Consider the following 54,535-nt stretch of genomic DNA (forward strand, 5'->3'; position numbering starts at 1 on the left):
GAGGAGCGGGCCCCGCCCGGTCGCGGCGTCCCCGCCTGCGAGGCCGCCGCCGCCGCGATGCGGCCGGGGCTGGAACTCGGCCACGCCGCCCTGCACGAGCCGCTGGACGGGGCAGGCAGCGACGCGGCCGCGGTCCTGGCCACGCTGCAGGTCGCCGCCCGGATGATCGACGACAGCGACGCCGACGCCAGCCTGCAGGAGTGCGCCAGCGCGGCCCTGAAGCGCGGCAGCCGTCTCGGGCTCGCCGAAGCTGCGCTCGGCGCGGCCGTCACCCGCGTCGCCCGCATCCGCCAGGCCGGTACCGCCACCGGCGACGACCTGGCCGCCCTGGACGGGCTGCGCGGCCAGCTCGGCGACGTGCTCGGCTTCTGACCTTCCCGAACGCATCCCTGTTCGTTCCGGCGCGGCCCATCGCGGCTTCCGGATCGTTCCATCCAGTTCACCACTGTTCGGAATCGTTCCGATCCGCTGGCGCTCGACCTCTGGGCCGCGCCGGAACCCCGGCCACTCACCCGACGAAGAGAAGGAGCCATGGCTGCCACCGACCTGCACACCCCCACCGGCGCCGCCGACGACTACGCCAGCCACCTGGACGGCAGCAAACGCCTGGCGGCCGCGCTGCTCGGCCACGTCGCTGCCGCCTCGGCGAGCGTCCGCGCGGCCGACACATGCTTGGCTGCGCTGCTGGCCCGCTCAGCGGGCGCCGACGGCGACCTGGCCGCCATCGACTACGAGGACGCCACCGAGGACTTCGAGGCCATCAGCCGCGCGCTGCGGAACCTGCGCCGCATCGGTAAGGCCCTGCGCGCCGAGATCGAAGAAGCGCAGCGGCCGGCAGCCCCCGACCACGCCGACCAGTAAGCCGCCCCCGGCGGGAATCGACCCGGTCCTGCCCCGACCCTCAGGAAGAGAGACCCGACGCCCATGCATGACCCCAGCACCAGCGCGCTGCCTGGGATGCCCCAACCGGACCCGCTGCCCGCATCCGAATGGAGCGGGTGGAGGGTGGCCGCCGTCTCGGCCTCCGGCAGGCGCCGCCTGGCCGGCGTCCTGCTGCCGCCCGCGAAGGCAGGAGGAATGCCGCGGCTGCACTCCGACCACGGCGGCGTCGTCCCCCTCGACCCAGCGCGGTGGCTGATCGAGCCCGAGGTCGGGCTGGAGGAGCGGCGCAAGAGCCGCCGCCTCATCCACTGCCCCGCAGGGCGGCTCATCTACCGGTACGGCGATCTACCGGTCGCACAGCTGGCCACCATGACGATGCTGCGGCGCACCCGCCGCCGCCCCGCCGACGGGCAGCAGCCGATCGCGTCGTACATGATCTACCGCGGGTATGCGCCGCTGTACTCGGTCGCCGACTCTGTCGAGCTACCGCCGCTGCCGCCCTCGCGGCAGGCCGCCCGCGACCTCACCCGCACCTGCGCCCGCTGCGGCGCCAAGAGCGACCGGCCGTGGGAGAAGGGCCGCGACGGGCAGCGGTACTGCGGAGACTGCTTCGAGCCAGCCGCCGAGGCGTGGTGGAGGCAGCAGTGCGCCGTCGGCCGCGAAGCGGCGCAAGCTTGGGCGCGCGATGTGCTCGCCGACCCGGCCACGCTGCTGGTGTACGCCCCCGGGGAGTACCCGCGGGTCCGGCTGCGGGCCGAGACGCTCGACGGCCAGGTCGTGGTCGACGTCCACCTGTGGCGCGGCTTCAACGAGCAGCGGGCGGCCGACCGCCTCAAGTGGTGGCCGGAGCAGGAGCGGGACCGCTACACCGACCCTGCCGACGCCGTCGACCTGGTCCGCCGGCTGGACGGTCATCGCCTGGTCGCCGCTTACGCGCCGCTCGGGGTGCGGCACGTGATGAACGGCGTCGACGACTTCGACCCGCACGTGGCCGAGGGCGACCAGTTCAGAAACCGCTGGGACGCGTGGAAGGCCGAACACCCCGGCGGACTGTTCCGCCACAGCACCAGAGTCAAGCATCAGCAGCTGCCGTACGACCCGGACGAGCTGATCGGTTTCATGCGTGCCGGTCTCGTGGAGATGGCCGAGAGCGCGGCGGACCCGGGGGACGCGGCTGGGGGACACCGATGAGCACCATCAGCGCTCACGGCCTGTACTTCGACTGGAAGACGATCCAGCATCAGCCTGGCTGCTCGCGCGGCTGGGTGGCGCGCGAGCACACCACGGAAAGCCCGGATGGCGACCTGCGCACGGCAGTTCTGCAGCTGGTGTGCCCGCTGCCCGGCGGTTGCGGCAAAGTCGTCGAGGCCCGCCACGACGAGGAGCCCGGCACCCAGCCCATGAGCGGGGCGCAGCGCGACCGGTGGAGAACCGTCCAGACGACTGTCGATGAGATCGGGTACGGGTCGGCGCCGATCCGGGTCACGGGCGTGTGGCTGCATCCGGGCGCGCCGCTGGTGCTGGGCTACGACGAAGGCCCCGCCTACTACCTGGTGACCAGATCGCCGGAACGACCCGCTCACTGGGGCGACGTGCTCGGCATCATCGGCCAGGCCCGCAACCGCGGCCGTCAGGTCAAGAAGCACTGGCACGTCGCCACGAACTTCGAATTCAGGACGAGCGCCGCCAACTTCGGGTTCGGTTCGAGCGCCTTCAACAGCCCCAGCCCGCGCGACACGGAAGTGGACCTGCCCAGCCGCACCGCGGCTGTCCGCTGGGTGATCGAGCACACCGATGGAGGCGATCGTGACTGATCCGCGCTGGAGGAACGCCGTGGACGCCGACGACACCACTCAGGCGATCGTCGCCGGGCAGGGCAATGCCCACGCGCGGGAAGACCCGCCCCTCCCGCCGCCCTTCGTGCTCGTGGCCGACGAAGGCTCGCACGTTCTCGACCCGAGCGACATCCGCTTGCCGAGCGGCAAGACCCTCCCCGTCCGCAGGCAAAACCTCGCCAGCGGATGGCGGGCCGCTCCGGACTGCGGCCGCTGCGGCGACGCCTGCAGGGTGACCACGCGGGCCATCCCGGAGCGGGAGATCACCGGCGGGCTGCTCGACGAGATGGCCGAACTGTTCCTGCGCAACTACGTCGGCAAGAACTCCTGGATCGCCACCAGAGCCGGCCTCGCCGCTGTGCTGGAAATTGTCCTCGCCCCCCAGGTGGTCGATGCACACTGCACGTGCAAGCGCGGTCGCAGAGCGTCAGCGATCCGTGTCGCCGAGAAGTACGGCGTCACCCATCCGGACGCGTCCGACCCTGAACCCGACGACTGCGACGCCTACCGCTGAGCAGGGCCTCAGCCCCACGCCTGGGGCTCATCTGTCCCCCCGAAAGGACCCGACCATGCGCCGCCCAGCTTTCTCCAAGACCCCCACCCTGGCCGCCGCAGCTCTTGCCGTGGTCGCGCTGGGCGGCACGACCGTCTACCACCTGCTCCAGCCTGCACCCGTCCCGGCCGCACCCGTGCGGGAGCTGTACTCCTGCCACGTCCCCGCCCACCGCGTCGACAAGGCGCCGGTGTGCATCGGCACCGACCAGGGCGTGGGTGTGGAGTTCGTCGTCACCGGCCCCGAGGACCCGCGCCTGACCGACAACACCCACGACGTCTACTGGGCCCCGAGCTCCACCGCCACCTCCTGCGGGCAACTGGTCGAGCTGGTCCGCCCGTACCTGGACGTGGTTGTGACGGCCCTTGAGGCGCGGGCCGCGGACGAAGACGCGCCCGTACGCACCCAGCTGGAGCACGCCAGCGCCGCCATGGGCCAGACGGGCGTCGTCATCGCGCTGGGCGCATGCCGGGCGTCCGGACTGAACCAGGGGACGGTCGGCACAGCGATGGTCAACCTTCTCCGCGGCGCGTACGCCATTCCGGCCGAGAACGCCGCCAGCACCGCCCAGACGCTGCGCGGCGCCCCCGGCCTGCTGGCCGACTAACCCGACCTCACCTAAGGACCCGAACATGACTCAAGACTTCTCTCCGATGGCTCCCGGAGCCGGGCCCGCGCCGGGCACTCCGGCGGCTGGGACGGAGTACTGATGGCCGCCAGGATGCCGATCACTCCGGACGAGTGGGAGCGCCGCCGGAGCGCGCTCGAGGCCGAAGCCGCCAAGCTCGGGCTGGCCATCTCCGGGCCCACCAGGCAACACGGATGGGTGGACGTGCGCCTGGAGGCGGCGGCCGCCGACGTGGACCACCTGGTCCTGCTCCTGGAGCGGCGCGGCATCGTGCTGCGGACGCGCTCGGAGCAGGCGGCCGGCGAGTACGGCAAGCGGGTCAAGCAGTATCTGGTCATCGACATGGGCCACCCCAGCCACCAGGTGAACGACGCGGCACCCGGCCGTCGGCTGTGGTCGGCGGACACGCCGATGCAAAAGTGGGCGGGCCAGCTCCTGAAGTTCGAAGACGACGCGGAATGGTGCGGCTGGGTGGAAGCGCCCTGGCCCTGCACCCCCCGCGAGGGGTCCCTGCCCGCACCCCTGCTGGACAGCGCCGGATGGGAGATCGGCCAGGTGCTGGAGGCCCACGTGGTCTCCAACAAGCTGTACGTGGCCGGCGTGATCGCGGAGGACCAGCTTCACCAGCTCCTGACCACGCCGCACCTTGAGTGCTTGCTACCGCTCCAGGACCTGAAGGACGGCAGCCCGTCGTCCTACGGACGTACGCGGCCGGTCCGCCACCGGATGCGGTCGGACTGGCTGATCCCCGCCGTACGGCTCACCACCCAGACTCCCACCACGTGGGTGCGGCTGGACGAAGAAGCCGAACTGACCGATGCACGCGACCTCGCGAGGGAGTAACAATCATGGACGCTGTCACCCACCCGACGGTTATGGACCGTGACGGTGAAACCTGGAAGGCCGACGGGGACGTCTGGCGCGCATGGGAACCGCTCACCGAAGAGCTCGGCGAAGTCGGCCAGCCGACGCCGCCTCTGATCCCCTTCAGCGCCGTGCCCGACGCCGACACACCACGGCGTTGGCGGACCTGCGACATGGCCGGCTACGCCCTCGAACTCGTCGACAAGGGCGCCGACGACAGCCACGTGCGCGTCGCCACCCTCACCGATGATCAGCGCGCCCGCCGACCACAGCCGGAGCCGGGGCCTGAGCCGGTCGAGGTTCCCGCGACGCGGGCCTCCGCCCACTACCTGAACGCCCGCCAGCTCTTCGACCTCGGCCACCTGTCCGGCATCCTGGAACGGTGCGGCGTCGACGTGTCCGGCCGCCACGGCGGCAACCGCATCGCCGCCGCCCTGGCCCACGCGAAGGCCTCGCTTGAGGACCTGCACGATGTGCTCGCCCTCGACTGGAGCGACTGCATGCCCGGCCCGTCCGCCTCGCTCCGGCCGTACGAGGCTGTCGACCCCGAATAGGGCTGCGCTCCCGCGGCCTCCTGCGACACGCTGGCCGCCCAAGCCGCCCCCAGCTTCGGCTGGGGGCGGCTTCTGCTTTCCTGAGGTACATGGGGAAACTGACGGTGAGAGCGAACGCCCCGGTGCTGGGGTTCCGCGACCGTGAGGAGCGGGTCGTCACAGACTCGCCGTTCATGCGCCGCACAATCGACAAGGGCAAGCTGACGCTGCTCGTCGACCACGACGCTGCCGCTGCCGCCGAGGCCGGCGAGGGGGTCGATGCCGGCGGGGGCGACGAGGACAGCGGCAGCGCGGAGGAGGGCCTGTGATCCGGCTGGTCGACGACCCCGACGCCGAACTCGAAGCGCTGCGCCTGCCGCCCGAGCCGGAGGTCGCGCTGAAGGTGCGCGAGCCCGACTACGACGACGCTGCCTGACCAGCAGGAGCGGGGGAGACGTGGCGAGGTATCGGGTGCGGGTCCGCAACAATCAGGCGGCGCTGCAGCGGCTGCTGCGCTCGCCGCAGGGCGACGTGTACCGGCACGTCGACGGCATCATGCGCGAGACGGCGAGCCTGGGCCGCCGCAACATCCGTGTCGACTCCGGGTTCGCCCGCTCGCAGGTCTACCACCTGGTGTTCCCGTACGCGACGCGCATGGTGGGCAGGGCCGGCTCGTACGCGCACTACTCGGCCTACCTCGACATCGGCACCGGCATCTACGGCCCCTCCGGTAAGCCGATCACGCCGAAGCGGGCGAAGGTGCTGGCGTTCACGCCGAAAGGCTCCAACGTTGTCGTGTTCGCCGCGTCAGTGAAGGGCATCAAGGGTGACCGCTGGCTGCGCAGGGCGTTCGCGGTCGCCTGCCCGTACCCTGTCCGCGACACCATCTAGCAGCGAGTCATCCGGGGGTAACGATGAGCGACATCGCGGTGAAGGACGCCGAAGCGGCCGACCAGGAAGCCGAAGACTCGGCCGGCGCGATCGACGGGGTGGTCGTCGACCCCGACCTGGTGTTCACGACGAAGCCGAAGCCGCACCTGTCGCAGGAGTCGGCCGCCGACCGGATGGTCGCCTTCCAGCTGGACGACGCCACCTACTACCTGGTCAAGCCGCGCAAGTGGGAGGACCTGCTCGTCGAGCTGGAGGAGACGCAGGCGCGCCGCGCGACCGGCCCGGACGTGCTGTGGACGGGCTGGGACTTCCTCGAGCGCGTCATCGTCCCCGAGAGTCTGCGCAGGCTACTGGCCCGCGTGAAGGACGACAACGACGACTTGGAGCGGGCCGACCTGTTCCTGCTCATCCCGCAGATCATTCACAAGCTGGCGGCGCGGGAGAACGGCCGCAAGGCGGCCCCGGCGGGCCCGCGGCCGGCCAGGGCCAAGGCTGGGCGCGGCGCGGCACGCGGGTAGCCCAGCGTGGAGGAGTGGCGGCCGGCAGTCCTGGGACCGCCGGCCTCGTTCGTCATCGACGACGAGATCTACGAGCTGGCCGGCTCGTGGATGGTGCTGCTGGAGTGGCTGCCCGTCCAACGCTGGCACATGCACGTCCTGTACGGGCTGCTGCACCCGTTGGACGCCGAACGCCTGTCGGACCGGCTCGACGACCTGGGCGACCCGCTGTCGCGCGAGGAGGTCCGCGCGATGGCCGAACGCGTCGTCGAGCAGGCGACCGGGCGCAAATGGTGGGTCGCGCAGCGGCTGTACGCGACGCTGGCCGCCTCATGGGGCGAACTGGATGGGAGGCTGTCGCTGCGCGGCGTCGACCTGGCAGCGCTGCTGCAGACCCCTGCCCGGATGTGCAACCTGGTGTACGGGTGGCTGGTCGACGGCGCCGACGACAAGGCGCGCCGCCAGCTGGACATGCGGCTCACGAGGCCGCCGCGCGGCATGTCGAAGCGGGAGGCGGCGGCGGCCTGGTCGCCGGAGGAGGCCGGGCGGTCGTTCATGGCCGCCATGCGGTCGCAAGCCGATGCGGGAGGACGGGCGTCGGCCGCCGTAGCCTAAGAGTCGCCGACTGAGCTGAGGGCCGGGCACCAGCGACCGCTTGGGGTGCCCGGCTCATGGCGAACGGTCCTATCTCGCGCGCAGAGGTCGAGCTGATCCTCGACTTCGACGGCCTGTCGGAGGAGCTGCGGGAGGGCCTGGAGCAGCGGGTCAAGGCGGCCGCCGCGGTCGCCGCCAAAGAGCTGTCGAAGGTTGAGAAGGCCGCCTCGCAGGTCGGGTCGACGACGCAGCGTTCCGGCCGTGCCGCGCAGGTGGCGATCGACTCGGTGCAGTCCAGCGCCAAGACGGCGACGACTGAGCTGAACAAGACGGCCAAGGCCAGCCAGAAGGTCGGCGAAAGCGTCAGGGGCATCGGGGACGGCGGCCGCGGCGGGCTGCGGAACCTGCTGCGCGACCTGGCGGGTCTGCCGCCGATGACCGAGCGGGCGGTGCGCGGGCTGACGTTCACCCGGCAGGCCATCATCTCGGCGATCGCGGCGGCCGCCGGGCTTGGGCCCGCGTTCGCGGCCGCTGGCGCTGCAGCAGGAGCTTTCGGCCTGTTCGCGGTGCCCACCATCGCCAAGGTCATCAAGGCGCAGACCGAGATGGCCGACGAGTGGCAGTCCCTCACCAAAGATCAGAAGATCGCAGCCGTCTCGACCGACGCTCTGGTCCAGGAGTACAAGGAGTTGTCGGCTGCGCTCGCGCCGGACGTGCTGCGCGTCTACAACGCCGCGCTCACCGAGACGCGGGAGCTGCTGCCGGAGCTGGTGCCGCTGGCCAGCTCGGTGACCGACGCGCTGACGGACGCGGTGAACACGCTCGGCGACGGGTTCGACTCGACCCGGGCGCGTGAGTTCTTCGACTTCCTGGAGGCGTCCGCGCCGGTCGCGATCGACGGCATCGTGTCGATCGTGCAGGACGGCGGCGCCGCCGCGGCCAGCCTCATCCAGGCGCTGGCGCCGCTCGCGCCCGTGGTGGGCGGGCTGGCGTCCGGCGTGCTGCAGTTGCTGACCGCCGTGTCGGACCTGTCGCCCGAGCTGGTGCAGCTTGTGGTCACCGCGGTCGCGTTGAAGGGCCCGGTGTCGGCGGTCGGCGGCGCCTTCACCAGCACCGCGGGCAAGACGAAGTCGTTCCTGAAGGACACCAAGGGCGCGTCGCTGGCCACCAAGGCGCTCACCGCGGCGGCGAGCGCCGGCCCGAACGTCTACCTTGCCGGTGCGGCCGCGCTCGGCGTGCTGGCGGTCTCGCTGTCGATGGCGAAGACCCGCGGCGAGGAGCTCGTCGACTCCATCCAGGCGCAGAACCTGGCGATCCGCAACAACGTGGCCGGCTACCAGAACGCCAACAAGGTGCTGGCCGCGCAGGTCGCGCCGACCGAGGAACGCATCGCGCTGGCGCTGAAGGCGGTCAACCAGGACCTGAACGCCAACACCGTCGCGCTCGCGCAGGGCGCGCTGGCCCAGCGCGGCTTGAACGACGCCAACTCCGCGGCTCTCGCCGGGCTGGAACGCAACCGGGTGGCGCTGCAGAACATCGACGCGGGCGCGAAGGCGGTCGCCAGCACCTACGGGATCACCACCCAGCAGGCGATCGCGCTGGCCGACGCGGTCGGCGTCGACCTTTCTACGGGCATCTCCAACAGCGGCAACCTGAGCGCGGACGCTGCCGGCAAGTTCGCCGCCTACGCGGCGGCTGTGCAGGCGGCGCAGAACCCGACGCTGGCGATCCAGACGGCGTTCGCGAACACCGCCAACGAGGCGCTCAACCTGACCGACCGGGTGAAGGCGCTGCAGACGGCGTTCGACCTGACGATCAACCCGAGCCTCGCGCTGTTCACCGCGACCACGCGGGTCCGGGACGCCTTCGCCGCCGCGGCCAAGGTGATGAAGGACAGCGACGCCTCCTCGCAGGCCCGCCGGGTCGCGCTGCAGAACCTGGTCACAACGCTGCGCGATCAGGCCAACGCCGAGTTCACCGCGAACCAGTCGGTCAACGCGACGAAGGCCGCGTTCGACCGGCAGCTGCCGACGCTCCTGGCGCTGGCTGGGAACAGCCGCTCGGCGCGCGACCTGGTGCGCGAGCTCGGCGCGGCTTTGACGGGCGCGAAGACGGCGGCTGACAGGGCCGGCACCTCGCTGGGTGGTGCGGGCCAGAAGGCGGCGGCGTCGGCGTCGGGCATCAGCGAAGCGGCCCGGCAGGCCGGCGTGCTGGATCAGCGGGCGCAGGGCGCGGCGGGCAAGGTCGCGAACCTGGCCGTCCAAGCGCAGGGCGCGGGCGGGTCGGCGGCCGCGGCAGCACCGAAGGTGTCCAACCTGGCGAAAAGCATCAACGGGTTGAAGTCGAAGACGGTCACGGTCCGCGCCAACACCGCGCCCGCGCAGGCGGCCGTCCAGTCGTTCATCCGCAACAGCTCCGGCCAGATCGTCGACGTCGAGCTGCGGATCGGCCGCACCACCGCGCGGGCGGGCGCCACCGGCGGCATGGCCCAGGAGCTCGGCTACCGCACCTTCCCCGGCTTCGCCTCCGGCGGGAAGCTGCGCGGCCCCGGCACCGGCACCTCCGACTCGATCCTGGCCAGGCTCAGCACCGGCGAGTTCGTCGTCAACGCCAAGGCCACCCGCCGGTATGAAGACCTGCTGCGCGCCATCAACAGCAACAAGTTCGCCTCGGGCGGGAAGGTCGGCGACCGGCTGCCCCGGTACGCGAGCGGCGGCATCATCCGCGGCGGCAGCGCCGTCATCGACCTGGGCGAGCTGCTCGGCGCCGACCTGGCGCGCGGGCTGCGCCGCTCCCAGCGGGCGATCGACGCCGCGCTCGGCAAGATCTCCAAGAGCGTGAAGGACAAGCTGGCCGAGGTGCTGCGCACCGTCAGCGGCGACTTCGTCCGCAACCTGGTCGCCGCCAGCCCCGAGGAGATCAACCGGCAGCTGCGCGACCTGCAGCGGTCCATCACCGCGGCGCTGAAGAAGACGAACACGAAGGTCGACAACCTGCTCGTCGCCCGGCTGCAGACGCTGAACTCGGCGCTGTCAAAGCTCGCGACGGAGCGGGACCGGATCGCCGCCACCTTGGAGAAGGCCACCCAGACCGCGGCCGACGTCGCTGAACGGGCCCGCTCGTCGGCGGCGCTGTCCACCCTGTCGGAGGAGGAGCGCGCCACCCCGGAGGGCATCGCGGCCGCCCTCCGCAACCGGCTCAAAGCGATCGACGAGTTCCAGGCCGACGTGCAGCGGCTGCAGAAGCGAGGCCTGGACAAGAGCCTGATCGAACAGCTCGTCACCGGCGGGCCCGACCAGTCCGGCACCGTCGCCGACACCCTGTCGCGCGCCTCCGCGGCCACCCTGCGGGAGATCAACTCGCTGCAGCGGCGGATCAACACCAACTCGAAGTTCTTCGGCCAGCAGTCCGCCGACTTCCTCTACGACGCCGGCGTGAACGCCGGGCGCGGCTTCCTCACCGGCCTGAAGAGCCAAGAGAAGGAGATCAAGGCGCTGATGGCGGAGATCGCCAAGACGGTGTCGGCGACCGTGAAGAAAGAACTGAAGATCAAGTCGCCGTCGGGGGTGCTGCGCGCAGACGGCCGCAACACCGCCCGCGGCTACCTGCTGGGGCTGAAGGACATCGCCCCGCAGGTCGAGGCGGCGACCGCCCGCCTGGTCGCCCCGATCGAACCGGCGCGGACGCCGGCGTTCCGGCCCGCCCGCGAAGCGAGCGCAGCGGCCAGGCGGGTCACGCCGCGCACCCAGCCGCCGTCCGCCCAGAACGTGCGGGACTTCACGATCAACAACCACTTCCACCAGGTCATGACGAGCGCGAACGAGATCGTCGCCGAGCAGGAGCGCCGCATGGCCGCGGCGCTCCGATAGGAGGGGCAGCGTGGCCTCGAGGGACTGGCTGTGCTTTTCAGGCGTGGAGGTGGCCAACTCGGCGCGGGTGTACGCCTACAGCCAGGCCGGGCTCGCGCCGGCGCACGCCTCGGTGCGCGACTGCGGCTGCGACGGCCTGGCCGATATTCTCGGCGACCCCGCATACACGCTGCCCGGCACCGACGAGGCGCCCTGGTGGGACCCTGCCGAGCCGTCGTCGACGGACTTCGCGGGCTTCCTCATCACCGACATCGAGGGCCTGGACGCGGCGCCGGTCTCCCGGTCGGTGACCAACCGGCTCACCGGCGGCGCCGTCATCGGGCCGCCCCGCTACGGGCCGCGCACCATCACCGTGACCGGCGTCCTTGTCGGCCGTACCGCGTGCGCCGTCGACTACGGGCAACGGTGGCTGTCGTCGGTGCTGCAAGGCTCCCTGTCCTGCGGGGCGGGCGCGTGCGGCGGCGACGACCTCGAGTACATGACGTGCTGCCCGACGGTGCCGGCCGCGCCCGGCGAATGCTGTCCCGGCCCGTGCACCAGCCAGACGTGCGGGGCGGGCGTGTTCCGGACGCTGCGCGACGTCGCCCTGCTGGCCGAGCCGACCGTGCAGCAGCGCATCTCGGGCTGCGCCTGCTGCCCCGGCGAGATCCGGCAGATCCAGTTCCAGCTGGTCGCCGGTCGGCCGCACGCGCTGCGCCCGGCGGTGACGGTGGCCGAAGGCGTGGCGTGGCCGCCCGAGTCGCCCGACGACGAATGCATCCAGTGGTCGACCAGCCCCGACTGCCTGGACGAGGCCGGCGAATGCGCCGCCCTGCTGCCGCAGCCCTGCCCGCTCGACCCGAACTGCCCGCCACCCGTCCTGCCCGAGCCGCCGCTGCCTGACAACCCCTGCCTGTGCGAGCCGTGGACGCGCCGCCAGGTGTGCGTGGAGATCCCGGAGAACGCGGCGCCCATCTGGGCGGACGTGGTGCCGTTGCTGGAGATCAACTCCGGGTCGGGTGTCCTGCGCAACATCCGCATCAGGTTCTACCCGAACCCGTTCGGCGCCGCCTACGCGGATCTCGACCCGTGCGCCTGGTGCTCTGAGATCAACATCAGCTATCTGCCGGAAGGGGCGCGGCTGACGATGGATTCGACCCGGCGGACCATCTACGTGCAGTGCCCCGGCCGCGCCGACACCCCGGCCGAGCAGATCGTGTCCGGGCCGGAGGGCAGGCCGCTGTCGTGGCCGGTCCTGGAGTGCGGCATCCCGTACCTGGCGTGCATCTCGGCTGACTCCACGACGATCGCCGCCGACGCCTCCGTCACCGTCCGCACCATCGTGAGAGAGGTGTGACATGGGGCCTCTCGGCTGCGCCGAGGAGTACACGGTCGGCATCTACGACCGGACCGGCGGCCGCCAGTACGGCACGGCCGAGGCGTCGGCGCTGGACTGGTCCCGCGTCCTGGACGACACCTCCGAAGCCAACGTCACCGTCCCCTACCAGGGGCCCGAATGCTGCCAGCTGCTCGGCGACACCCGCAGCTGGTGCAACGAGCTGGCCGTCTTCCGCGACCAGACCCTCGTCTGGCAGGGCCCCATCGTGAAGATCCTGCACCGCGGCGACGAGACGCTGCTGCAGGCCCGCGACGTCACCCAGTGGCTGTTCCGGCGCAAGATCCGCGCCCTCCTGGACTTCACCGGCAGCAGCCGAGCCGACCTGACCGTCATCGCCCGCAAGCTGGTCGAGCACGGGTTCGCGCCCGACGACCCGAACGTGCTCGCCTACCTGCTGGTGTCAGCGTCCGGCATCGTCGGCGAACGCAAATACGCCACGAACTCCGGCTACGTCCTGGACCAGTTGCGGGAGCTGGCACGCACCGGGCTGGACTTCACGGTGCTCGGCCGGCGCATCCTGCTGATGGGGGAGGGGCCGCTCGGCAGGTTGCCCGGCCTGTCGGACGAGCACTTCGTCGGCCCGCTGTCGGTCATCGAGGACGGCCTGGCCGCGATCACACACGCGACCGTTATCGGCAAGGGCGTCATGGCCGAAGCCGGCGGCGTCGGCGAGTGCGGGCTGCTGGAGTTCATCGCCCAGGAGGAGGAGATCCAGGACGTCGCCTCCGCTCAGGCGGAGGCGAACGCGCTGGTGGCGGCGGCCGACCCGGCGCCGCTGTTCCTGGAGGTGCCCGACGATTCGCAGCTGGCGCCGGACGCGCCGGTCGGCATCAACGACTTGATCCCGGGCGTGGTCGTCCCGGTCACGTCGGAGGCGACGTGCCGTACCGTGGCGGCGGACCTGCGGCTGGTCCGGGTGAAGATGTCGTTCACCGAGCACGACGGCGAGAAGGTCGGTATCACGCTGGCGCCGCTTGGCATCGACACGGCTCCCGCCATCGTGGCCTAGAACAGGAGGGAAGCATGGCGAGGTTGAAGACGCGGCCGCAGACACCCGCGGAGATCCTCCGCGACCTGGACGACCGCATTCGAGTCCTGGAGCAGCGCAACAGCGTGGTGATCGGGGTTGCGCCGAATGCGTACGTCATCGAGGTCGACGACGTTGGGCGGCTGACCGCTCGGCACGCCACTACCGGCGCAGTAACCATCCTCGCATCGTGGTGACGCCACTCGTCTCGCTTCAGCCCGCTTGGGCGCAATGACGTGTGCAAGCGAACCAGCGTGCGGTGGGGCGGCGGAATGATGACCCGCGCGTCGCCAGGATGTCAGCTCAGCCCCGGCCGGGGCTTCGGCGTGAACGTGTTGCCGGGCCGTCCATCGCCCCCTACCTGGACGCGACCTTGGGGGCTGCTTGCGGTCGCTTCCCGGACCCCCTGCCCGCGAGATCGGTGTCCTTGGTTAGGCAACAAACGCTATAAGTACTTCAGGCCTATCTTGCAGAGGTGTAACGTAGGGAGTAATCAGCTCTTACTGGAGGCATGGGAGAAAGATCTTCCCAACCTTAAATGGCCCGGCTGGCCTCCCAAGTGGTTCGACCCTTAAAGCTCCAGACATGGGGGAAAGGGCGGCCATGAGCGGCCTCCGTAAGGATGTAACACCACTTTGCCAGCAACAAATCACGTGAGGCGATGTGGTTAAGGACCTGCCGCAGGGAAAGCCGACGGGGTCAGAGTAAGTCTCGACAGGGCATGCTCCATCTTCCCTGTCGTAGAAAAGAGGTAGACATGCATGGCAGAGAGCGCTTTATGCTGCCAAGCTCAGTTCTTCTCGCTGCTATCGTCCTTGTGCCGGTTGGGACCGCCCAGTCCTCGGTGAGTACGGAACCCGCAAGGCAAATAGCTCTCACGCAAGATGTAGGGAGCTTCAGCGCACAGGAAAGACCGTGTAGAAGGGACTGCAAGGCGGGCTTCCGGCAGGGATATCGGGACGGTTATCAGGATTGCCTGCGGGGCAACCGTAGGAATACTAATCAGAACCGAGGATTCGGCGAGTGGGCGCGTGGATACGGCATGGGATACCAGCGCGCATTCTACTCCTGCTAGACGGTGAAGCGACTCCGCGAAGAGCCTATGCGAAAAAGCGCTTGTTGTCGGAGTAGATCTTACGGATCTTCGATGGCAGTCTCTCGAGGGGGAGGTCAATAATGCTTCTCACACGATCTGTCGTCCTGTCGGCGGCTGTATCCTTGGCTGTTGTCGCCATGGGTGTAACGGGAGCACATGCCTCGGCTGTGCCGTTGCCTATCAAGCCAGGGTCAGCGGCAATCTCAGTGCACGCAGTCGTCGATCCGAGTCCAGACCAGGAATTCCTGAATCGTATCCATGCGGCTGGAATCGTCGCTCCCGATGGACAAGCCGTTGCTGTGGGCCGCAAACTTGCGCGCCTTAGCGCGTCAGGTGCCAGCTATACGACGCTGTCTGAGGTCGTCCGAGACTTCGGGGTGTACGACCACCATGTCGATGCATTCATTCAGGCTGCACTTGCAGTGTATTAATCGCAGGTCAGAATCTGGAATCTGAGGGCGGAGTTCAGCGTCTTCGTTCTCGTGCAAAGGGGTGGGAACATGTGTTCCACTGTGACCAAGTTTTGCGCGTCTCTGCTGACGGCAACCATTTCCCTGGCACTCCCACCATTCCCAGCGGAGGGAGTGGCGGCTCAACGAGGTGTAGCTAGCCAAGAAGGCCGCCAACAGCCTCCATCTCCGCCGTCGGGCTTGCGAGTTAGGGAGACCGCCGCCAACACGTTCCTCCTCTACTGGCAGGACAACTCTCGAAATGAGGCAGGTTTCGAGATCACAGATGGCATCTCCTACCGGAGAACCGGCCGGAACGATACGGCCGATGCATGGCATGTCGATCGCCCTCGCACCTACAAGTGCTTCAGGGTAAGAGCCTTCAATAATGCGGGAAAGTCGCCATGGACGCCACGCGGGACTTATGTGTGCGGCAGAACTCGTGCCTAGGTAGCCGCTCGATGTCCTTGCAGGGAGCAATCTCATGAAGGACGAACAGAAGTCAAGGTCTGTATTCGCGTTGTCCGCAATGATCGTCACAGCCGCAGTAGGGGTCAACGCGATGGCAAGGCCGGCTCCAGCCGAAACACATACAGCGACGATGGAGGCGACCCACGCCAACCCTCCTTCGCCGTCAAGAGAAGACGCCTCATTCCTAAGGCAGCTCCGTGCGGCTGGATTTACGGAGGCTCGGATTTCAGACGAGCAAGCTATCGATGCTGCCCATAAGGTCGTCTACTGGGTCTGTGACGACAATAGACCCAGCAGTCGCCTCTATGTTGAGGACTACCTGTACAAGTTCGGAATAGACGAACGCAGAGGGCCTCGCAGTGCTAATGCCTTTACGGAGGCAGCACTCCTGGCCTACAGGCAAACCAGTGATCCAACAAATTGCTGACAATACTCTAGAGACCACACACAGAGCGGTGATCTTGTTACGCTGTGTATGTGGAGGATCGCGGATTACGCGTCGACGGGTCGCGAGTGGTTCACCGGCCCGGCACTGCTATCGATCACCGAGGCGAGGAGTTACCCGCACCGGACTGCCACACCGGGATCGCTGGCTGGGACGTTCGACGGCTGCGGTTCACGAGTCGGCCGATCACCTGCAAACGGTGCCTCCGGAAAGGTACGGCTGGGCCTGACGGGCAGCTGCCGCTGCCGGATCTGGTCGACCTCAAGCTCACGCTCTACTAGAACCAGAAGGCGGCGCCCTCCGCAGTGCTCGCGGCGCTTGCTCTGGCCCCGCCCTCACAAAGAGGGCGGGGCGTCACGGTGGTGTGCACCCGGCGCGCAAGGGTGCGCCCTACTCTGTCTTCGGTCCCCCGTGAATGCCCACAGTAGAACACTGATTACAGTGCGTGCCCGCCGTTCGGGGAGCATCGCTACTTCTCCCGCGTCCAGACGAGCTCAGCGGCGGCCACGTTCTCTCGCCCGTACACCGCGGCGGCAGCAACGGCCAACCCGCCGGTGTGCCACACCACGTCGGCGGTCCGCGGCGTGTCTCCCACCATGACGGTGACCCGCCCGCCGAGCGGGATCTGTCCGGCCATCCACCGGGGGGCGACCGCGTTCAGCAGATGCGCGGCCACCGGGCCGGGCAGCCCGACGACGAGCAGCTCGGGCATGCCGATGCTGAGCAGCCCGACCGTGTGCGCGTACGGCGTGATGCCTTCGCCTTCCACGGCCTGCACGATCCAGCCGTGCCGCCGGACCCCGTCGACGACCGCGGCCAGGTGAGGGGAGAGCGTCGAGGTCACGCCAAGTCCTCCCGCTGCAGCGCCGTGCGGGTGCACCCCACGACGGCGGACTCGCCAGCGTCGTACCAGATCAGCGGTCCGGGGCAGCTCGTCGGCATGCGCCGATCGTAGAGGCTGCGCCGTGGCCACCAGGGCAGGCGCGGCGGCCCCGGTACGCTGGCCGTGATGCTGCTGGCGTGAGGGCCGGGCCGACCTGCGGACACAACCGGGGTGGTCACGATCGCCAGATGTGGATGCGCAAGCTCCTGCTCTTGCCTGGTCACAGCGGGGCCGGGCGCGACGGTATCGGGTAACGGGTCGTCGGCGAACCCGTACGTGGTGTCGGCGACCGGCTCTTTCGACTGCGAAGCGGTCCAGGACTGCGTCGGAGCCGGGTTCGTCCAGGGCCTGCAGTACGACGACGCCGCCAACCAGTTCCGGGCGCGCCTCGATCCGGCGCCGGGCAACAACCTGCAGCAGAGCGCCGCCGGCCTGTTCGTGCCGACCGGCGCCGCGACCGTGTCGGTGGCCGACAGCTCCTGCATCGACATGTCGGGCAACGGCGCGGGCGGCTCGCCGATCACGGCCGCGCCGATCCTCAACGCGGCGGCCGGCAACCTCATCTCGTGCACGCCGACGGGTCTGCGGGCCGCGCTCACGCTGGCCACGTGCGGCCTGTCCGGCGACGGCAGCGCCGCCGCGCCGCTCGCGGCGAAGGTGGCCGCCTGGCCGTACCCGTGCACGCCGGTCGACACGTTCGCCGGCAACGTCTACTGCGACTCGACCGGCACGCTCCGGTCGGAGCCGCGCGCCACGTTCAACGCGCAGCAGAACTCGGCGAACACCCAGGTGGCGGCCACCGCGGTGCCGGCCGCGATCGACACCCCGGTCGACACGCGGACGCTCGTCGTCACCAACCCCGACACCTGCCGCACCGCCTACGTGTTGTGCAGCCAGGAGCTCGACGTCGACCTGGTGCTGCCCTCGAACGCCGGCGCCGCCTATGGGTTCGGCACCGACGAGATGGTCTACCACTCCAACCGCGGCTCGACTACGGAGACCGACTTCCACGTCCAGGTGATGAAGGTCGGCCAGTTCATCGGCCCGCTGGCGCCCGGGGGGAACGCCAACCTGGCGCTGACGGTCGCGATGGGCCGCGGCTCGGGGGGCGCGACGTACAACCGCATCCAGCATTTCAACCGCGCATTCTTGTGGATCCTGTAGGGGGCCGTGATGGCGAAGAGGAAAGACACGTCGGTCGTCGAAGACGTCCCGGCCGTGGTGCCGGAGTGGTCTCCGCCGCACGAGGTCACCCGCTGGTGGGCGCTCCCGAACGGCGGAGTCGTCGAAGGCGTCGACGCAGGCGGCGAACTGCAGCCGCCCGAGGGCGCTGTCGAGATCAGCCGGGAGGAGTACGAGCAGCGCCTGGCCGTCCTGAAGAGTGAGCACGCCGCCTACGTCGACGGGCTGCGCGCCGAGGACGAGCGCCGCACCCGCGAGGACTTCGACGCGCTGCGCGCCGCAGGTATCCCGGAGGCGACCGCGCGCCGCATGTCCGGCTACACCGGGGAGCTGTAGTCATGCCCCAGGTGTGTGTCGGACCCGAGTTCTCCGTCGACCCGAACGGCCGTTTGCGGCTGGACCTGTGCGGCAGCCCGGCCGAGCAGGCGTGGCCGTACCCGTGCCCCACCTCGCACAACCCGCTCCGCGTCGACCCGACGTGCGGGTTGTGGGTGCCGCCGTACCCGAAGGCGGGCCGGGCGTCGGCGTCGGGCACGACCGGCGGAGCCCTGGTGACGGTCCCGGCCGGGTTCACCGAGGTCGCCCAGGCCGAGATCGAGGTGGAGAACCCCAGCGACTGCTACGCGGCGATCGTCGTGCAGTGGGTGCAGGTCGACGTCGACCTGTACCTGCCGGCCGGGACGGACTCGCGGGCCGGGTTCCGCATCAACGGCAACTCGGTGATGGCCAACGAGAACCCGGCCCCGGCGGGCGGCACCCAGGAGACCGGCATCCACTGGGAGCTCACCCAGACGCTCGTCAGCGGCACCATCCCGGCCGGCGGCAGCAACACGTTCACGGCGCCGATCGACGTCGGCTCCGGGCAGGGCGGAGCCCAATACGGGGAGATCAGATGGCAGATGCGAGTGCTGGTCCTGGCGGGCCTGTGATGAGCACGAAGTGGTTTCAGCTGGGGGACGGCACGCTGATCTCCCGCTCGCTGCAGGTCGACGGCTCCTACCCGATGAAGGTCACCATCCCTGCGGACGCGGTCGAGATCAGCGAGGAGCGGGCCGAGGAGATCCGCGCCGGCTACGCCGCCGACGTCCGGCGATGGGTGGCCGAGCAGAACGCGGCAGCCGACGTCATCCGCCGCCGCGACTTCGACGCGCTGGTGGCGCTCGGCGCGCCGGAGGAGACGGCGCGCCGCCTGTCCGGCTACCGCGGGCTGACGGAGGGGGCGCCGGATGGCTGAGCAGGACCCGTTCTCGGGTGTGGTGACCGCCGCCACCGTGTACACGGCCGTCGTCAACGTGGGCGAGCGCGTCGGCCAGGTCGACCACAAGGTGGATCTGGTCGCGCACCAGGTGGTCGCCGTCGACCAGAAAGTCGACGGGGTGGTGGCCAGCGTCGCCGACTTGCAGACCCGCGTCCGTGAGCTGGAGGCGGTCGACCAGAAGCATGAGGCCGCCATCGAGGTCGCCGTCGCCGACACCGTCGACCTGCAGGTCCGCGTCCGCGCTCTGGAAGCCAACCGGTGGCCCAAGGGGTTGCCGACGCTGCTGGCGTTCGTGTCGCTGCTCATCGCTTTCGTCGCGTTGTGGCAGGGCTGGTCGTGAGCGGGTGGAAGGCGTTCTGGCAGATCATCGAGCCGGTCCCGCCGGAGCGTCACGCGCCCAGGTCGGCGGCGGGAGGGCCGCCGCCGCAGCAGCCGTTCCAGCTGGCCGGACGGCCGCACCGGGACCGGCGCAAGCAGGCGGCGCGGCGTCGCGCCGCACGAGCGTCAAGGGGGAGACGCTGATGGCGAACCTCGTCACCAGGGACCAGTGGAACGCCCGCACCCACAAGGGGCACACCCCGCTGAGGGAACGCCCGCGGGGCGTCAAGTACCACTATGTGGGCGGCCGGGTGGAGCCGGACATCGTCAAGGATCACGGCCAGTGCGTGGCGCTGGTCAAAAGCATCCAGCGGCACCACATGGACACCAACCTGTGGGCGGACATCGGCTACAGCGTCCAATGCTGTCCCCATCGGGAGATCTTCATCGGGCGCGGGCCGGGCGTCGTGCCGGCCGCCAACGGGCCCGGCCTCAACGCCCAGCATTACGCCATCCTCGCGCTGGTCGGCGACTCCGGCCTGGTCGTCCCGACCGACGACATGCTGCACGGCCTGCTGGACGCCCGCGCCTGGCTGATGGGCTTGCGGGAGGAGGAGCAGCCGTGCGGCGGGGAGGTGCTCGGCCACCGCGACGGCTACGGCACCGAATGCCCCGGCGACTGGCTGTACGACTGGATCAGGCGCGGGCATCCGCGGCCAGGAGGCGCGGGCAGCCCGAGGCCGGTGTCGCAGCCGCCGCCGTGGCCGGGCCGCGTCCTGGAGTATCCGCCGCTGCAGACGGGCGACGACGTGCGGACCTGGCAGCGGCAGATGGCCAGGCGAGGCTGGCGGATCGACGTCGACGGCCGTTTCGGACCCACCTCGAGAGAGGTCGCCCGCGCCTTCCAGAAGGAGAAAGGCTTCCGGGTCACGGGACGTGTGGGGCGCGATGACTGGCGGGCGGCGTGGCTGGCTCCGATCACGTAGGCCGGCACCGCAGGCCCGTCGACGGGGCGGGGGAGGATCCTTGCCGGCGGGGCGGGATGTGGTCGCGGTCGTGGTGGCGGGACGCGCTCGAGCGGGCGGTCCGGGCGAGCGCTGCCGCCGTCCTGGCCGGTGTCGGAGCCGACCGGCTCGGCACGCTGCAGCTGATGTCGCTGCGGGCGGCGGCGGCGTTGGCCTGCGGTGGGGCGCTGGTGTCGTTGCTGCTGTCGTTGGTGGCGTCCGGCAAAGGCGACCACGAGACGGCGTCGTTCACGCGGTAGGGCAGAAAAGGGCGAAGGGCCCGCCGTCGAGGTGGCAGGCCCTTCTTTCGCTCCCTGTGGAGAAGGAAGCTCGCGCACAATCGCGCCCAGCAACTACAGGGTACCCCGTTGCCTCTTCTTTACCACCCTCTGTCCGGTAAGAATTGCACATGGTCCCCCTATCGGTATAGTGTGAGAATTGCAAGCATCAAGGAGGTGAGAATGTGACGCAAGCCCCGCAGGGTCGCCCTGAGCTGGTCGGACTCCCCGACATCGCCAAGATCACTGGCGTGAAGGTGGACACGCTCCGCTCCTGGCGGCACCGCGAGGAGTTCGACAAGCTGCCCGACGCGGACGCGGTCGTCTCCGGGACCCCGGTCTGGCTCAAAGCCCGCTGGACCAGCCCCGGTGAGCCGCTACCCGAGCTGCCGCCCGTCGTCGGAGTCAAGGAGGTCGGCACGATGTTCGACGTCGACCCCGAGACCGTGACGATCTGGTTCCGGCGTAAGAACGGCGCCCCCGAGGCGGAGTGGAAGGTCGGCCAGACGCGTATCTGGACGATCCCGCCCTGGGAGGAGTTCGCCAAACGCACCGGCAGACCCATCGCTCTGCCCAGCGTGAGATAGCACCACCGTTCGTCCCAGCCTGGGGCGAACTCTGACTTTGAGCTATACGGGGACAGTCGAGGAAAGTCCCCATGTAGCTCTCTGTGGAGAAGGGCTCAGCACCGATGGCACTACAGACACGTCCCCCGACCTGTGTCGTCCCGTTCCCGCTGCTCTTGATCGAAGGCCCCGCCGACTCGGGCAAGACCCGCATGTGGGTGGAGCTGACAGCCTCCCCGCTCGTCGGCCGCGCCCTCATGCTCGACCTCGGCGACGGCAACAGCGACGAGTACGGCGACGCCGCCGACGGCACCCCCACCTACGAGATCATCGAGCACGACGGCTCGTGGGCGTCGATCATCGCCCAGCTCGAAGCCGCCCACGAAGAGGCCGGAAAGGCGCTCGCGGCCGGCGGCAAGCCGTACGCCCTCGGCGTCGACAGCGGCTCCCGCCTGTGGGAGATGCTCAAGACGTGGGGCGGCGCCCGCGCCAAAGGCTCCATCAAGAACCAGCGGCTCCTCGCGTTCGACCCGAACGCCGACGTGCGCATCCCCAACAACATCTGGGACGACGTCCACGCCCGCCACAACCGGCTGATGGAGCTGCTCACCACGTTCCCGGGCATCGCCGTGGTGACCGCCCGCGGCCGCGAAACCTACATGGCCGAAGACCCCACCGACCCGGTGCCGAAGGTCAACGCGTACAAGGTGGAATGCCACCGCGACCTGCCGCACGAGGCGACCGTGTGGATCCGGCTCAGCCTGGACGCCCCGCCCACGATCATCGGCGCCAAATCCAAGTACCTCAACATCCGTTACGGCAAGGACGAGGCTCGCGTCGTCCCCGACCTGGACCTGGGTGTGTTGGTGTTCAAGACGCTGCGCGTCTCGAACACCAGCACGCCCCGGCCGGTGATCCGGCTCGGCCGCGAACGCCTGCCCGAGCAGATCCGCGACGAGGCGATGGCCACGACCGACCGCGACCGGCTGCAGCAGCTGCTGGCCGAGGCCGCCCACCCCGCCCACCAGGGCGTGACGCTCGACAACGAGTGGGGCGAGGAGGAGAGCCTGCCCGAGCTGATCGCCCGCCGCATCCGCGGCCTGTCCGGCCGCGCCGACGCGGCCGCCTCCAGCGCGACCGCCGCCCGCCCCCAGGCAGTCCCTGCCCCCGCCGCCGAGACGCCGCCCGCGCCGACCCCGCCCAGCACGGAAGACACGATCTCCCAGCAGCTGCAGACGGCGCTCGACCAGATGCTCGCCCAGTGCGGCGTGGTCACCCCCGACCGGCGGCTCACCGTCCTGCAGGTCCTCACCGGCAGGCGGCTGACCTCCACCAAGCAGCTCACCAACCAGGTCGGCGCGATGGTGATGGGGCTGCTCGCCCGCGCGATCGCCGACCCGAACCCGAGCGAGAAGCTCACCGAAGTCATGCAGGAGCGCATGGCCACCCTGATGGCCGCCCAGAACCCGACCGCCGCTCAGGAAAGGCCTGCCGCATGAGCCGCCGCACCGCCAAGACCAAAGCTCGCAAGGGTAAGGCCACCCCGCGGAACGCCGCCCGCGGGCACCAGCCCGACCTCCTCATCATCGACGACCAGCCGTACGACCCGGCCACCCCCGCGGTCGGCGAGCACGCCCCGGACGTCGACACGGAGCAGGCGGCGGCGACCGAGGAAGCGCAGACCACGACGATTCACGGCATTCCGTTCCAGGACGAGCCGATGGTGTTCACCGGCGACCTGGCGCTGCCCGGCTTCGAGAACCTGTCGTTCGCTGAACTCGCCGAGATGGCGGGGAAGGCGGGCCTCGCCCTTCCGCCGGGAGCGGGCGAGGTACTCGAAGGCGTCGTCATGCGGGACGAGATCGCGGAGGCCAGGAAGCTGCTGGCCGAAGCCGAAGAGCGGGGCGAGTCTCCGCTGGACGTCGCGCACGCCTACGGCTACCTCGACGGCGTGCACAAGGCGCTCGGCAGGCAGGTCCGACGCACCCGTGAGCTGGCCGAGCGCATGTTCGCCGCCGCGCAGCTCGTCCACGGGATGAAAGCGCTGGACGTGATGGGCGCCGACGACGGGCCGCCCGTCGCCACCATCCACATCCAGGACGTGAAACCGACCATCACGTGGATCAGAGACGCGGTCGAGGCTTACTGCCGCCAGCACGCCGAAACCGAGCTGTACACCGAAGTGCTGCCCGGCGCGCTCGCCCTCGACGACGTCGTCGCCTACATCGCGATGACCCACCCCGACTACGTGAAGACCCGCGTCCGGGACGCCTACCTGACCCGCCTGGAGTCGGAGATCGACGACGACGGGTGCAAGGCCGACCCCCGCACCGGCGAGGTGGTGAAGCTCGCCAAGGTCACACCGGGCGAGCGGAACGGCGCGTTCATCATCCGCTACACCAGCGCCAAGCAGGGCCGCCCCTCCGGCAAGGAGCGCATCGAGCGGATGTTCCGAGCCGGAGACATGGGCGACGTCCTCGCCCTGGGCGCCGGCCCCGAACCCGACCCGGACGCGCCCGCCGGGAAGGAGGCGTAACGGGTGGCGCTGCACCCGATGGTCGCCGAGCTCGACGCCCTGCGCGTCGAGCTCGGCCTGGCCGAACAGATCGTCGCCGAAGTCGTCGGCGTCGACGCCATGGACGTCGGCTGGTGGGCCGCCGGACTGCGCACCCCGACGCTGCGCCAGTTCGTCGGCTACGCCGCCCTGCTCGGCCGGCGGCTCGCGTTCGCCAACGAGCACGGGCAGATCGAGTTCGTCGACCAGGTGCCCATCCTCGTCGGCGACGACCCGCCCGAACGGCTCCGGGTCGTGCTGGAGCGCCGCCGCGAACGGCGGAACGTGTCCCGCCGGGCCGTCGCCCAGACCGTCGGCGTCTCCCCGGCGGTGTTCAACCGGTGGGCCAACGGCGACAGACCGCTCCCGCTCGACGGCCTCATCGGCTGGGCGGCCGCCGTCGGCTGGACCACCGGCCTCGCCGAAGCACCCGAAGAACCGTTCGACGACCCTGTCGCCGCTGCCCCGCGGCGGCCGCGCGCCGAGCGTAGGCGGCCGCCGCGCGTGCACCCGCTCCTGGCTCAGCTCGAACAGATCCGCCACGCCAGGCGCGTCTCCCAAATCGCTGTCGCCGAAGCCACTGGCGTGCACAAGAACACGGTGGGCCGCTGGGCGACCGGCGAGCGGACGCCGTCGGTGGAGAACCTCGTCGACCTGGCACGAGCGCTCGACTGCGACGTCTACATCGGCCCGCCGGCCGACCAGCCGCCACTCACGCCGCAGGCCGAAGCGCGGCAGCAGATCCTGCTGCAGATCGACCTGGCGCGCGGCAACCGCGACCAGCGCACCGGCCGCCGCAGCCACGACGACGGCACCGGCCCGCAATGGAGGCAGGCCGCCAGCGACGCACTCGGAGAGGAGATCGTCGCCGAGCAACGCGACGAGACAACCTGGGCGCTCCGGGCCCGGACCGTGCTCGCCGACGCCCTCCAGCGCGACGACCCGGCCGAGCTGCGCGCAGGCGTCCTGCAGGCGGCCGCGACGCTCGTGGCCTGGCTCGAAGACCTGGACGCCCGAACCGCCGGCGGACAAGACGAGCAGGAGGTCGGAGACGGGTGACGGTCCTGCTGGCTGTCTACGCCGGGCCGGTCTGTGTCGGCCGCTGCGACCACCGCTGCTACGACGCCGACGACGTCCGCTGCACCTGCGTGTGCCTCAGCGAGAACCACGGCCAGGGCCTGGCCGTCGCCGTCGACAACACCCGCGCCCACGCCGAACGGTGGATCGCCGCCCAGCGGGGGAGCCGGCCCGACGTGACGCGCTGGTCGGTCGACATCACGGTGCAGAACATCCCGCTGTTCGCCCGGCCGGCCAGCCGAGTGCAGCTCATATCTTGACCAGGTTCCCTGGCGGTATATGGCTGACGATCGTTACTGTTCCCTCACGGCTCACCGTCAATGACCCCCAGCAGCGTTACTGGCGGGGAGCCGCACACAGCCCAGAAAAGAGTTCGGCCCCGGGGTCCGCTGGCAGGCGGTCCGGGGCCATGAACGACCTAGTCGAGGAGGTCGCGGTGCTGAGCACCACTGTACCCGTATGGGTGCCTGCCACACAGGCGATCCGAAGGGACAGACCCTCACATAACACGGCTCGGATCCAGCATGTCGATAGTCGCGATGGCGCCCGTGGATCCAGCATGGTTGCCACCACCGGACGGGGAGCGGTGGCGGCATGAGCGAAGCCATCCTGATCCCCGCGGAATGGCTTGCTGATCCTCGGCTCACCTTCGAGCAGGTCGGGATGCTGGCATACCTGGCCAGCTTCCCGGATGGTCATGTCTTCGATATCGAGACCGTGGGTACGGAGATCTTCGCCGACGATCTCGCGGCGCGGCTTTCCGCTATCGGGGCTCTCCGCCTACGCGGATACGTGGTCTTCCGCGGGTTCCCCGAGTTCACGCTGTGCCCCCGCACAGATGAATGCCCGCGGGACGTCGAATGAAGGAGACCCCCGCGACGCGCAAGCGCGTAAGGCCGTACACGAAGCTGTACAGCTCCACCATCCGCGACGACAGGCTGTCGTTCCGCGCTTTGGGCGTGCTGACCTTGATCCTGGATCTGCCGGAGGACTGGGTCGTGCGCGCGGAGGCGCTCGCAGCCGGGGCCGGTCGCGAAGGCCGAGATGCTGTCGCCAAGGCGCTGCGCGAGCTGGCCGCCGCTGGTTACTACCGGGTGGAGCGGCGCCGGGAGAGAAGCGGTCGCTTCTCCATGGGTAACGCGATCAGCGACGAGCCTGTCGCCTCTTGGGCGGCGGAGTACGTGGAGTTCGGGGGCAAGCCAATCCCGCTTGTGCAGCAGCCTGACGGGTCGTACATGGTTCTGCACGCCGACGATTCTTTGACGCCTGACGGGTTCGGCCCCGAGCATGCTGGGGGTCAAGGAATGGAAAGCCCAGGTCAAACCGGAAACGGGTTTTCAGGGTCCGGTGAGGTGATCAAGAATCCGGGCGAAAGGGACGCCACCGGAAACGGGTTTTCAGGGTCCGGTAGCGGATCATGCGGGTCGGGCGAAACGGACACTACCGAACACGGGAAACCAGGCCCCGGTGAACCGGAGTCCGGTGGGCCAGGGCCCTTTAGTAGTACAGAGACGGAGAACAGAGAAGTAGAAACCCCGCCGGTTCTCGCCGTAGGCGAGCTAACCGTGGTCAACGCGCACGCGGGCGAGGCGCCTTCGGCGCAACCGAAGAATTCGTTCGCAGGCCGAAGCCTGATCGCGGCCGTGCCCCGCTACCGCGAGGCGCCCGGCTGGGCGAAGGCCCGCCTCGCCGACATGGCCACCGCCACGCTGGAAAGCTTCGGGCGCGACGCGATCATCGAGTTCGCCCGCACTGTCAAGCCCGGCATGTTCAAAGACCACCAGCACGTCCCCGAGTTCCGGCACGCCCTCCGCCTGCTGGGGCAGGCCGTCGCCCTCGGCCACGCCTGCCGCAACTGCGGGCGTCCCCCCGCGGACTGCCCCTGCCGTACAGCGGTCGCCGACCCCGTCCTCCTCGACGCCCCGTGGACCGAGGAGGACCAGGCGCAGTGGGCGCGAACGCTGGACGCGTTCGGACTGACCGAAGCCGACCTCGACGCCGTCCAGGAGGGATGAGCGATGGAGCCCAACTCCCGCGAGGTGCGCAAGTGCAACCTCTGCCACCGCCGGATCTTCTTCGCGCTGACGAAGAACGGGCAGTGGCAGGCGCTGGACGCGGAGGCCGAGCCGGCGCTGGGCAGCGTCGCGGCGTACCGGCGCGGCATCCGGCTGTGGTGGTGCCGGTCGCTGCTGGCGGCCGACGCGGACGAGTACCCGCCGCATCCGCTCGAGCGGCGGTTCACCCCGCATGCGCAGACCTGCCCCGGCTGGAAGCCGCAGCAGCAGGAGATCACCGGGATCGTCGTCGAGTCGTCGCCGCGCGCTCTGCCCCAGCGTCAGCAGGCGGCCATCGAGGGGCGGCCGAGCAACGTCGTCCCGCTCCAGCGTCGCCGCTCCGGCTCTGCCACGTGAAACCCCGGCCCTGGTATCGGCCGAGCACAGCGCTGTTTGCCAGACAGTTTCCGACATCAGGAACAGATCGACGTTTGGCCGGGTGACGGCATCAATCGTCAAGGTCAAGGAACGCGAGCCGCGCCCCGCACCTCGGGGCGCGGCTCGCTAGGTTCTGGGCCATGACCAGCACTTGGGCCGTGAGCCCCGACGCGATCACAGAGGTGATCCCACGAATCACGATCCCGCCGAGGCGTGACCTTGCCACGGCCCACCACGACACCGCGGAGTTTCCAGTGATCGTGGCGGCGCCCGTCGACTACCGCCAGCTCGCGCCCGTGGAGGCGAGGCCGCTGCCGTTCCGGCCGTGGCGGATGATCTGGTGCCTGATGGCGTTCGGGCATTTCTGGTTCCCCGGTGTGGCACAGTGCTTGGACTGCGGGTGGGGGCGTCGACGATGACGGCCCGCGAGGTCGAAGGCCGGAGCGGACAGCGCGCGGATGAGGGCGGGATGTTCCTGCCGCCCGGCGGCGGCGTGGACCTGCGGCACTGCGGTGTCCCGATGGCCCACCAAATCAGCGCGATGCAGTGGACGGTGAACCGGTTCGAGGGCTGGCGGCCGGGGCCGGGACGGTCGCGGCACGCGTTCGCGTGCCAGCGCTGTGAGGCGAAGGCGCTGGTCGACTTGGAGACGCCGGACGCGGTGTGGACGTTCCAGCAGCGCGAGCGGCAGCTGCCCGGCGACGAGGGCAGGTCACGCAAGATGGCGGCTCGGCGGGCCTCCATCGCCGAATGGGATCGGCGGGTGCGCGAGCAGGTGGCGGCCGCGCCGGACGCGCACGCGATGGCGATCGCCGACGCGGTGCTGGCCGCGCTCGAGGAGGCCGGGTGACCGCGACCGGGTTCCCGCCGACGGTGAGGGCGGCGATCCGGTCGCGGTCGATGGGCGTGTGCGAAGCGTGCGGGCGGCGGCCGGCGACGCAGCAGCACCACCGCGATCCGCGTGGGATGGGCGGCGACGCGCGGGCGAGCGGGAAAGGCCGAAGCCCCGGGATTCGTATTCGAATCCCGGGGCTTTTCGTTTTGTGCGGCCGCTATTCGCGCAGCTCGATTAGTAGCCGAGCGTCTTCAGGTCGGGCTGCTCATAACCGTTCTGCGGAATGTCACCCCTATATGGTGGCGTGATAATCGGGGGAACGAACGTCTCCTTGATCGTGCGGGCGTTCACCCAGCGGATCAGGTTGAAGATCGAGCCGGCCTTGTCGTTGGTGCCCGACGCCCGGGCCCCGCCGAACGGCTGCTGCCCCACGACTGCGCCCGTCGGCTTGTCGTTGACGTAGAAGTTGCCCGCGGCGAACCGCAGCCGCTCCGACGCCGAGGAGATCGCGTAGCGGTCCTGCGCGATGATCGAACCGGTCAGCGCGTACGGCGAGGCCGACTCCATCTGGTCGAGCACCGTGTCGTAGCGCGAGTCGTCGTAGACGTGCACGCCGAGGATCGGCCCGAAGTACTCCTTGACGAAGATCTCGTCAGTCGGGTCGTCCGACACCACGATGGTCGGCTTCACGAAGTAGCCGACGCTGTCGTCGTAGGAGCCGGTCAGCAGGTTGAGCGAGCCGTGCGAGGAGGCCCTGTCGATCGCCGCCTTGTGCTTGGCGAAGGCCCTGTCGTCGATGACCGCGCCCATGAAGGTCGACAGGTCGGCGGCCACGTCGCCGATGGTCAGCGACTCGGCCGTGGCGACCACGTCGTCCCTGATGAGCGACCAGATCGAGCGCGGGATGTAGGCGCGCGAGGCCGCCGAGCACTTCTGCCCCTGGTACTCGAAGGCGCCGCGGATCAGCGCGGTCGAGAGCACCGCGGGGTCGGCCGACGGGTGGGCCAGGATGAAGTCCTTGCCGCCCGTCTCGCCGACCAGGCGCGGGTAGCCGTGGTAGCGGGAGATGTTGGCGCCGACCGTGGCCCACAGGTGCTGGAAGGTAGCAGTGGAGCCGGTGAAGTGGATGCCGGCGAGCGCGGGGTGCGACAGCGCCACCTCAGACACACCCTGGCCGTTGCCGGTGACCAGGTTGATGACGCCAGGCGGCAGGCCCGCCGCCTCCAGCAGCCGCATCGTGAAGTGCGCGGCGAACTGCTGAGTGGGCGACGGCTTCCACACCACGACGTTGCCCATGAGGGCGGCCGAGGTGGGCAGGTTGCCGGCGATGGCGGTGAAGTTGAACGGCGTGATCGCCAGCACGAAGCCCTCGAGCGGGCGGTACTCCATGCGGTTCCACACCCCGGGCGAGGACACCGGCTGGTCGGAGTAGAGCTGGCGGGCGTAGGCGACGTTGAAGCGCAGGAAGTCGATCAGCTCGCAGGCCGCGTCGATCTCGGCCTGCTGCGCCGACTTGGACTGCCCGAGCATCGTGGCCGCGTTCAGCGTGGCTCGCCAGGGCCCGGCCAGCAGGTCGGCGGCCTTGAGGAAGATCGCCGCCCGCTCGTCGAAGGAGAGCGCGCGCCACATGGGCGCCGCCTCCAGCGCGGAGGAGATCGCGTCCTGCACGTCCTGAGCCGTAGCGTCGTTGGTACGGCCCAGGACGGAGGCCTTGTTGTGCGGCTGCACGACGTTGATCGCCGCGCCGCCGCCCATCTTCTCCACGCCGCCGATCGTCATGGTCAGGTCGATGGAGGACCCGGCCAGCTCCTTGATCCGGTTCTCCAGCGTGGCGCGCTCAGCGCTGCCGGGCGCGTAGCCGTACACCGGCTCGTTGGCCGGGGTCGGGACGTTGCTGATCGCATCCATGATCACTTACCCCCAAGGGCACGAAGGAAGAAGGCGACGTTGGCGGGGCGCTCGGCCAGGCGTCGCATGAAGTAGCCGTACCAGTCGTCGCCGTAGGGCACGTAGACGCGGACCGTGTGACCGGCGCCCGCGAGGGCTTCCTGCTTGTCGGTCCTGATGCCGTAGAGCATCTGGTACTCATAGTCGCCGATCGAGCGAGAGAAGCGGTCGGCGAGAAGTTCGGTGATCGCGATGAGGCGGTCGTCGTGCGTGGCCACCATGGGGTAACCCTTCCCCGCCATGAGGATCCTCAGGCATCGCACGTAGGCCCTGTCGACCTCGGCCTTGGACTGGTGGGCCACCGAGGCAGGCTCGCGGTAGGCGCCCTTGACCAGGCGCACCCTGCTGCCGGAGGTGGACAGGTCCCTGCAGTCGGCCTCGCTGCGGAACAGGTAGGACTGGATCGCGACGCCGGTGGAGGGGAAGTCCTCGCGCAGCGAGCGCAGAATCCCGAGCGTGGAGTCGACCGTGGTGTGGTCCTCCATGTCGAGGGTGACCGTGGAGCCGTTGAGCGCGGCGGCCTCGCAGATCTCGCGGGCGTGGTCGAGCGCCATCGAGTCGCTCAGCTCCTGCCCGACCGCCGACAGCTTCACCGACACCTCGGCGCGCGTGCCGAGGCTCAGCGAGCGCAGCTCCTCCAGCAGGGTGATGTAGGCCTTGGCGGTCGCGGCGGCGGCGCCCGCGTCACGCGTCTCCTCGCCCAGATGATCGATGGTGACGGTCAGGCCGCCGTCGACCAGCCGCTGGACGGCCGCGCCTGCCTCGGAGACGGTCTCGCCGGCGACGAACCGGTCGACGACCTTTCTGGTGAGCGGCAGCCCGGACACCGAGCGGCGCACAAGCCTGCTCCGTGATCCGGCGAGGAGAAGTTGACCCAGCATGCTTACAGGCTAAAACCCCTGCTCAGGCTGGACCCATTGACGTCCGTAACGCGCGATGTGGCAGGCTGTCATACACATGCACAAGACCGATGACCTACAGGACATCGTCGACGAGACTGCCCGCCTGCTCGGGGTCTCCGCGACGCTGGAGGACCGCTCCTTCCGGCTGCTCGCCTACGGCGCGCAGCACGGCGACATCGACACGGTCCGCCAGGAGTCCATCCTGCGCAGGCGCGCCAGCAGCGAGGTACGCGCCTACTTCGAGCGCTTCGGCATCGCCAGGGCGGAGGGCCCGGTCCACATCCCGGCCAGCGAGACGCTCATGGCCAGGGTATGCGTGCCGCTCAGGCACACGGGGGTGACCTACGGCTACCTGTGGCTGCTGGGCGAGCTCGCCGACGCCGCGCTCGAACGCATCCGCCCGTTGATCGCCAGGGCCGCCTCGCTGCTGGCCCAGGAGGCGCGCAGCCGCCACGACCTGGGCAGGGAGCTGGCCGTGCTGCTGTCGGCCGACCCCGAGGAGCGGGCGGGAGCGGCGCTCGACCTCACGGGGCCCGTGACGGCGATAGCCGTACGGGAGTCGGCCGAGCGGGTGGCCGCGCTCTGGACACTGCCGCGCGGGGTGCTGGCCCGCGCGGGCCAGCCCGTCGCGGTGCTGGCGCCCGCGCACCTGGCCGCCGAGATCGCCGGCCAGCTCCAGACCACGTACGGCACCGCGGCCGGCCTCGGCGGCCCCAGGCAGGAGCCCGCCGACGCCTGGCAGAGCTGGCGCGAGGCGCGGCACGCGCTGCGGATCGCCGAGCACTTCCCCCGCTTCCACCCGGTCGCCAGATGGGCCGAGCTCGGCGTGCACCGGCTGCTGGCCAGGCTCGGCACGGCCGACCTGCGCGAGCTGGCCGAGGAGGCCGCGCCGCTCGACGGCGAGCTGGCGCACACCGTGGAGACCTACCTCGACCTCGGGGGTCACGCCCAGAAGGCGGCGGCGGAGCTGGGCATCCACCGCCAGACCCTCTACTACCGCCTCGGCAAGGCCGAGCGCCTGACCGGCCTCGACCTGTCCGACGGCGACGACAGGCTCGCCGCCCACCTCGGGCTCAAGGCGGTCAGGTTGCTCCCGTGAAGCGGTAGACCTTCACCCAGTCGACGTACATCGACACGGTGTCGGGCGTGGAGGAGTTCCTGCACGGCGACCACTCGTTGCAGACGACGTCGTTCTGCAGGGCCAGGCCCATCCTGCGGCCGTCGGGCACGTGCGGGCCCCTGTAGTCCCACACCTTCTCCCCGTCGAGCCAGAACGTCAGCCGTCCGGGCAGCCAGTCGACGGCCACCGTGTGCCACTGGGTGAAGTCGGCCCGCAGATGCTTCTGCGCCCGCTGCCTGCCCGCGTGGACGAAGATGCCGCCGCCCTGGCGCTTGGGGTCGATGATCTCGGCGAAGTCGATCTCGGCGTACTCGCCGTCGCTCTGCCTGTCGGGCCACAGCAGCGCCACCGGCGTGTAGCCGGCGCCCCGCTCGGCCTTGAACCTGACCTCCCAGCGGCCGTACTCCTGCGACGTGCGGGTGGCGATGCCGCCGGACAGGTCCTTGCCGCCGTAGAAGCCGCCCTTCAGCCTGAGCACGCCCCCGGAGACCGAGGTGGCCTTGCCCGTGCGGGGGTTCGTCTCGGCGCCGGGGGAGTCGTAGACCATCCACCTGCTGGTGCTGAGCGAGTCGAAGCTCTCGGTGAAGACCGGTTGGAAGGGCCCTGACGGGGCGGGGGTCACGAGGAGCGACGCCGCCACGAGATAACCAGGAATCGACATGGGTCTCAGGAAAGCACAGATTTCGCTTTGGTAACGGCCCTTTGGACCCTCTCGCGGTGTTCTTCGCTCTTGTTCCCGTCGTACTTGAACTTCCCGCGCACCTCGTCGACCGCGAGCCGCAGGCCCCTGATGCCCGACAGCTGCCTGGGCATCCGCGAGGGGTCGCCCAGGGTGGGCTCGAGGTCGGCCAGCTGACGTCTCAGCACGTCCAGCTTGCCCTCGTCGTCGGTGACGATCTCCGCCGTGCAGATCAGCTGCACGGCGGAGTAGTAGGTCGTCGGCACCCCCAGCGTCGGGTCCGTGCCCGGCTCGGCTCGCCACTCGCCCCTGATGTAGGTCCACGGCCCCGTGACCGACAGCACGACTCTCGGGTTCTCTTCGATGGCCTTCCAGACCGGGTTGGGTCTGGCCAGGTGCAGAAGTACCGTGCTGTCGTCGGCGAGGAGGAACTGGGTGGGAACCACCACCGGCACGTCCCTGCCGCGGCCTGCCGCGATCAGGGTGCCGAACTGGTGGTCACGAACGAAGGCGAGGGAGTCCTCGTGCGAGCCTGCATCCCAGGGGTGGATAAGCATGCACTAGACCTTATAGAGATTCGTAAACCCTCAGCAACTCCTGGCTGACGCGCTCCCACGAGTAGCGAGACCTGGCCCTGTCGGCGCCCGCGTAGCCGATGGCGGTGCGCCTGGTCGGGTCGGCGAGCAGTTCGCGGACGAGCCTGGCGGTCTGGGCGGGACGGTCCGGCGGGACCAGCAGCCCGGTCACGCCGTCGACGACCGAGTCGAGGTGCGCGCCGACGGCCGAGGCGATGACCGGCACGCCGCAGGCCATGGCCTCCAGCGCGACCGTGCCGGCGGGGGCCTCGCGCGGCAGCGACATCACCAGGTCGGCGCTGCGCATGAGCTTGGCCACCGACGCCTTCGGCACCTGGCCGAGCACGGTGATCCGGTCGGCCACCCCCGCCTGCTCGGCGAGGTTCAGCAGGCGCCTGGCGTCGCGGTCGTCGGACAGCCCCTCGGCCGGCGGCCCTCCGGCCACGACCAGTTCGGCGTCGGGGACGGCCGCGAGGGCGCGGACCACCGTGGGCGCGCCCCTGTCGACGGACAGCGGGCCGACGTGTAGCAGCCGCTTGCGGGTGCCGCGCGCGGCCGCCGCGCCCTGGCGGCGGAAGCGCTCGACGTCCACCCCGTACGGCACGACCGCGATGTGGTTGCGCGGCACGCCCATCCTGATCAGCTCGGACTCCTCGTCGCCGCACCCCGCGACGACGGCGTCGGCCCTGCGGCCGAGCACCTGCTCCAGCTTGAGCGTCTTGGCGGACTGGACCGTGCCGAAGCTGTGGTGGAAGGTCTGGATGACCGGCACGCCCAGACCCTTGGCGCCGGCCACGGCCGCGAGGCCGCCGGTCCACGAGTGGGCGTGGATGACATCGGGCCTGTCCTGCTGCCAGCGGCTCATGAGATAGGCGCCGACGTCCGGCAGGAACGGGGCGACCTGGTCCGCAGGAAGGTCTTCGGCGGGGCCTGCGTCTATGGTCTCGACGGTGACGCCCTGGCTCAGCTTGGTCCTGGCCTTCAGGTCGGCGCCGTCGCGGCGGCTGTAGATGGTGACTCGGTGCTCGCGGCCCAGCTCACGGGCGACGGCGAGGATATGAGTGCGGCGCTTGTCGGAAGCGACGATAGCAATATGCATGGCACACCCCTGGGAGGGAAAACATCCTTCAGGTGTGCCTGCGTCTTAGGCACTCGAACTACCCCATAGGAATACCCCAGAGCCGCGAGAAAGTAAACCTCGCGCGCTCAGGCAACCTTCAGGGCGAGCACCACGATCTCGTCCCAGATCCGTCCCCCGGCAAAGCCGTGCCTGTCCTCCTCGATGGTCTTGACGACCGTCGCGGGCGTCTGCTCGACGCTGCGCGCCAGCACGTCGGCCAGCCGTTCCTCCCCGTAGGGCTCGCCGTGCTCGCCCCGCGAGGAGATGAGCCCCTCCGAGTAGAAGACCAGTGTCTGGCCGGGTGCCAGCTCGATCTCCTCCACCGCGGTCTCCGCCCCATCCGCGATGCCCAGCGGCACTCCGCCTCCGGAGGCGAAGCGCACGCTCCCGTCCTGCTGCACGAGCGCGGCCGGATGGTGTCCTGCCGAGCTCAAGCGGATGCGCCTGCCCCTCACGTACCCGGCGACGGCCATCACGAACATCCCCGAGCGCTGCGCGACCAGAGCCTCGTTGACCTTGCGCATCGCCTGGTCGGGATCGTCCTCCCAGACGCTCAGCACGCGCAGCCCTCCGCGCACCATGGCGCTCACCGAGGCCGCCTCCTCGCCCGAGCCGACGGCGCCGCCCAGGGAGAACCCCCATCCGCCCTTCACGGGGAAGACGTCGTAGAACTCCGCGCCCACCGAGGCGCCCTGGTGGTAGATCGCCGCGGCCTCGAAGCCAGGGATGTTGGGCAGGGCGCGCGGCACCACGCTGGCCGTCAGCGCCTCCGCCGCCTGCGAGCGGTCATGGAAGCGGTCCTGTGCCGACAGCGCCAGCCCGAGGTGCGCCCCGATCTCCTGGAGCAGCCCCAGATCGGCCAGCGTGTACGGCGGGCGGTCGTGTGAGCGCACCAGCGTCAGCGCCCCCCTGATCGACCCCTCGGCCCCGATGGGCACGCACACCAGCGAACCGGCGCCCATCGCGGTCAGCAGCGGCCCTTCGAGGGAGGAGCCGAGCAGCGACTCGTCCTCGACCATCTCGTGCACGACGCCCGAGCCCTGGTCGAGCACCTGCGCGACCACGGGGCCCGCGGCGGGATCGGCCCGCTCCACCAGCCTGACCAGCTCGCCGATCGGCTGGTCCTTGGGCCCCACCACCACCGACCTGCGCGGCAGCCCGTCGCGCACCACGTCGCCGATCACCCAGTCGGCCCACTCGCCGGCCAGCAGCCTGGCCGTCCTGGGCAGCGCCACGGGCCTGCGCAGGCTCTCCTCGTCGAGCAGCAGCGCGGCCATGCGCGACAGCAGCTCCTGCCGCTTGGCCGCCATCATCAGCAGCGACGCGTCGGACAGATCGGGACGGCTGGAGCCGGGCTCGGGCAGCTGCACCTGTATCGGCAGCACCACCGCGGCCACCATGTGCTGGGCCTCGCCCGGCATCGTCAGCCTGGTCAGCGACAACTGCGCCACGTGCGTGCGGCCCTGGTGGGTCAGCCTGGTCTCGAAGGCGGCGTTCTGCCCGGTCTGCAGCACCCGGGTCAGGTGCGAACGGAAGGCGGCCCGCCTCGGCACGTCCACCAGCAGCGGGAACGAACGCCCGACCAGGAAGCCGTCGGGGCTGCCCAGCAGCCTGGAGGTTTCGCTGTTGATCCGCCTGATGACGCCGCCGCCGTCGAGCACGATCACGGGGACGGGGAACATCCTGAACACCTGGCGCAGCAGCTTCAGCTCGCGCTGGGAGCCGCCGCCCTGCTTGCCGCCCTGGCGGCGCTGCCCCCTGCTCAGCTCCGCCTTGGCGGCGGCCAGCAGGTCGATGGCGGTGTCGAGCTCGGCCAGCGCGGCGTCGAGTGTCTGCGCCAGCTCACCGGGGTAGGCGGTTCTGGCGGCGCGCAGAGATGACACGCGCTCGATCAGGTCGTCGAGGGCGTGTTCGAGCGCGGTCAGGCCGATGGGTTCGGTCACCTGTTTAATCTAGGCTCATCGGGAAGGGATTCGCCATGGCTAGAATGATCACCTCTGTGTTGGCGCGAGATCTTGCGACGCTCGGGCGGGTGGGTGAGGACACTTCGAGTGAAAGCGTACTTCGGGGCCTCACAACCACCCTGGCCAGGGGCGTTCCAGGCTGCTCCGGCGGCTCGGCCGAGCTGTGGCGCGACGACAGAGTACTGGTGTCCGGCTCGCACAGCGAGCTGATCATGCTGGTCGAGGGTGAGCGCGAGATCGGCGAGGGCCCCTCCATCGAGGCGCGTAACACGCGGCAGCGCGTCGTGATCGGCGATGTGCTGCGCGACCGGCGCTGGGCCCGCTACTCCGGCCTGGCGACCAGGTGGGGTGTGCGCTCGGTGCTCCTGCTGCCGATAGAGGTCGCCCCTGTGCTGCTGGTGGTCGGCCTGTACGGCGTGCGCCCCGGAGCCTTCACCGCCCAGGCGGCCGCACCGCTGGCGGAGATGCTGAGCGAGCAGGTCGGGGTGGCCATGGCCAACATGTGGGACTTCGACGAGGTCCGCACCGACGCCGCCCAGATGCAGGAGGCGCTCGCCGGCAGGGCGATCATCGACCAGGCCAAGGGCATCATCATGAAGTCGAGCGGATGCAGCTCGGAGGCGGCCTTCGAGGAGCTGCGCCGCGTCTCCCAGCACCACCAGGTCAAGGTCGCCGACCTCGCCCGTCTGCTCGTCGAGGAGCACCAGCGCAAGCAGCGCTGAGGGCCTGCTTCAGCCCAGCGCGGCCATGGCCTCGTCGAGGGTCTCGTAGAGCGGCAGACGCTGAGCGAGCCCGGTGATCCACATGACCTTGGAGGGGGAGTAGCGCACCCCCACGAGCGCGAATCTGGCGCCCGCCGACGTGCTGGTCTGCCAGTGGTGCACGATCAGGCCCAGCGCCCTGGAGTCCATGAACGTCACGGCCGACAGGTCGAGAACCAGGTCGGGCCCGTGCGAGGCCACGACGTCCGAGAGGAAGTCGGCGAACTGCTCCCTCGTCGTCGCGTCGAGAATCCCGTCCACCTCGACCACCGCGAGCCCACCCGCGGTCGACGACGTCAGGTTCAGGGCGGCCACCGGCCACTCACCGTTCTCCGACACCGTCACGAACGCCTCCCATTGATCCAACCCCGGCAGAGCAACCTTACTGTCAGAAGACAGGGGTTGAATACTCCACCCTAATGTGGGAAAAATAGAAGCGAAGTCCAGCAGAGGGCTTCTGAGCGACCTCGATAGAGGCGCGCCTCTGCCTGGGCTTTTTCGCTGTGCAGGGGCGGCCGGCGACATATATAGGAGCACCCAGCGATGGCTGTTCAGCAACTCGCCCTCGAAGAGATGACCGCCGAAGAGCTTCTGGCCGAGATGGTCAGCGAACAGACTCCTGACTCCGTCAAGGAACGACTGCGCGAGCGCGTGGTCGAGATGCACAGGCCGCTGGCCACCGAGATCGCAAGGCGCTACCGCTACCGAGGCGAGCCGATGGAGGACCTGCTCCAGGCCGCCTACGTCGGGCTCATGAAGGCCATCAACGGCTTCGACGCCAGCCTCGGTCACGCCTTCAGGGGCTACGCCGTCGTCACGATGACCGGCGAGGTCAAGCGGCACTTCAGGGACCGCACCTGGGCGATCAGGGTGCCGAGGCTCTACCAGGAGCGTCGCTCCGAGCTCAACCGCCTGGTCTCCGACCTCAGCCAGGACCTCGGCCGCTCGCCGACCGTGGCCGAGCTGGCGGCGAAGATGAACATATCGGAGGAGGACGTGCTGCTCACGCTCGACGCGTCCGCCGCCTACAGCACGCTCTCGCTCGACGCGCCGCTCGGCGCCGACGACGACGCCGCCTCACTCGGGGACGTCATCCCCGAGGACGACGACACGCTCAACAACCTGGTCGACCAGCAGGCCGTCAAGCCCCTCATCGACGCCCTGCCCACGAGGGAGAAGAACATCCTGTTGCTGCGCTTCTTCGGCAACATGACGCAGGCCGAGATCGCCGCCGAATTCGGCATCTCGCAGATGCACGTCTCCCGTATCCTTCGCAAGGTCCTCGACCAGCTCAGGACCGAACTGATCTCGGAACGCTAGGCGGTTTCACAGGTGAACGAGGACGCAGGGCCTCCGGTCAAGGAACTGGCCTTCCGCCTCCCCGATCTTCCTGAGGTCCGTCACTTCGCGGCGATCCACGCGCGTGACGCGGGCCTGACCGAGGAGAGCGTCGGCGATCTGCTGATCGCCGTCAACGAGGTGGCCACCAACGCGGTGACCCACGGAACCTCGGGCAAGGCCCGCCTGCGCGTGTGGAACGAGCCGGGCGACCTCGTCGTGGAGATCCACGACGAGGGACGATGGAACGTGGTGGGGCGCCCTGGCAGCGCGGCGCCCACCCCGTACGCCACCCATGGCATGGGGCTGTGGGTGGCGCGCAAGCTGACCAACGGCATCACCTTCCGCACCGGCCACGAAGGCAGCACGGTGACGATGAGGTTCGCGCGCAGACTCCCTCGATGACGGCGCTTCTGCCCCTCTGAACCGCTTTCGGGAACCCCGCCTGGGACCCGCTCCGGCCTACCCTGCTACCCGCTCCCGGCCTACCCTGCTACCCGCTCCCGGCACGCCGCCTGAGGCTTCCCGGCTAAGGCGTCCCGGGGCCTGCTCCCGGCTACGCCGTCTGAACGCCGGGCTACCCGTCTTGGGACTTGCTTCCGGGTGCTCGGGACCTGCTCCTGCTCCCGGCCACGACCGGACCCCGGCAGAGTACCGAGCCGAGCGGGCGTACAGCGGGCCGGACGCGCTCCTCACGCGCGAAGGGGCGCCCCCGCCCGGGGGCGCCCCTTCCACGTTCCCGTGCTAGCGGCGCGTACGGCGCCAGCCGCCTCCTCTGTAGCTGCTGACGCTGGCAGTGCCGATTCCCGCCTGATGAAGGGCGAGCAGGCACAGGCCGAGCAGCGCGAAGGCCATACCGCTGATCCCCGCGATCCTCGTGTTGAGCAGATCGAGCAGGAAGCCCAGCCCGAAAATGATCGCGGCCACGATGGCGAGCATGTCAGATCACCTCTCTCCCGAACCGAGCGTGAGCAGCCGTTCGAGCATCTCGCGGTATTCGCGCAGGGCCAGGCGCAGCTGCTCGGTCTCGCCCTCACCCGCGTTCTTCCATCTGTCGCGCATCTCCGTCGTGCGGGCGGTCAGGGTGGAGACCAGCTCCTCCACCAGGAGGTCGGCTCGCTCGACCGACTCTCGAGGGTCGTCGACGAACGAGGCCTGCAGTTCGCGCCAGCGGGTGCGGACCTGCTCGGGGTCCTGGTCGAGCAGGTGTCCCGAGCGGACGGGCGCGGCCTGCCCTTCAGGCTGCTCCCCGGCCGGCTCGGCCGTCCCGGCGGGCTCGGTCGTGGACGGGGTGGCGGGCTCGATGGTGGCATCGGCTGCGGACCCTGTCGTGGATCCCGCCCCTGGCCCCGCCATGGGCTGAGTGCCGGCGTCGGTGGTCCCCGCGACCAGGACGTCACCCGTCCTGTCGTAGGGGTCCCTGTAGCGAGGGTCCGGCGTCTGGTCGTCCTGGCTCAGGTCGTCCCTGGCGACGTCGTCCCTGGCCAGGTCGTTCCGGGCTGGGTCGTCCCTCAGCCGGTCGTCCTGGATCCGGTCGTCCCTGGTCTGGCCCTCCCAGGTCTGGCCGTGCTCGGACCTGGTGTCGGCCGTCGCCTGGAAGTCACGATCGGTCGGGTCGCCCACGGCGTCGGGGTCGTCCCGTCTATCGTCGACGCGCTGTTGTGGCACCTGGAGCTCATCCTCTACGTGCCGGCGCTCATCCATATCGTCACCGTCCTCCGGGGTCGTGACGGGTGTGGTGGGGGGAATCGTTCTGCAGCAACTCTTCGAACAGCGCGCGGTAGTGCACCATCGCCTGGCGGAGCTCCTCGGTGGAGGCCTCCTTCCTGGCGGCGCGCCCGCTGATCTCGTGGGCCTGGCGGTAGCGGTCGAGCGTGGCGCTGTGGCCCACCGACAGGGTGGAGACCTTCTCCTCGAAGTCATTGGTCGGATAGCCGCGGTCGCTCATGACCGAGGTCACCAGCTGGTCGGCCTCCGTCACCGCGAAACCCGGCGCGTCGACGAAGCGCTCCTGCACTTCGAGCCAGCGCTTGGCGTAGTTGTCCCTGGCGTCGGAGTCGAGGGGGCGGATGTCGAGCTCGGCGAAGCGCTGCTCGCGGGCCAGCATCTCCTGTTCGGCCTCACGCCTGCTCTCGTGTTCGGAGACCATGCGCTCGTACTCTGGACCGAATCGGTCGCGGAGGCGAGCCCGGCGTTGCTGTTGCAGGACGACGTAGCCGATCGCGGCGATGGCTGCCACCACCACCACGACGACGGCCACCCAGATCAGAGTTTCCGTGGTCATCAGACGCCTCCGGGTCTGTCGTGATGGACCGTGATTGGCCATCCGACTGCCCCGCAGACAAGTGTCGAAACGCCGCGATCAGCCTGGTTCGACGGCCTTCAAGGCGCTTTCCAAGATCCGGGCGACATGTGAGCCCGACGGGGAGGCAGGGATCTCCGTGAATCCGTTCGCGGGGTCGTAGGCCACATCGAGGCCCTGTTCGGCAAGCCTGCGCGCCCACCGCACGGCGGTGTTGAGCCGCTCGGGAGCCACCCGTCCGCCCTGCGCGGCGACGGAGAGATTGCGCAGGTTCGTCGCGGGCCCCGACTGGGCGTGCGCGCGGCTGAGAGTCCACGGCAGCGCCGCGCCGTGGTCCATCTGCGGCTTGGCCAGGCCCGCGGCCCGCTTGGCCTGCAGGACTCCCGACTCGCTGACGCCGAAGTGCGCCGCCAGCGCCTGCACGCTCATCCCCGCCTCGACCAGCCGGGCCAGCTCGGCTCTGTCGATCGTCGGCCTTCGACCCACCACGCCCTCCACGCTCTCTGTGCCGTCCATTCTCACAGGTCGATGTGGTGGCGGTACATCCACGCGAGGGACTCGTCGCCCGCCGACCTCCTGAGGAAGACGGGGAGCATCAGATCCCTGAGGACCCTGGCGACGGGTCCCGCCGCCTTGCGGTCGCTGATCTTCCTCGACCAGGCCACCACCCGCTCGACGCGGGCGCGCCGCCGGCGCTCGTAGCTCTCGAAGGCAGCGGTGTGGCCGGGCTCCTCGCGCAGGCAGGCGGCCAGCACTATCGCGTCCTCGATCGCCATCGAGGCGCCCTGTCCCGAGCTGGGTGAGGTGGCGTGCGCGGCGTCGCCGGTGAGCAGCACCCTGCCACGGTGCCAGGTCGGCACAGGGGGCAGGTCGTGGATCGGCAGGCCGGGATCCACGCTGCCGCGGCGGACGAGGCCGGCGAAACGGTCGTCGTCGCCCGCGAGCGCCTCGGCGAGCGCGGCCCGCCAGTCGGCGGGCTCGTCGCCGAGCCGGCGCGGCAGGTTGGCGAACCACCAGGTCTGGCCCGAGGCGGCCACGGTGTAGCCGAAGAACGCCTTCCTGCCGAAGACCATGTTGTAGACGCCCGGCTCGCCGGTGACGCCGGCGTCCTCGACGATGCCGCCGAGGTTGTACAGGCCGCTGTAGCGGGGCGCGGGCGCGGCCTGGTCGAGGAGGGTACGGGTGCGCGAGTGCAGGCCGTCGGCGGCGACGATGATGTCGCCGGTGGCCTCGGCGCCGTTCTCGAAGCGGGCGGTGACGCCCTTCTCGCTCTCCTCGTAGGAGACCAGGCGCCTGCTGTACGTGATCGGTATCCCCCGGCCGAGGGCCTCGTCGCGCACGACGCGGTAGAGATCGGAGCGCTGGATGGTGTGGCTGACGGTGCCGTCGTCCAGGGCCAGGCCGTTGGCGACCTCGCCGAGCCGCCTGCCCGTGCCGCTCCACATGACCATGCGAGGCGTGGGGATCCCCGCCGCCATGACCGCCTTGTGGGCGTCGAGGGTACGCAGGGCGTCCAGGCCGTTGGAGGCGACGTTCAGGAACGAGCCGACGTCGTCGGCGGCCCGGTCGTAGGCCTCGAAGATCTCCGCGTCGATGCCCACCTGCCGGAGCGCCATCGCCGTTGCCGGACCGCCGATGCCGCAGCCGATGATCAGAGCCTTCATCGTGATATCCTTTCCACATTATTTAGTTCGGCCGAACGAAATATATGCGGGAGAGGGCGGCGCGTGTCAACGGATATTTCGGAGAACCGAAAGAAACTTCTCGAGTCGCTCTTCCTGGCAGGGCGGGAGAACAGCAACGCTGCGGTCATGTTCCACACCGCCGTGGGGGCGCGCATGGGGCTCGGCATGACGGAGGAGAAGGCGCTCGACCTGCTCCAGCGGCACGGGCCGCTGACCGCGGGGGAGCTGTGTGAGTACACGGGACTCGCTCCCGCCTCCGTCAGCGGGCTGATCGACCGGCTGGAGGCCAAGGGGCTGGTGCGCCGCACCCGCGACGCCCGCGACCGGCGGAAGGTCATCGTGGAGGTGGACCACGAGAAGCTCGCCGGATTCGGCGAGCTCTTCGACGAGCTGGTGGCGGGGCTGACCGAGCTCTACCTCGGTTACAGCGACGAGCAGCTGGAGCTGATCCTCGACTTCCTGACCCGCGCCACGGCCGTCCAGCGCGCCGCCACATCGAGCCTCGACGCCGCTTCCTGAGAGGTCGTTGACAAATTATTTTGTCGGTGGGAGGCTCGGGGCACCGACCTTGAGGAGCGCATCGTGAACTTCACCGCCGAACTCATCGGAACAGGCAAGACCACGACCGGCCTCCAGGTGCCGGAGGAGGTCGTCAAGGGTCTGGGTGGCGGCGGTCGTCCCAAGGTCACCGTCACGCTCAACGGGTTCGTCTTCCGCTCCTCGATCGCCAGGATGGGCGGGGACTACTGGCTGGGCGTCAGCGCGGAACGGCGTGAGGCGGCGGGCGTCGCCGCCGGCGACGTCCTCGACGTCCAGGTCGAGCTGGACGTCGAGGAGCGCACGGTCGACGTCCCCGCCGACCTCGCCGGGGAGCTGGAGGCCGACGCCGGGGCCAAGGCCTTCTGGGACACGCTCTCCTACAGCAGGCGCCGCTGGTTCGTGCTCTCGGTCGAGGGCGCGAAGCAGCCCGAGACCCGCCGCCGCAGGGTCGGCAGGGCGATGGAGCTGCTGAGGCAGCGCCGCAGCGGCTGAGCCCTCATCCGCCGCTCACAGCTCGACCCGCGAGGTGCGGGCAGCGGCGGCGGCCAGCGCCGTCAACGGTTCCAGATTGTCGTAGACGAGCCTGTCGATCACGCCGACGGCGTCGAAACCGGCGCGTTGACTGTCGGCCGCCCACTGTCCCAGCGTGGTCATGTCGGTACCGGGCACCGCGGCGGGCAGACCCACGCCGATCCTCATGCGGTCTGTCGTGCCGCGCTCCCCGAACCCCGATCTGCCAGACTCGGAGGCGCCGGCCCTCATGTCGTCCCTGTCAGTCATGCGGCCGAACGTACGCACCATGACCCCTGCGGCTCTTGTACGAATCAGCCGCGCCCGCAGCGGCGGGTGGCGGCACGATCCCGAGGAGAGGCCTCATGTCGTTCACCGACGAGGAGATCGCCTACCTGCGGTCCCAGCCGCTCGCGCGCCTGGCGACCTGTGCCGCCGACGGGCAGCCCGACGTGGTCCCGACCGCGTTCGAGTTCGACGGCGCCCACTTCTGGATCGGCGGAGGTCCGACCGTCGTCGCCACCCGCAAGTTCCGCAACGTCGAGGCGGGCGGCCACCAGGTCGCCCTGGTCATCGACGACCTGGTCTCCCTCGACCCCTTCGTCGCGCGGGGCATCAGGATCTACGGCCATGCCGAGCAGCCGTTCGAACGGGTCGGAATGGTCGGGCCCGGCATCTTCATCCGCATCACCCCGACCGTCTCGTGGAGCTGGAACCTGGCGGGCGAGCCCGTCGGCGACACCTGGTACGAGTCGCGCAAGACCGTCCACAAGAGCGTCTAGGGGGTCTCGGCGGCCCTGGAGCGCCTTGCCGATGTGCGTGGAGGCGTTGTCCGGCACGACGCGCGCACCGTGACCGGGTCACACTCCAGCAGGTCGGCGGCGTGCGGCACACTCAGGCCGGCACCATCACCCCCGGCCCGGCAGCCGGAGGCGCTCCAAGCGCCGCCGTCCGGTACGCGGCAGAGCACGCCCGGGCCGCTGCCGCAGCCCGGCCTGCTGCTCGGTGTCAACTCCACCGTCAGGAGCGCCGGCAGCGACAGCGGCCGCACCGTCGCCGACCGCCTGCGCCGCGTGGACAACAAGCGCATGCAGTTGGCGCGCGACGCGATCAGCACCTTCTGCGCCGACCCCGACGAGGTCGAGGCGCGCGCCCTGCTCGCCTTCTGCACGGCCATCGGCAGCCACTTCCTCGCCGCCGACCACCCCGGCCGCACCCGCGCTCCGGTCATCGCCCGCGCCGCCGACATCATCCTCGACGTCCCGCATGGCAACCCTGGTGCGGAATCCCTCACCAGTTCCCAGGCCGCAGGCCCTGGCCACGCCGGCAACGCCGAGGGCTCATGACGCGCCGGCCAGGCCGAGGCGGCGCGGCGCGCTTCTGATCCCTAGAAGGCGCCCATGAGGAGGTTCGCCGCCGACACCAGCGCTGAACCGGCCATCGCCACGATCAGGACCGCGCAGACGATCTTCACCCAAGGTCGCATGCCTTCATTCTGCTGCGCGACCCCGTCAGGAACCAAGTCGGCCCCGGACCGGCCGAAGCGCTCGCCCCCAGCGACCCGCCGAAGCATTCTTCGGCCCCCGGACAAGCCTCTTCCGGCCGCACCGGGCCGGTCGACCTCCTGATCCAATCTACTAGAGTAGATAGTGAGTAGGGGGCCGTCGCAGGGGGAGTGATGAGGGGATCGCGTGCCGCGACGCGGGTGTCGCGCTGCATCCTGGCGGGGCACGGCCGGATGTCCGGCTCCGCCGCTCCCGCCACCACTCCGGCAGGAACGCCGTCCTTCAACGCCGCGGACGTGATGTTCGCGCAGATGATGATCCCGCACCACGAACAGGCCGTGGAGATGGCCGAGCTGGCCGGGCCGCGCGCGGCCGACACCGAGATCAAGGAGCTCGCCGCCAAGATCAAGGCCGCTCAGGACCCGGAGATCCAGACCATGAAGGGCTGGCTCACCGCCTGGGGCGCGTCCGCGCCCACCGGCGGGATGCACCACGACATGCCCGGCATCATGTCCGAGCAGGACATGAAGCAGCTCAAGGCGGCCAAGGGCGCGGCCTTCGACCGGCGCTTCGCCGAGCTGATGATCGCCCACCACAGAGGCGCGATCGAGATGGCCCGCACCGAGCGGGCGCAGGGCGCCGATCCGGACGCGAAGGAGCTGGCCAGGGTGATCGAGAGCGCCCAACAGGCCGAGATCGCGCAGATGGAGAAAATCCTCGACCGGCTCTGAACTGGAGGGCCTCGCGCCCGGGTCGTCAGGGCCCGGGCGCGCTGCTCCACTATTCTGAATAGTTGGAGCAGTCGCTGTGGACGCTAGACGACGGAGCCGTAGACGGGCTTGCCCGCCCACTCGTAGGTGAGGTACGCCACGCCGGCGTCGGTGGCGGTCGCGCCGGTGAGCTTCAGCCCCGCAGGGGTGGCCCCCTCGGCGAACAGCCGCTTGCCCTGGCCGAGGACGACGGGGAAGACCAGCAGGCGGTACTCGTCGACCAGCTCGGCCTCCTGCAGCGAGCGAATGAGGTCGCCGCTGCCCTGCACGAGGATCTCGCCGTCGGCGCTCCGCTTGAGCTCGGCGACCGTCTGGGCGGCCTCGCCCACCAGGACCTGCGTGTTGCGCCACTCGGCGTTCATCGGCTTCCTGGTGGCGACGTACTTCGCCATGCTGTTGATCTTGGCGCCGCCCTCCTCGTCGGGCACGTGGGGCCAGTGGGAGGCGAGGATGTCATACGACCTGCGGCCCAGCAGCAGGCCGTCCGCGCGCTCGAACTGCTCGCCCATGATGCGGCCGAACCCCTCGTCCACGTGCGGGGGCAGCCATCCGCCGTGCGGGAAGCCGTTGGAGTCGTCCTCGCCAGGCCCGCCGGGGCCCTGCATGACGCCGTCCAACGACACGAAGGTCGAAACCACCAGCCTGCTCGCCATCTTGTTGTCCTTCTCGCGCTATGGGTGGAGCGGATCCGTGGGACCCGCCGTTGCTGTGCCTCCAGCCTGGCGGAGCCCGCTTAAGGATTCCTTACGGCCACCCCTTCGGCCTGGCGAAACCCGCTTAAGGGTTCTTCACGGCCGCCCGGACGGCCGCGTGCCTCCTGCCGCACCAGGCGGGACGGAGGCGAGCGCTCACCCCAGGACGCGGTCGATGAACGCCGTGACCTCGCCCAGCACCTCGTCCCTGTTGGTCTCGTTGAAGACCTCGTGCCGCGCCCCCTGATAGATCACCTCGGTGAGGTTCTCGCCCCTGATCGTCTCGATGCCCGTACGGCTGGCCGACAGCGGCACGAGCTGGTCGTCGGCGCCGTGGATCCACAGGGTCGGCAGCCGCCCGAGGTCACCGCCCTTGGCGATCGTCTCGAAGGCCCTGGAGAACGCCTCCAGCGTCGGCCGCTTGAAAGGGCCGTGCCAGACCAGCGGGTCCTGGGCGTACGCCGTCCCCACGGAGGGGTCACGCGACAGCGTGGCGGGGTCGATGGGGATGTCGGGGATCTCCTCCAGCGCGAGCAGCGCGGGGATCACCTCCCATTCGCCGATCACCGGCCCCGTCAGGACCAGGGCGGCCAGCCCGCTGCCGTAGCGCTGGGCGTGGCGGGTGGCGATCAGGCCGCCCATGGAGTGGCCGATGACCACGACGGGCACTCCCGGGTGCTCGGCCCTGGCGTGCTCCTCCACCGTGCGGACGTCGGTGACGACGTCCTCGAAGTCCTCGATCAGGACGCGCTCGCCGTCCGACCTGCCGTGACCGAGGTGGTCGGGGCCGTAGACCGCGGCGCCGTGCCGTACCAGGACGTCGGCCACGTGCTCGTAGCGGCCGATGTGCTCGCCGTATCCGTGGACCAGCACCACCAGACAGCGCGGCCGCTCGTGTGGCCAGACCCGGGTGGTGATCGTGCCCCGGGTGCCGGTGAAGGAGAGTTCCGTCATGCCCGGAGCGTACGATCTCCCACGGTGTTCGGCAATCCCGAACACGGCTATCGTTGCCGGAGTGGGAGAGACGATTCAATCTGTCGAGAGAGCCGCGGCGATCCTGAGACTGCTCGCCTCCGGCTCGCGGCAGCTGGGTGTGGCCGAGCTGGCCAGGGCCATGGGCCTGCCCAAGGGAACGCTGCACGGCATCCTGCGCACGCTGGTCCACGTGGGCTTCGTGGAGCAGGACGGCGTGACGGGCAAGTACCGGCTCGGCGCCACACTGCTGCACCTTGGCAGCAGCTACCTCGACGTCAACGAGCTGCGTGCCCGCTCGCTGAACTGGGCCGACGGCCTGGCCGGCCGCAGCAGGGAGAGCGTCTGGATCGGCACCTTCCACGAGGGCCAGGTCCTGGTGATCCATCACGTCTTCAGGCCCGACGACAGCATGCAGGTCCTGCAGGTCGGCGCCCACCTGCCGGCCCACGCCACGGCGCTGGGCAAGGTCCTGCTCGCCTTCGACCCCTACGGCGAGGCCCCCCTCCAGCTGGCCGCCTGCACCAAGAAGACGATCCTCACAAGGGAGGCGCTCCACCAGGAGCTCGACCTGGCCAGAGCCAGGGGGTGGGCCGCCGACATGGAGGAGTTCGAGGAGGGCGAGGTGTCCGTCGCCGCCCCGATCAAGGACGGCAGGGGCGTGGCCGTGGGCGCGATCGGCATCAGGGGGGCGGTCGAGCGCCTGGCGGCCGACGGGCGGCTGGACATGGGCTTCGTCTCCTACGTCCGCGACGCCGCCAGGGCCATCAGCAGGGACCTGGCGCGATGAGGCGCGCCACCCCTGTTGACACCAGTCGGCGACCGAATACCATTCCCTTCAGCGTTCGGCATTGTCGAACACTTTGAGAGACATGCGAGGAACCCCGTGCCTCGACAGCACTATGTCGCAGCCATCGACCAGGGCACCACGTCCAGCCGATGCATCGTGTTCGACCAGGGCGGCAACATCATCTCCGTCGCCCAGCGCGAGCATCGGCAGATCTTCCCCCGCCCCGGCTGGGTGGAGCACGACGCCGCCGAGATCTGGGAGGCGGTGCGGGCCGTACTGGACGACGCGGTGGGCGGGCTCGACATCGCCGCGCTCGGCATCACCAACCAGCGTGAGACCACCGTCGTCTGGGACCGGCTCACCGGCGAGCCGGTGAGCCCCGCGATCGTCTGGCAGGACACCAGGACCGATGGCCTGATCCGCTCGCTCGCAAACTCCGAGGAGCTGTTCCGCGAACGGGCGGGGCTGCCGCTGACCACCTACTTCTCAGGCCCCAAGTTGCGCTGGCTGCTGGAGGAGACGCCAGGGCTGCGCGGGCGGGCCGAGCGCGGCGAGGTCCTGTTCGGCACCGTCGACAGCTGGCTGATCTGGAAGCTCACCGGCAGGCACGTCACGGACGTGACCAACGCCAGCCGTACGCTCATGATGAACATCCACACGCTGGCCTGGGACGACGACCTCCTGGCCGTGCTGGACGTGCCGCGGGCGATGCTGCCGGAGATCCGTCCCTCGGTGGAGGTCTACGGCCACCACAGGGGCATCCCCGTGGCCTCCGCCCTCGGCGACCAGCAGGCCGCGCTGTTCGGCCAGACCTGCTTCGCGCCGGGTGAGACCAAGAGCACGTACGGCTCGGGCAGCTTCCTGCTGATGAACACCGGCCACGAGCCGGTCACCTCCAAGCACGGGCTGCTCACCACGGTCGGCTACCAGATCGGCGACGCGCCCGCCACGTACGCGCTGGAGGGCGCGATCGCGGTGACAGGGTCGCTGGTGCAGTGGCTGCGCGACAACCTCGGCCTGATCTCCAGCGCCGCCGAGATCGAGACCCTGGCCAAGACCGTGGACGACAACGGCGGCTGCTACTTCGTGCCCGCCTTCTCCGGCCTGTTCGCCCCGCACTGGCGCTCGGACGCCCGCGGCGTGATCGCCGGGCTGACGGCGTTCGTGACCAAGGGGCACATCGCGCGGGCGGTGCTGGAGGCGACCGCCTTCCAGACCAGGGAGGTGGTCGACGCGATGGACGCCGACGCTGGCCTCGCGCTGACCTCTCTGCGGGTCGACGGCGGCATGACGGCCGACAACCTGCTCATGCAGACCCTGGCCGACGTGCTGGCGGTGCCGGTGATCCGCCCGGTGGTCGCCGAGACCACGGCGCTGGGCGCCGCCTACGCGGCAGGTCTGGCCACGGGTTACTGGCCCGACCTCGACAGCCTGCGCGCCAACTGGCACAGGGCCGCCGAGTGGCGCCCCGTGGCGGGCGGCCCCTCGAGGGAGCGCGACTACCACTACTGGAAGAAGGCCGTGGCCCGCACGCTCGACTGGGTCGAGCAGTGACCGGCCCCCCGCCTGCCCCGCGTTCCCCGAAGGAGACACGTCCATGACCATCGCCACGCGCGGCACCAGAGCCGAGACCCGCGCGGAACTGTCCAGGACCACCTATGACCTGCTCGTCATCGGCGGCGGCATCCTGGGCACCTCAGTGACCTGGATGGCCGCCCAGGCGGGGCTGCGGGTGGCGATGGTGGACGCGGGCGACTTCGCCGGCGCCACCTCCAGCGCCTCCTCCAAGCTGGTCCACGGCGGACTGCGCTACCTGCAGACCGGCAACCTCAAACTCGTCGCCGAGAACCATCGCGAGCGCAGGGCGCTGGCCGCAGACGTGGCTCCGCACCTGGTCACGCCGCTCAGCTTCGTGGTCCCGATCTACAGGGGCGGCCCGCACGGGGCGGCCAAGCTGGGCGCGGGCGTGTTCCTGTACTCGGCGCTGTCGGCCTTCGGCGACGGCCCCGGCAGGGTCGTCACCCCGCAGCAGGCCCTGGCCAGGGTTCCCGCGCTGCGCGCGGAGGGGCTGCGCGCCGCCGCCGTCTACGGCGACCACCAGATGAACGACAGCCGCGTCGCGGTGATGACCGTGCGGGCGGCCGTCGAGGCGGGCGCGGTCGTGCTCAACCACGCCGAGGTGGTCGGCCTGCGTACGGCCCGCGGCACCGTCTCGGGCGCCGAACTGCGCGACCGCCTCGACGGCGGCGAGTTCGGCGTCGACGCCCACCTGGTGCTGAACGCGACGGGGCCGTGGGTGGACCACCTGCGCAGGATGGAGGACCCGGCGGCCGCGCCGAGCATCCGGCTGTCCAAGGGCGCCCACCTGGTCATGCGCCGCCAGGAGCCGTGGAAGGCGGCGCTGACCACGCCGATCGACAAGTACCGGGTCTCGTTCGCCATCCCGTGGGAGGACCACCTGCTGCTGGGCACCACCGACGAGGAGTACGAGGGCGACCCCGCCGGCGTGCGGGCCACCGACGCCGACATCGCGCAGATCCTCTCCGAGGCGGGGCACGCCGTACAGGACTCACAGCTGCGGCGGGAGGACATCACCTACGCCTTCGCCGGGCTGCGGGTGCTGCCTGGCGGGCCTGGCCGGGTGGCCGCCGCCAAGCGGGAGACCGTCGTCACCCGCGGCAGGCGCGGCATGCTGTCGGTGGCGGGCGGCAAATGGACCACCTACCGCCACATCGGCAGGCTCGTCCTCGACATCCTGGCCCATCTGCCCGGCCGCCCCCTCGGCGACGACCTCGCCGCCATCCTGCCCGCCATGCCGCTGCCCGGCCTGGCCAGCCCCGACGCGGTGGCCATGCGCCTGTTCACCGAGCGGGAGCCGGGCGCGAGGATGGACCCGCTGGTGGCCCGCCACCTGGCCGCCCACTACGGCTCGATCGCCTTCGACGTGGCCAGGCTCATCCGCGAGGACCCGAGCCTGGGCGAGCGCATCCACCCGGACGGCCCCGACATCTGGGCCCAGGCGGTCTACGCCCGCGAGCACGAGTGGGCCGCCACCGTCGACGACGTCGTACGGCGCCGCACCACGCTCACCATCCGTGGCCTGGACACCGCCGACGTCCGCGCCCGCGTCGCGGGGCTGCTGACGAGGTAGGCGCAAGCCGGCCTCCCGGGAAGTGAGGCGTTGTCATTTACGTCACTCTCGGCTAGAACCAGATTTTAGAACTTGCTTCTAGCTTTGTCCGATGGCGCAGCGGAGGAGAGTGCGATGGCCGAGGTCGTTGCGGAGAAGCGTCGGCGCATGGGAGCGCCGCCCGCCCGTGGGATCAGCGCGAACGATCCGGCCCCCTACGGGTGGGCGCCCCTGGTGGTCCTGTTCCTGGTCGGCCTGGTCGACAGGGTCGAGCACAGCCTGCTGTCCGGCGTCCTGCCGCTGCTCCAGCGGGAGTGGGGGATCAGCGACACCGCCGCGGGGTCCATCCCGACCGCCGCCGCCATCGCGGCGGCCGCCGTCGCGCTGCCCGCCGGCTACCTGGCCGACCGCTACAGCCGTACCCGCATCATCGCCATCGTCGTCTTCTGCTGGGGGCTGGCGACGCTCGGCTCCGGGCTGGCCGTCGGGTTCGCGATGTTCTTCGCCATGCGGGTCTTCCTCGCGGCCGCCGAGAACATCGACAACCCCGCCTCGGGCAGCCTGCTGGCCGACTACTACCCCCCGCTCACCCGCGCCAAGGCCTACGGCCTGGTACGCATCACCACCTATCTCGGTGGCCTCGGCACCGCGCTCGGCGGCGTGCTGGGCCAGGCGATGGGCTGGCGCGCCACCTTCATGATCATGGCGATCCCTGGGGTGCTGACGGCGCTGCTGGTCTGGTGGCTCAGGGAGCCCTCGCGCGGCTTCCTGGACCGGGTGATCGCCCGCGACTCCGCCCAGCCGCAGCCCGTGCCCGACGCGGTCGGTCCGCGCCCCGAGGAGGTGGAGGGCGTCGCCGCCAGGCTGACCGGCCGCCTGCGCTTCGGCAGGCAGTTCCGCGACGTCCTGAAGATCCCCACCCTCACCATGGTCTGCGTCGGGCTGATGGTGCTCACCCTCGGCCTTGCGGGCATCGCGTTCTGGATGCCGAGCCTGATGGTCAGGGGCTACGGCGTCAGCCCCGGCGCCGCGGCGTCGCTGGCCGGCCTGATCAGCGTGGCGGGCGTCGTGGGCGGCACGCTCATCGGGGCCTGGCTCGGCAGGCGCATGCACGCCACCCGCAAGGGCGGCAGGCTGCTGGTCGGCGGCACCGGCATCACGCTGGGCTCGCTGACGCAGGCCGCGGCCATCTCCATGGACTCCCTGACCATGCTCGTACTCCTGCTGCTGGCCTCCTCGCTGCTGTCGGCGATGGCCATCCCCAACATGACCGCCTCGCTGGCCGACGTGGTCGGCGCCGACTCCCGAGGGCTCGCCTTCGCCGTGCTCCAGCTCTTCATCGCGGCGGGCGCGGCGTTCGGGCCGCTGGTGGTGGGCATCTCCTCCGACAGCAGCGGCTCGCTGGTGACCGCGATGTACATCCTGGTCGTGCCGATGGTGCTGGGCGGGCTGCTCTGCCTCGCGGCGCGCGGCTTCTTCGAACGCGACGCCCAGAGGGTCCTCGACGCCGCTCGTGAGGAGGCGGGCCGATGACCGGGATCGTGCGGGAACAGCTCGGTCTTGCCGCCGAAAACCTCTAAGAATCGCCAGGCGCTTCCACCGTCTCGATGACCACCTCCGACGTGAGCGTGCGATGCACGGGGCACTTGTCGGCGATCTCGAGGAGCCTGCGGCGCTGAGCCTCGTCCAGCGGGCCTTCCAGCAGGATCTCCCGCTCGATCTTGTCCAGCGTTCCGGCCTCGGTCTCGCAGTCGGCGCAGTCCTTGGCGTGGATGCGCCTGTGGCGCAGCCGTACCGTCACCCCCTGCAGCGGCAGCCGCTTGCGGTCGGCGTACATGCGGATGGTCATGGACGTGCACCCGCCCAGCGCGGCGAGCAGCAGGTCGTACGGCGTGGGCCCGGCGTCGGCGCCGCCCACCGAGAGCGGCTCGTCCGCGGTGAGCCGGTGGCGGCCCGCGGTGATCTCCTGGGTGTAGCGGCCGACCTCCCTGACCTCCACGACCCCGTCAGGCTGCTCGGACGGCGGCGCGGCGGGCGCGTCCACGTAGCGGCTCGCCCAGGCGGCGATCACGGTGGCCGCGTAGGCCGAGTCGGCGTCGGCGCTCAGGAGATGGTCGGCGCCGTCGAGCGAGACGAACGACTTGGGATGGCGGGCGGCCTCGAAGATCGTCCGGGCGTGGTCGACGCCCACGATCGCGTCCGTGGGCGCATGCATGACGAGCAGCGCCCTGCGCAGGTTCGCGATGCGCTCGCGCTGCGGCTGGGAGGCGATGTCGTCAAGGAAGGCGCGGCTGACGCGGAACCTCCTGCCCGCCAGGCTCACCTCCGCCGCCCCTGTGGCCTCGGCCAGGGGAGCGTCGGGGAACAGCCCCGCCACATGGGAGGGATCGGCGGGCGCGCCGATGGTCACCACCGCCCGCGACTCCTGGATCCTCTCCGCCGCGGCCAGGACCGCCGCCCCGCCCAGCGAGTGCCCGATGAGCAGGGCAGGCGGCGCGAGGGTGGCCCGCAGGTGGTCGGCGGCCCTGACGAGGTCCTCGATGGTGGAGGTGAAGTCCGTGTTGCCGAAGTCGCCGCCGGACTGGCCGAGCCCGGTGAAGTCGAAGCGGAGCACGGCGATGCCGAGCCTGGCCAGTCCGCGGGCGATGTGGGAGGCGGCGTGGACGTCCTTCCCGCAGGTGAAGCAGTGCGCGAACAGCGCGACCGCTCCGGGCGGGCCTTCGGGCAGCTCCAGCCTGCCCGCCAGAGGGATACCGGCTGATCCGGTAAAGGTCACGCGTTCGCTGCGGATCTGTCCGCCCTGTCCCATCACAGGGGAGAGCCTAGGCAATGGT

The 54,535-nt window shown here is 70.2% G+C and carries 65 protein-coding genes; 48 read left to right on the top strand and 17 right to left on the bottom strand.

All coding sequences use genetic code 11. The annotated features are described in order from the left end of the window. The 18 genes from ABFX50_RS36010 to ABFX50_RS36090 form a co-directional block, all read left to right on the top strand. The coding region (locus tag ABFX50_RS36010) for a hypothetical protein (protein ID WP_346152842.1) at positions 1–372 on the top strand (372 nt) is incomplete at its 5' end. Positions 373–531: 159 nt separating this feature from the next. Then, positions 532–861 (top strand): hypothetical protein, encoded by a 330-nt coding sequence (locus ABFX50_RS36015; RefSeq protein WP_346152843.1) that lies wholly within the window; start codon positions 532–534, stop codon positions 859–861. A gap of 63 nt (positions 862–924) precedes the next feature. After that, positions 925–2,073 (top strand): hypothetical protein, encoded by a 1,149-nt coding sequence (locus tag ABFX50_RS36020; protein WP_346152845.1) that lies wholly within the window; start codon positions 925–927, stop codon positions 2,071–2,073. Beyond that, positions 2,070–2,696 (top strand): hypothetical protein, encoded by a 627-nt coding sequence (locus ABFX50_RS36025; RefSeq protein WP_346152846.1) that lies wholly within the window; start codon positions 2,070–2,072, stop codon positions 2,694–2,696. The genes ABFX50_RS36020 and ABFX50_RS36025 overlap by 4 nt, the downstream gene beginning before the upstream one ends. After that, positions 2,689–3,231, top strand: a complete 543-nt coding sequence (locus tag ABFX50_RS36030) for a hypothetical protein (protein WP_346152848.1) — start codon at positions 2,689–2,691, stop codon at positions 3,229–3,231. Before ABFX50_RS36025 ends, ABFX50_RS36030 begins: the two co-directional genes overlap by 8 nt. Before the next feature lie 55 nt (positions 3,232–3,286). Then, entirely contained in the window at positions 3,287–3,877 is a 591-nt protein-coding gene (locus ABFX50_RS36035; RefSeq protein ID WP_346152849.1) for a hypothetical protein, read from the top strand. Positions 3,878–3,979: 102 nt separating this feature from the next. Continuing rightward, positions 3,980–4,741, top strand: a complete 762-nt coding sequence (locus ABFX50_RS36040) for a hypothetical protein (RefSeq protein WP_346152851.1) — start codon at positions 3,980–3,982, stop codon at positions 4,739–4,741. 5 nt (positions 4,742–4,746) lie between these two features. Then, the gene (locus ABFX50_RS36045; RefSeq protein ID WP_346152853.1) at positions 4,747–5,316 is read left to right on the top strand and encodes a hypothetical protein; all 570 of its coding nucleotides are present in this window, start codon (positions 4,747–4,749) and stop codon (positions 5,314–5,316) included. A gap of 104 nt (positions 5,317–5,420) precedes the next feature. Next, a complete protein-coding gene (locus tag ABFX50_RS36050; protein WP_346152855.1) occupies positions 5,421–5,624 on the top strand; it encodes a hypothetical protein in 204 nt (67 codons plus the stop codon). Positions 5,625–5,751: 127 nt separating this feature from the next. After that, positions 5,752–6,186, top strand: coding sequence for a hypothetical protein (locus ABFX50_RS36055; protein WP_346152857.1), 435 nt, complete (start codon positions 5,752–5,754; stop codon positions 6,184–6,186). 23 nt (positions 6,187–6,209) lie between these two features. After that, positions 6,210–6,704 carry a hypothetical protein gene (locus tag ABFX50_RS36060; protein ID WP_346152859.1) on the top strand — a complete coding sequence of 165 codons (495 nt, stop codon included), beginning with the start codon at positions 6,210–6,212 and terminating at the stop codon, positions 6,702–6,704. A 6-nt stretch (positions 6,705–6,710) separates the two neighbouring features. After that, the gene (locus ABFX50_RS36065; RefSeq protein WP_346152861.1) at positions 6,711–7,298 is read left to right on the top strand and encodes a hypothetical protein; all 588 of its coding nucleotides are present in this window, start codon (positions 6,711–6,713) and stop codon (positions 7,296–7,298) included. 56 nt (positions 7,299–7,354) lie between these two features. Further along, complete coding sequence (locus ABFX50_RS36070; RefSeq protein WP_346152863.1) at positions 7,355–11,146, top strand: hypothetical protein; 3,792 nt, start codon at positions 7,355–7,357, stop codon at positions 11,144–11,146. A gap of 10 nt (positions 11,147–11,156) precedes the next feature. Next, a complete protein-coding gene (locus ABFX50_RS36075) occupies positions 11,157–12,482 on the top strand; it encodes a hypothetical protein (RefSeq protein WP_346152865.1) in 1,326 nt (441 codons plus the stop codon). Position 12,483: 1 nt separating this feature from the next. Further along, positions 12,484–13,533 carry a hypothetical protein gene (locus ABFX50_RS36080; RefSeq protein WP_346152867.1) on the top strand — a complete coding sequence of 350 codons (1,050 nt, stop codon included), beginning with the start codon at positions 12,484–12,486 and terminating at the stop codon, positions 13,531–13,533. Between the two features lie 14 nt (positions 13,534–13,547). Further along, a complete protein-coding gene (locus ABFX50_RS36085) occupies positions 13,548–13,748 on the top strand; it encodes a hypothetical protein (protein ID WP_346152869.1) in 201 nt (66 codons plus the stop codon). Positions 13,749–14,784: 1,036 nt separating this feature from the next. Further along, positions 14,785–15,078 (top strand): DUF732 domain-containing protein, encoded by a 294-nt coding sequence (locus ABFX50_RS51500; RefSeq protein WP_379506736.1) that lies wholly within the window; start codon positions 14,785–14,787, stop codon positions 15,076–15,078. Between the two features lie 502 nt (positions 15,079–15,580). Beyond that, positions 15,581–15,994, top strand: coding sequence for a hypothetical protein (locus tag ABFX50_RS36090; protein ID WP_346152871.1), 414 nt, complete (start codon positions 15,581–15,583; stop codon positions 15,992–15,994). Between the two features lie 487 nt (positions 15,995–16,481). On the opposite strand, the gene ABFX50_RS36095 is transcribed toward ABFX50_RS36090, so the two are convergent. Then, a complete protein-coding gene (locus ABFX50_RS36095) occupies positions 16,482–16,856 on the bottom strand; it encodes a DUF4262 domain-containing protein (protein ID WP_346152873.1) in 375 nt (124 codons plus the stop codon). A gap of 315 nt (positions 16,857–17,171) precedes the next feature. Between ABFX50_RS36095 and ABFX50_RS36100 the strand changes: the two genes are divergently transcribed. From ABFX50_RS36100 to ABFX50_RS36180, 17 genes are all read left to right on the top strand, one after another. Then, complete coding sequence (locus ABFX50_RS36100) at positions 17,172–18,059, top strand: hypothetical protein (protein WP_346152875.1); 888 nt, start codon at positions 17,172–17,174, stop codon at positions 18,057–18,059. Positions 18,060–18,068: 9 nt separating this feature from the next. Next, entirely contained in the window at positions 18,069–18,413 is a 345-nt protein-coding gene (locus ABFX50_RS36105; protein ID WP_346152877.1) for a hypothetical protein, read from the top strand. Positions 18,414–18,415: 2 nt separating this feature from the next. Further along, positions 18,416–19,006 (top strand): hypothetical protein, encoded by a 591-nt coding sequence (locus ABFX50_RS36110; protein WP_346152878.1) that lies wholly within the window; start codon positions 18,416–18,418, stop codon positions 19,004–19,006. Beyond that, positions 19,006–19,311, top strand: a complete 306-nt coding sequence (locus ABFX50_RS36115) for a hypothetical protein (protein WP_346152880.1) — start codon at positions 19,006–19,008, stop codon at positions 19,309–19,311. Before ABFX50_RS36110 ends, ABFX50_RS36115 begins: the two co-directional genes overlap by 1 nt. Further along, positions 19,304–19,675, top strand: a complete 372-nt coding sequence (locus tag ABFX50_RS36120) for a hypothetical protein (RefSeq protein WP_346152882.1) — start codon at positions 19,304–19,306, stop codon at positions 19,673–19,675. Before ABFX50_RS36115 ends, ABFX50_RS36120 begins: the two co-directional genes overlap by 8 nt. A 181-nt stretch (positions 19,676–19,856) precedes the next feature. After that, a complete protein-coding gene (locus ABFX50_RS36125) occupies positions 19,857–20,639 on the top strand; it encodes a peptidoglycan recognition protein family protein (RefSeq protein ID WP_346152884.1) in 783 nt (260 codons plus the stop codon). Positions 20,640–20,695: 56 nt separating this feature from the next. Beyond that, on the top strand, positions 20,696–20,917 hold the full coding sequence (locus ABFX50_RS36130; RefSeq protein WP_346152886.1) for a holin: 222 nt from the start codon (positions 20,696–20,698) through the stop codon (positions 20,915–20,917). A 203-nt stretch (positions 20,918–21,120) separates the two neighbouring features. Then, positions 21,121–21,522 carry a hypothetical protein gene (locus ABFX50_RS36135; RefSeq protein ID WP_346152888.1) on the top strand — a complete coding sequence of 134 codons (402 nt, stop codon included), beginning with the start codon at positions 21,121–21,123 and terminating at the stop codon, positions 21,520–21,522. A gap of 104 nt (positions 21,523–21,626) precedes the next feature. Next, the gene (locus ABFX50_RS36140) at positions 21,627–23,000 is read left to right on the top strand and encodes a hypothetical protein (RefSeq protein ID WP_346152890.1); all 1,374 of its coding nucleotides are present in this window, start codon (positions 21,627–21,629) and stop codon (positions 22,998–23,000) included. Continuing rightward, the gene (locus ABFX50_RS36145; protein ID WP_346152892.1) at positions 22,997–24,037 is read left to right on the top strand and encodes a hypothetical protein; all 1,041 of its coding nucleotides are present in this window, start codon (positions 22,997–22,999) and stop codon (positions 24,035–24,037) included. The genes ABFX50_RS36140 and ABFX50_RS36145 overlap by 4 nt, the downstream gene beginning before the upstream one ends. Before the next feature lie 3 nt (positions 24,038–24,040). Then, positions 24,041–25,114 carry a helix-turn-helix domain-containing protein gene (locus ABFX50_RS36150; protein ID WP_346152893.1) on the top strand — a complete coding sequence of 358 codons (1,074 nt, stop codon included), beginning with the start codon at positions 24,041–24,043 and terminating at the stop codon, positions 25,112–25,114. After that, the gene (locus tag ABFX50_RS36155) at positions 25,111–25,392 is read left to right on the top strand and encodes a hypothetical protein (RefSeq protein WP_346152895.1); all 282 of its coding nucleotides are present in this window, start codon (positions 25,111–25,113) and stop codon (positions 25,390–25,392) included. The genes ABFX50_RS36150 and ABFX50_RS36155 overlap by 4 nt, the downstream gene beginning before the upstream one ends. A 334-nt stretch (positions 25,393–25,726) precedes the next feature. Further along, entirely contained in the window at positions 25,727–25,996 is a 270-nt protein-coding gene (locus ABFX50_RS36160) for a hypothetical protein (protein ID WP_346152897.1), read from the top strand. Beyond that, positions 25,993–27,147, top strand: coding sequence for a hypothetical protein (locus ABFX50_RS36165; RefSeq protein WP_346152898.1), 1,155 nt, complete (start codon positions 25,993–25,995; stop codon positions 27,145–27,147). The genes ABFX50_RS36160 and ABFX50_RS36165 overlap by 4 nt, the downstream gene beginning before the upstream one ends. Before the next feature lie 3 nt (positions 27,148–27,150). Beyond that, complete coding sequence (locus ABFX50_RS36170) at positions 27,151–27,543, top strand: hypothetical protein (RefSeq protein WP_346152900.1); 393 nt, start codon at positions 27,151–27,153, stop codon at positions 27,541–27,543. A 161-nt stretch (positions 27,544–27,704) separates the two neighbouring features. Continuing rightward, positions 27,705–27,983 carry a hypothetical protein gene (locus ABFX50_RS36175; protein ID WP_346152902.1) on the top strand — a complete coding sequence of 93 codons (279 nt, stop codon included), beginning with the start codon at positions 27,705–27,707 and terminating at the stop codon, positions 27,981–27,983. Further along, complete coding sequence (locus tag ABFX50_RS36180; protein ID WP_346152904.1) at positions 27,980–28,414, top strand: hypothetical protein; 435 nt, start codon at positions 27,980–27,982, stop codon at positions 28,412–28,414. The genes ABFX50_RS36175 and ABFX50_RS36180 overlap by 4 nt, the downstream gene beginning before the upstream one ends. A 219-nt stretch (positions 28,415–28,633) precedes the next feature. Here ABFX50_RS36180 and pruA read toward each other — a convergent pair whose 3' ends face one another. Both pruA and ABFX50_RS36190 read right to left on the bottom strand, forming a co-directional pair. Next, positions 28,634–30,307 carry an L-glutamate gamma-semialdehyde dehydrogenase gene (gene pruA, locus ABFX50_RS36185; RefSeq protein ID WP_346152905.1) on the bottom strand — a complete coding sequence of 558 codons (1,674 nt, stop codon included), beginning with the start codon at positions 30,305–30,307 and terminating at the stop codon, positions 28,634–28,636. A 2-nt stretch (positions 30,308–30,309) separates the two neighbouring features. Beyond that, a complete protein-coding gene (locus ABFX50_RS36190) occupies positions 30,310–31,227 on the bottom strand; it encodes a proline dehydrogenase family protein (RefSeq protein WP_346152907.1) in 918 nt (305 codons plus the stop codon). Between the two features lie 76 nt (positions 31,228–31,303). On the opposite strand from ABFX50_RS36190, the gene ABFX50_RS36195 reads away from it, so the two are divergent. Then, entirely contained in the window at positions 31,304–32,347 is a 1,044-nt protein-coding gene (locus tag ABFX50_RS36195; RefSeq protein WP_346152908.1) for a PucR family transcriptional regulator, read from the top strand. Here ABFX50_RS36195 and ABFX50_RS36200 read toward each other — a convergent pair. The 4 genes from ABFX50_RS36200 to ABFX50_RS36215 form a co-directional block, all read right to left on the bottom strand. Beyond that, positions 32,331–33,029, bottom strand: coding sequence for a glycoside hydrolase family 16 protein (locus ABFX50_RS36200; RefSeq protein ID WP_346152909.1), 699 nt, complete (start codon positions 33,027–33,029; stop codon positions 32,331–32,333). The genes ABFX50_RS36195 and ABFX50_RS36200 overlap by 17 nt on opposite strands. Before the next feature lie 5 nt (positions 33,030–33,034). Next, on the bottom strand, positions 33,035–33,604 hold the full coding sequence (locus ABFX50_RS36205; RefSeq protein WP_346152911.1) for an FMN-binding negative transcriptional regulator: 570 nt from the start codon (positions 33,602–33,604) through the stop codon (positions 33,035–33,037). Positions 33,605–33,614: 10 nt separating this feature from the next. Next, positions 33,615–34,721 (bottom strand): glycosyltransferase, encoded by a 1,107-nt coding sequence (locus ABFX50_RS36210; protein ID WP_346152913.1) that lies wholly within the window; start codon positions 34,719–34,721, stop codon positions 33,615–33,617. 107 nt (positions 34,722–34,828) lie between these two features. After that, positions 34,829–36,685, bottom strand: a complete 1,857-nt coding sequence (locus ABFX50_RS36215; protein WP_346152915.1) for a SpoIIE family protein phosphatase — start codon at positions 36,683–36,685, stop codon at positions 34,829–34,831. 44 nt (positions 36,686–36,729) lie between these two features. On the opposite strand from ABFX50_RS36215, the gene ABFX50_RS36220 reads away from it, so the two are divergent. Next, positions 36,730–37,428, top strand: coding sequence for a GAF and ANTAR domain-containing protein (locus ABFX50_RS36220; protein ID WP_246453577.1), 699 nt, complete (start codon positions 36,730–36,732; stop codon positions 37,426–37,428). Between the two features lie 9 nt (positions 37,429–37,437). On the opposite strand, the gene ABFX50_RS36225 is transcribed toward ABFX50_RS36220, so the two are convergent. Continuing rightward, the gene (locus ABFX50_RS36225) at positions 37,438–37,812 is read right to left on the bottom strand and encodes an STAS domain-containing protein (RefSeq protein WP_346121200.1); all 375 of its coding nucleotides are present in this window, start codon (positions 37,810–37,812) and stop codon (positions 37,438–37,440) included. Between the two features lie 198 nt (positions 37,813–38,010). Between ABFX50_RS36225 and ABFX50_RS36230 the strand changes: the two genes are divergently transcribed. Together ABFX50_RS36230 and ABFX50_RS36235 are read left to right on the top strand one after the other, a co-directional pair. Further along, positions 38,011–38,787 carry a SigB/SigF/SigG family RNA polymerase sigma factor gene (locus tag ABFX50_RS36230; protein ID WP_183659443.1) on the top strand — a complete coding sequence of 259 codons (777 nt, stop codon included), beginning with the start codon at positions 38,011–38,013 and terminating at the stop codon, positions 38,785–38,787. A gap of 12 nt (positions 38,788–38,799) precedes the next feature. Next, positions 38,800–39,210 (top strand): ATP-binding protein, encoded by a 411-nt coding sequence (locus tag ABFX50_RS36235; RefSeq protein ID WP_346152917.1) that lies wholly within the window; start codon positions 38,800–38,802, stop codon positions 39,208–39,210. Positions 39,211–39,549: 339 nt separating this feature from the next. On the opposite strand, the gene ABFX50_RS36240 is transcribed toward ABFX50_RS36235, so the two are convergent. The 5 genes from ABFX50_RS36240 to ABFX50_RS36260 all read right to left on the bottom strand — a co-directional run bounded on the left by ABFX50_RS36240 (position 39,550) and on the right by ABFX50_RS36260 (position 42,771). Then, entirely contained in the window at positions 39,550–39,744 is a 195-nt protein-coding gene (locus ABFX50_RS36240) for a hypothetical protein (RefSeq protein ID WP_183659447.1), read from the bottom strand. 6 nt (positions 39,745–39,750) lie between these two features. Further along, the gene (locus ABFX50_RS36245) at positions 39,751–40,473 is read right to left on the bottom strand and encodes a hypothetical protein (protein WP_346152920.1); all 723 of its coding nucleotides are present in this window, start codon (positions 40,471–40,473) and stop codon (positions 39,751–39,753) included. A gap of 40 nt (positions 40,474–40,513) precedes the next feature. Beyond that, positions 40,514–41,089, bottom strand: a complete 576-nt coding sequence (locus ABFX50_RS36250; protein WP_346152921.1) for a hypothetical protein — start codon at positions 41,087–41,089, stop codon at positions 40,514–40,516. A gap of 78 nt (positions 41,090–41,167) precedes the next feature. Further along, on the bottom strand, positions 41,168–41,623 hold the full coding sequence (locus tag ABFX50_RS36255) for a helix-turn-helix domain-containing protein (protein WP_346152922.1): 456 nt from the start codon (positions 41,621–41,623) through the stop codon (positions 41,168–41,170). Positions 41,624–41,625: 2 nt separating this feature from the next. Beyond that, positions 41,626–42,771: an FAD-dependent oxidoreductase gene (locus ABFX50_RS36260; RefSeq protein WP_346152923.1), complete on the bottom strand. Its 1,146-nt coding sequence runs from the start codon at positions 42,769–42,771 to the stop codon at positions 41,626–41,628. Positions 42,772–42,918: 147 nt separating this feature from the next. Between ABFX50_RS36260 and ABFX50_RS36265 the strand changes: the two genes are divergently transcribed. Continuing rightward, positions 42,919–43,311 carry a MarR family winged helix-turn-helix transcriptional regulator gene (locus ABFX50_RS36265; RefSeq protein WP_346152925.1) on the top strand — a complete coding sequence of 131 codons (393 nt, stop codon included), beginning with the start codon at positions 42,919–42,921 and terminating at the stop codon, positions 43,309–43,311. Between the two features lie 63 nt (positions 43,312–43,374). Further along, the gene (locus ABFX50_RS36270) at positions 43,375–43,824 is read left to right on the top strand and encodes a YdeI/OmpD-associated family protein (protein WP_346152927.1); all 450 of its coding nucleotides are present in this window, start codon (positions 43,375–43,377) and stop codon (positions 43,822–43,824) included. Between the two features lie 15 nt (positions 43,825–43,839). On the opposite strand, the gene ABFX50_RS36275 is transcribed toward ABFX50_RS36270, so the two are convergent. Next, a complete protein-coding gene (locus ABFX50_RS36275) occupies positions 43,840–44,112 on the bottom strand; it encodes a hypothetical protein (RefSeq protein WP_346152929.1) in 273 nt (90 codons plus the stop codon). A gap of 95 nt (positions 44,113–44,207) precedes the next feature. On the opposite strand from ABFX50_RS36275, the gene ABFX50_RS36280 reads away from it, so the two are divergent. From ABFX50_RS36280 to ABFX50_RS36290, 3 genes are all read left to right on the top strand, one after another. Then, the gene (locus ABFX50_RS36280; RefSeq protein WP_346152930.1) at positions 44,208–44,624 is read left to right on the top strand and encodes a PPOX class F420-dependent oxidoreductase; all 417 of its coding nucleotides are present in this window, start codon (positions 44,208–44,210) and stop codon (positions 44,622–44,624) included. Positions 44,625–44,693: 69 nt separating this feature from the next. Beyond that, positions 44,694–45,188, top strand: coding sequence for a hypothetical protein (locus ABFX50_RS36285; protein WP_346152932.1), 495 nt, complete (start codon positions 44,694–44,696; stop codon positions 45,186–45,188). A 332-nt stretch (positions 45,189–45,520) separates the two neighbouring features. Next, positions 45,521–46,078: a DUF305 domain-containing protein gene (locus ABFX50_RS36290; RefSeq protein WP_346152934.1), complete on the top strand. Its 558-nt coding sequence runs from the start codon at positions 45,521–45,523 to the stop codon at positions 46,076–46,078. A gap of 83 nt (positions 46,079–46,161) precedes the next feature. Here the strand turns inward: ABFX50_RS36290 and ABFX50_RS36295 are convergent, their stop codons facing one another. Further along, the gene (locus tag ABFX50_RS36295) at positions 46,162–46,770 is read right to left on the bottom strand and encodes a dihydrofolate reductase family protein (RefSeq protein ID WP_346152936.1); all 609 of its coding nucleotides are present in this window, start codon (positions 46,768–46,770) and stop codon (positions 46,162–46,164) included. A 195-nt stretch (positions 46,771–46,965) separates the two neighbouring features. Continuing rightward, a complete protein-coding gene (locus ABFX50_RS36300) occupies positions 46,966–47,763 on the bottom strand; it encodes an alpha/beta hydrolase (protein ID WP_346152938.1) in 798 nt (265 codons plus the stop codon). 61 nt (positions 47,764–47,824) lie between these two features. Here ABFX50_RS36300 and ABFX50_RS36305 point away from each other — a divergent pair, with 61 nt between their 5' ends. The 4 genes from ABFX50_RS36305 to ABFX50_RS36320 all read left to right on the top strand — a co-directional run bounded on the left by ABFX50_RS36305 (position 47,825) and on the right by ABFX50_RS36320 (position 53,234). Then, a complete protein-coding gene (locus ABFX50_RS36305; RefSeq protein ID WP_346152940.1) occupies positions 47,825–48,571 on the top strand; it encodes an IclR family transcriptional regulator in 747 nt (248 codons plus the stop codon). A 96-nt stretch (positions 48,572–48,667) separates the two neighbouring features. Next, complete coding sequence (gene glpK / locus ABFX50_RS36310; protein WP_346152941.1) at positions 48,668–50,125, top strand: glycerol kinase GlpK; 1,458 nt, start codon at positions 48,668–48,670, stop codon at positions 50,123–50,125. A gap of 43 nt (positions 50,126–50,168) precedes the next feature. Continuing rightward, positions 50,169–51,722, top strand: coding sequence for a glycerol-3-phosphate dehydrogenase/oxidase (locus tag ABFX50_RS36315; protein WP_346152942.1), 1,554 nt, complete (start codon positions 50,169–50,171; stop codon positions 51,720–51,722). Positions 51,723–51,836: 114 nt separating this feature from the next. Next, positions 51,837–53,234 (top strand): MFS transporter, encoded by a 1,398-nt coding sequence (locus ABFX50_RS36320; protein WP_183659479.1) that lies wholly within the window; start codon positions 51,837–51,839, stop codon positions 53,232–53,234. A gap of 43 nt (positions 53,235–53,277) precedes the next feature. On the opposite strand, the gene ABFX50_RS36325 is transcribed toward ABFX50_RS36320, so the two are convergent. Beyond that, positions 53,278–54,510 carry a bifunctional alpha/beta hydrolase/OsmC family protein gene (locus ABFX50_RS36325; RefSeq protein ID WP_346153051.1) on the bottom strand — a complete coding sequence of 411 codons (1,233 nt, stop codon included), beginning with the start codon at positions 54,508–54,510 and terminating at the stop codon, positions 53,278–53,280. Positions 54,511–54,535 lie beyond the last annotated feature (25 nt).

This window comes from Nonomuraea recticatena, assembly GCF_039533245.1.
Lineage (GTDB): Bacteria > Actinomycetota > Actinomycetes > Streptosporangiales > Streptosporangiaceae > Nonomuraea > Nonomuraea roseola.

Bases quoted from the DNA above. Each gene is read 5' to 3' on its own strand.
- ABFX50_RS36125 (WP_346152884.1), top strand. From the start codon at position 19,857: ATGGCGAACCTCGTCACCAGGGACCAGTGGAACGCCCGCACCCACAAG.
- ABFX50_RS36045 (WP_346152853.1), top strand. From the start codon at position 4,747: ATGGACGCTGTCACCCACCCGACGGTTATGGACCGTGACGGTGAAACC.
- ABFX50_RS36255 (WP_346152922.1), bottom strand. From the start codon at position 41,623: ATGGACGGCACAGAGAGCGTGGAGGGCGTGGTGGGTCGAAGGCCGACG.
- ABFX50_RS36140 (WP_346152890.1), top strand. From the start codon at position 21,627: ATGGCACTACAGACACGTCCCCCGACCTGTGTCGTCCCGTTCCCGCTG.
- ABFX50_RS36290 (WP_346152934.1), top strand. From the start codon at position 45,521: ATGAGGGGATCGCGTGCCGCGACGCGGGTGTCGCGCTGCATCCTGGCG.
- ABFX50_RS51500 (WP_379506736.1), top strand. From the start codon at position 14,785: ATGGGTGTAACGGGAGCACATGCCTCGGCTGTGCCGTTGCCTATCAAG.
- ABFX50_RS36265 (WP_346152925.1), top strand. From the start codon at position 42,919: ATGTTCCACACCGCCGTGGGGGCGCGCATGGGGCTCGGCATGACGGAG.
- ABFX50_RS36040 (WP_346152851.1), top strand. From the start codon at position 3,980: ATGGCCGCCAGGATGCCGATCACTCCGGACGAGTGGGAGCGCCGCCGG.
- ABFX50_RS36190 (WP_346152907.1), bottom strand. From the start codon at position 31,227: ATGCTGGGTCAACTTCTCCTCGCCGGATCACGGAGCAGGCTTGTGCGC.
- pruA (WP_346152905.1), bottom strand. From the start codon at position 30,307: ATGGATGCGATCAGCAACGTCCCGACCCCGGCCAACGAGCCGGTGTAC.
- ABFX50_RS36170 (WP_346152900.1), top strand. From the start codon at position 27,151: ATGGAGCCCAACTCCCGCGAGGTGCGCAAGTGCAACCTCTGCCACCGC.
- ABFX50_RS36115 (WP_346152880.1), top strand. From the start codon at position 19,006: ATGAGCACGAAGTGGTTTCAGCTGGGGGACGGCACGCTGATCTCCCGC.
- ABFX50_RS36250 (WP_346152921.1), bottom strand. From the start codon at position 41,089: ATGACCACGGAAACTCTGATCTGGGTGGCCGTCGTCGTGGTGGTGGTG.
- ABFX50_RS36200 (WP_346152909.1), bottom strand. From the start codon at position 33,029: ATGTCGATTCCTGGTTATCTCGTGGCGGCGTCGCTCCTCGTGACCCCC.
- ABFX50_RS36145 (WP_346152892.1), top strand. From the start codon at position 22,997: ATGAGCCGCCGCACCGCCAAGACCAAAGCTCGCAAGGGTAAGGCCACC.
- ABFX50_RS36320 (WP_183659479.1), top strand. From the start codon at position 51,837: ATGGCCGAGGTCGTTGCGGAGAAGCGTCGGCGCATGGGAGCGCCGCCC.
- ABFX50_RS36015 (WP_346152843.1), top strand. From the start codon at position 532: ATGGCTGCCACCGACCTGCACACCCCCACCGGCGCCGCCGACGACTAC.
- ABFX50_RS36275 (WP_346152929.1), bottom strand. From the start codon at position 44,112: ATGACTGACAGGGACGACATGAGGGCCGGCGCCTCCGAGTCTGGCAGA.
- ABFX50_RS36060 (WP_346152859.1), top strand. From the start codon at position 6,210: ATGAGCGACATCGCGGTGAAGGACGCCGAAGCGGCCGACCAGGAAGCC.
- ABFX50_RS36195 (WP_346152908.1), top strand. From the start codon at position 31,304: ATGCACAAGACCGATGACCTACAGGACATCGTCGACGAGACTGCCCGC.
- ABFX50_RS36165 (WP_346152898.1), top strand. From the start codon at position 25,993: ATGAAGGAGACCCCCGCGACGCGCAAGCGCGTAAGGCCGTACACGAAG.
- ABFX50_RS36070 (WP_346152863.1), top strand. From the start codon at position 7,355: ATGGCGAACGGTCCTATCTCGCGCGCAGAGGTCGAGCTGATCCTCGAC.
- ABFX50_RS36175 (WP_346152902.1), top strand. From the start codon at position 27,705: ATGACCAGCACTTGGGCCGTGAGCCCCGACGCGATCACAGAGGTGATC.
- ABFX50_RS36315 (WP_346152942.1), top strand. From the start codon at position 50,169: ATGACCATCGCCACGCGCGGCACCAGAGCCGAGACCCGCGCGGAACTG.
- ABFX50_RS36085 (WP_346152869.1), top strand. From the start codon at position 13,548: ATGGCGAGGTTGAAGACGCGGCCGCAGACACCCGCGGAGATCCTCCGC.
- ABFX50_RS36130 (WP_346152886.1), top strand. From the start codon at position 20,696: ATGTGGTCGCGGTCGTGGTGGCGGGACGCGCTCGAGCGGGCGGTCCGG.
- ABFX50_RS36180 (WP_346152904.1), top strand. From the start codon at position 27,980: ATGACGGCCCGCGAGGTCGAAGGCCGGAGCGGACAGCGCGCGGATGAG.
- ABFX50_RS36120 (WP_346152882.1), top strand. From the start codon at position 19,304: ATGGCTGAGCAGGACCCGTTCTCGGGTGTGGTGACCGCCGCCACCGTG.
- ABFX50_RS36240 (WP_183659447.1), bottom strand. From the start codon at position 39,744: ATGCTCGCCATCGTGGCCGCGATCATTTTCGGGCTGGGCTTCCTGCTC.
- ABFX50_RS36035 (WP_346152849.1), top strand. From the start codon at position 3,287: ATGCGCCGCCCAGCTTTCTCCAAGACCCCCACCCTGGCCGCCGCAGCT.
- ABFX50_RS36025 (WP_346152846.1), top strand. From the start codon at position 2,070: ATGAGCACCATCAGCGCTCACGGCCTGTACTTCGACTGGAAGACGATC.
- ABFX50_RS36300 (WP_346152938.1), bottom strand. From the start codon at position 47,763: ATGACGGAACTCTCCTTCACCGGCACCCGGGGCACGATCACCACCCGG.
- ABFX50_RS36105 (WP_346152877.1), top strand. From the start codon at position 18,069: ATGGCGAAGAGGAAAGACACGTCGGTCGTCGAAGACGTCCCGGCCGTG.
- ABFX50_RS36230 (WP_183659443.1), top strand. From the start codon at position 38,011: ATGGCTGTTCAGCAACTCGCCCTCGAAGAGATGACCGCCGAAGAGCTT.
- ABFX50_RS36110 (WP_346152878.1), top strand. From the start codon at position 18,416: ATGCCCCAGGTGTGTGTCGGACCCGAGTTCTCCGTCGACCCGAACGGC.
- ABFX50_RS36260 (WP_346152923.1), bottom strand. From the start codon at position 42,771: ATGAAGGCTCTGATCATCGGCTGCGGCATCGGCGGTCCGGCAACGGCG.
- ABFX50_RS36220 (WP_246453577.1), top strand. From the start codon at position 36,730: ATGATCACCTCTGTGTTGGCGCGAGATCTTGCGACGCTCGGGCGGGTG.
- ABFX50_RS36020 (WP_346152845.1), top strand. From the start codon at position 925: ATGCATGACCCCAGCACCAGCGCGCTGCCTGGGATGCCCCAACCGGAC.
- ABFX50_RS36325 (WP_346153051.1), bottom strand. From the start codon at position 54,510: ATGGGACAGGGCGGACAGATCCGCAGCGAACGCGTGACCTTTACCGGA.
- ABFX50_RS36160 (WP_346152897.1), top strand. From the start codon at position 25,727: ATGAGCGAAGCCATCCTGATCCCCGCGGAATGGCTTGCTGATCCTCGG.
- ABFX50_RS36280 (WP_346152930.1), top strand. From the start codon at position 44,208: ATGTCGTTCACCGACGAGGAGATCGCCTACCTGCGGTCCCAGCCGCTC.
- ABFX50_RS36090 (WP_346152871.1), top strand. From the start codon at position 15,581: ATGAAGGACGAACAGAAGTCAAGGTCTGTATTCGCGTTGTCCGCAATG.
- ABFX50_RS36205 (WP_346152911.1), bottom strand. From the start codon at position 33,604: ATGCTTATCCACCCCTGGGATGCAGGCTCGCACGAGGACTCCCTCGCC.
- ABFX50_RS36210 (WP_346152913.1), bottom strand. From the start codon at position 34,721: ATGCATATTGCTATCGTCGCTTCCGACAAGCGCCGCACTCATATCCTC.
- ABFX50_RS36080 (WP_346152867.1), top strand. From the start codon at position 12,484: ATGGGGCCTCTCGGCTGCGCCGAGGAGTACACGGTCGGCATCTACGAC.
- ABFX50_RS36295 (WP_346152936.1), bottom strand. From the start codon at position 46,770: ATGGCGAGCAGGCTGGTGGTTTCGACCTTCGTGTCGTTGGACGGCGTC.